This window comes from Candidatus Symbiopectobacterium sp. NZEC151 (assembly GCF_025962655.1).
Taxonomy (GTDB): domain Bacteria; phylum Pseudomonadota; class Gammaproteobacteria; order Enterobacterales; family Enterobacteriaceae; genus Symbiopectobacterium.
Map to the genome: position 1 here is coordinate 57,672 of NZ_JAGFPE010000009.1, position 57,671 is coordinate 115,342.

At 47.2% G+C, this 57,671-nt stretch carries 55 protein-coding genes and 1 pseudogene (2 of these 56 cut by a window edge); 20 read left to right on the forward strand and 36 right to left on the reverse strand.

Annotated features, from left to right (window positions below; all coding sequences use genetic code 11):
• The 9 genes from J5067_RS21220 to J5067_RS21260 form a co-directional block, all read right to left on the reverse strand.
• Window positions 1-430: the 5' end (the start) of a hypothetical protein gene (locus tag J5067_RS21220; protein WP_264628531.1), read on the reverse strand. 542 nt of this gene lie to the left of the window's left edge; only the first 430 of its 972 coding nucleotides appear in the window; the start codon lies at window positions 428-430; the stop codon falls past the left edge of the window.
• Window positions 418-864 carry a hypothetical protein gene (locus J5067_RS21225; protein WP_264645814.1) on the reverse strand — a complete coding sequence of 149 codons (447 nt, stop codon included), beginning with the start codon at window positions 862-864 and terminating at the stop codon, window positions 418-420. Before J5067_RS21225 ends, J5067_RS21220 begins: the two co-directional genes overlap by 13 nt.
• Entirely contained in the window at window positions 854-2,146 is a 1,293-nt protein-coding gene (gene sctN / locus J5067_RS21230) for a type III secretion system ATPase SctN (protein ID WP_264651948.1), read from the reverse strand. Before sctN ends, J5067_RS21225 begins: the two co-directional genes overlap by 11 nt.
• Window positions 2,146-2,547 carry an SPI-1 type III secretion system chaperone SpaK gene (gene spaK, locus J5067_RS21235; RefSeq protein WP_264628241.1) on the reverse strand — a complete coding sequence of 134 codons (402 nt, stop codon included), beginning with the start codon at window positions 2,545-2,547 and terminating at the stop codon, window positions 2,146-2,148. The genes sctN and spaK overlap by 1 nt, the downstream gene beginning before the upstream one ends.
• Window positions 2,548-2,563: 16 nt before the next feature.
• Window positions 2,564-4,612, reverse strand: coding sequence for an EscV/YscV/HrcV family type III secretion system export apparatus protein (locus J5067_RS21240; RefSeq protein WP_264651949.1), 2,049 nt, complete (start codon window positions 4,610-4,612; stop codon window positions 2,564-2,566).
• Between the two features lie 36 nt (window positions 4,613-4,648).
• Complete coding sequence (sctW, locus tag J5067_RS21245; protein WP_264651950.1) at window positions 4,649-5,779, reverse strand: type III secretion system gatekeeper subunit SctW; 1,131 nt, start codon at window positions 5,777-5,779, stop codon at window positions 4,649-4,651.
• On the reverse strand, window positions 5,770-7,323 hold the full coding sequence (gene sctC, locus J5067_RS21250; RefSeq protein WP_264651951.1) for a type III secretion system outer membrane ring subunit SctC: 1,554 nt from the start codon (window positions 7,321-7,323) through the stop codon (window positions 5,770-5,772). The genes sctW and sctC overlap by 10 nt, the downstream gene beginning before the upstream one ends.
• 135 nt (window positions 7,324-7,458) lie before the next feature.
• Window positions 7,459-8,214, reverse strand: coding sequence for a helix-turn-helix domain-containing protein (locus J5067_RS21255; protein WP_264651952.1), 756 nt, complete (start codon window positions 8,212-8,214; stop codon window positions 7,459-7,461).
• 293 nt (window positions 8,215-8,507) lie between these two features.
• Window positions 8,508-8,843 (reverse strand): gamma-glutamylcyclotransferase, encoded by a 336-nt coding sequence (locus J5067_RS21260; RefSeq protein WP_264628980.1) that lies wholly within the window; start codon window positions 8,841-8,843, stop codon window positions 8,508-8,510.
• A 273-nt stretch (window positions 8,844-9,116) separates the two neighbouring features.
• On the opposite strand from J5067_RS21260, the gene J5067_RS21265 reads away from it, so the two are divergent.
• From J5067_RS21265 to J5067_RS21275, 3 genes are all read left to right on the forward strand, one after another.
• Entirely contained in the window at window positions 9,117-10,469 is a 1,353-nt protein-coding gene (locus J5067_RS21265) for a diguanylate cyclase (RefSeq protein ID WP_264651953.1), read from the forward strand.
• A 106-nt stretch (window positions 10,470-10,575) separates the two neighbouring features.
• Window positions 10,576-10,905 (forward strand): DHCW motif cupin fold protein, encoded by a 330-nt coding sequence (locus J5067_RS21270; RefSeq protein WP_264651954.1) that lies wholly within the window; start codon window positions 10,576-10,578, stop codon window positions 10,903-10,905.
• A gap of 304 nt (window positions 10,906-11,209) precedes the next feature.
• Window positions 11,210-14,041: a hypothetical protein gene (locus tag J5067_RS21275; protein WP_264651955.1), complete on the forward strand. Its 2,832-nt coding sequence runs from the start codon at window positions 11,210-11,212 to the stop codon at window positions 14,039-14,041.
• Window positions 14,042-14,217: 176 nt separating this feature from the next.
• On the opposite strand, the gene J5067_RS21280 is transcribed toward J5067_RS21275, so the two are convergent.
• The 10 genes from J5067_RS21280 to J5067_RS21325 all read right to left on the reverse strand — a co-directional run bounded on the left by J5067_RS21280 (window position 14,218) and on the right by J5067_RS21325 (window position 24,175).
• Entirely contained in the window at window positions 14,218-15,822 is a 1,605-nt protein-coding gene (locus J5067_RS21280) for a sigma 54-interacting transcriptional regulator (RefSeq protein WP_319802404.1), read from the reverse strand.
• Window positions 15,823-16,078: 256 nt separating this feature from the next.
• Window positions 16,079-16,720, reverse strand: a complete 642-nt coding sequence (locus J5067_RS21285; protein ID WP_264651956.1) for a Fe-only nitrogenase accessory AnfO family protein — start codon at window positions 16,718-16,720, stop codon at window positions 16,079-16,081.
• A complete protein-coding gene (locus tag J5067_RS21290; RefSeq protein ID WP_252120324.1) occupies window positions 16,710-17,216 on the reverse strand; it encodes a pyridoxamine 5'-phosphate oxidase family protein in 507 nt (168 codons plus the stop codon). Before J5067_RS21290 ends, J5067_RS21285 begins: the two co-directional genes overlap by 11 nt.
• Window positions 17,213-17,656 (reverse strand): hypothetical protein, encoded by a 444-nt coding sequence (locus tag J5067_RS21295; RefSeq protein WP_264651957.1) that lies wholly within the window; start codon window positions 17,654-17,656, stop codon window positions 17,213-17,215. Before J5067_RS21295 ends, J5067_RS21290 begins: the two co-directional genes overlap by 4 nt.
• 66 nt (window positions 17,657-17,722) lie before the next feature.
• On the reverse strand, window positions 17,723-19,111 hold the full coding sequence (gene anfK, locus J5067_RS21300; RefSeq protein WP_264651958.1) for a Fe-only nitrogenase subunit beta: 1,389 nt from the start codon (window positions 19,109-19,111) through the stop codon (window positions 17,723-17,725).
• An 11-nt stretch (window positions 19,112-19,122) separates the two neighbouring features.
• A complete protein-coding gene (anfG, locus tag J5067_RS21305; RefSeq protein WP_264645799.1) occupies window positions 19,123-19,467 on the reverse strand; it encodes a Fe-only nitrogenase subunit delta in 345 nt (114 codons plus the stop codon).
• Window positions 19,464-21,035 (reverse strand): nitrogenase iron-iron protein, alpha chain, encoded by a 1,572-nt coding sequence (anfD, locus tag J5067_RS21310; protein WP_264627779.1) that lies wholly within the window; start codon window positions 21,033-21,035, stop codon window positions 19,464-19,466. The genes anfG and anfD overlap by 4 nt, the downstream gene beginning before the upstream one ends.
• A 67-nt stretch (window positions 21,036-21,102) precedes the next feature.
• Window positions 21,103-21,930: a nitrogenase iron protein gene (nifH, locus tag J5067_RS21315; protein WP_264627778.1), complete on the reverse strand. Its 828-nt coding sequence runs from the start codon at window positions 21,928-21,930 to the stop codon at window positions 21,103-21,105.
• Window positions 21,931-22,197: 267 nt separating this feature from the next.
• Window positions 22,198-22,896 (reverse strand): glutamine amidotransferase, encoded by a 699-nt coding sequence (locus J5067_RS21320; RefSeq protein WP_264651959.1) that lies wholly within the window; start codon window positions 22,894-22,896, stop codon window positions 22,198-22,200.
• 160 nt (window positions 22,897-23,056) lie between these two features.
• Window positions 23,057-24,175: a cupin domain-containing protein gene (locus J5067_RS21325; RefSeq protein ID WP_264651960.1), complete on the reverse strand. Its 1,119-nt coding sequence runs from the start codon at window positions 24,173-24,175 to the stop codon at window positions 23,057-23,059.
• A gap of 232 nt (window positions 24,176-24,407) precedes the next feature.
• On the opposite strand from J5067_RS21325, the gene J5067_RS21330 reads away from it, so the two are divergent.
• The 3 genes from J5067_RS21330 to J5067_RS21340 all read left to right on the forward strand — a co-directional run bounded on the left by J5067_RS21330 (window position 24,408) and on the right by J5067_RS21340 (window position 27,871).
• Window positions 24,408-25,445, forward strand: coding sequence for a Fe(3+) ABC transporter substrate-binding protein (locus J5067_RS21330; RefSeq protein WP_264652006.1), 1,038 nt, complete (start codon window positions 24,408-24,410; stop codon window positions 25,443-25,445).
• A 100-nt stretch (window positions 25,446-25,545) separates the two neighbouring features.
• Window positions 25,546-27,180, forward strand: a complete 1,635-nt coding sequence (locus J5067_RS21335) for an iron ABC transporter permease (protein WP_264652007.1) — start codon at window positions 25,546-25,548, stop codon at window positions 27,178-27,180.
• Window positions 27,173-27,871 (forward strand): ABC transporter ATP-binding protein, encoded by a 699-nt coding sequence (locus tag J5067_RS21340; protein WP_264651961.1) that lies wholly within the window; start codon window positions 27,173-27,175, stop codon window positions 27,869-27,871. Before J5067_RS21335 ends, J5067_RS21340 begins: the two co-directional genes overlap by 8 nt.
• 29 nt (window positions 27,872-27,900) lie before the next feature.
• On the opposite strand, the gene J5067_RS21345 is transcribed toward J5067_RS21340, so the two are convergent.
• The 3 genes from J5067_RS21345 to J5067_RS21355 all read right to left on the reverse strand — a co-directional run bounded on the left by J5067_RS21345 (window position 27,901) and on the right by J5067_RS21355 (window position 30,322).
• Window positions 27,901-28,542: a hypothetical protein gene (locus J5067_RS21345; RefSeq protein WP_264651962.1), complete on the reverse strand. Its 642-nt coding sequence runs from the start codon at window positions 28,540-28,542 to the stop codon at window positions 27,901-27,903.
• 15 nt (window positions 28,543-28,557) lie between these two features.
• The gene (locus J5067_RS21350; RefSeq protein WP_264651963.1) at window positions 28,558-29,298 is read right to left on the reverse strand and encodes a PD-(D/E)XK nuclease family protein; all 741 of its coding nucleotides are present in this window, start codon (window positions 29,296-29,298) and stop codon (window positions 28,558-28,560) included.
• 244 nt (window positions 29,299-29,542) lie between these two features.
• Window positions 29,543-30,322 (reverse strand): acetoin reductase, encoded by a 780-nt coding sequence (locus J5067_RS21355; RefSeq protein ID WP_264645792.1) that lies wholly within the window; start codon window positions 30,320-30,322, stop codon window positions 29,543-29,545.
• Between the two features lie 204 nt (window positions 30,323-30,526).
• Here J5067_RS21355 and J5067_RS21360 point away from each other — a divergent pair, with 204 nt between their 5' ends.
• Window positions 30,527-33,265, forward strand: coding sequence for a LuxR C-terminal-related transcriptional regulator (locus J5067_RS21360; protein WP_264651964.1), 2,739 nt, complete (start codon window positions 30,527-30,529; stop codon window positions 33,263-33,265).
• Window positions 33,266-33,292: 27 nt separating this feature from the next.
• Here the strand turns inward: J5067_RS21360 and J5067_RS21365 are convergent, their stop codons facing one another.
• Together J5067_RS21365 and J5067_RS21370 are read right to left on the reverse strand one after the other, a co-directional pair.
• On the reverse strand, window positions 33,293-33,781 hold the full coding sequence (locus J5067_RS21365) for an NUDIX hydrolase (protein WP_264651965.1): 489 nt from the start codon (window positions 33,779-33,781) through the stop codon (window positions 33,293-33,295).
• Window positions 33,782-33,867: 86 nt separating this feature from the next.
• The gene (locus tag J5067_RS21370; protein WP_264651966.1) at window positions 33,868-34,467 is read right to left on the reverse strand and encodes an NAD(P)H oxidoreductase; all 600 of its coding nucleotides are present in this window, start codon (window positions 34,465-34,467) and stop codon (window positions 33,868-33,870) included.
• 102 nt (window positions 34,468-34,569) lie between these two features.
• Here J5067_RS21370 and J5067_RS21375 point away from each other — a divergent pair, with 102 nt between their 5' ends.
• From J5067_RS21375 to J5067_RS21405, 7 genes and pseudogenes are all read left to right on the forward strand, one after another.
• On the forward strand, window positions 34,570-35,490 hold the full coding sequence (locus J5067_RS21375; protein ID WP_264651967.1) for a LysR family transcriptional regulator: 921 nt from the start codon (window positions 34,570-34,572) through the stop codon (window positions 35,488-35,490).
• Between the two features lie 290 nt (window positions 35,491-35,780).
• Complete coding sequence (locus J5067_RS21380) at window positions 35,781-36,038, forward strand: YjhX family toxin (RefSeq protein ID WP_222157948.1); 258 nt, start codon at window positions 35,781-35,783, stop codon at window positions 36,036-36,038.
• A gap of 85 nt (window positions 36,039-36,123) precedes the next feature.
• Window positions 36,124-36,759, forward strand: a pseudogene (locus tag J5067_RS21385) (cyclopropane-fatty-acyl-phospholipid synthase family protein); the annotation flags it as partial.
• A gap of 286 nt (window positions 36,760-37,045) precedes the next feature.
• Window positions 37,046-38,185, forward strand: coding sequence for a D-alanyl-lipoteichoic acid biosynthesis protein DltD (locus tag J5067_RS21390; RefSeq protein WP_264651968.1), 1,140 nt, complete (start codon window positions 37,046-37,048; stop codon window positions 38,183-38,185).
• Between the two features lie 126 nt (window positions 38,186-38,311).
• A complete protein-coding gene (locus tag J5067_RS21395; RefSeq protein WP_264645871.1) occupies window positions 38,312-39,430 on the forward strand; it encodes a membrane-bound O-acyltransferase in 1,119 nt (372 codons plus the stop codon).
• Window positions 39,427-40,866 (forward strand): AMP-binding protein, encoded by a 1,440-nt coding sequence (locus tag J5067_RS21400; RefSeq protein WP_264651969.1) that lies wholly within the window; start codon window positions 39,427-39,429, stop codon window positions 40,864-40,866. Before J5067_RS21395 ends, J5067_RS21400 begins: the two co-directional genes overlap by 4 nt.
• Before the next feature lie 18 nt (window positions 40,867-40,884).
• Window positions 40,885-41,103, forward strand: a complete 219-nt coding sequence (locus J5067_RS21405) for an acyl carrier protein (protein WP_008454337.1) — start codon at window positions 40,885-40,887, stop codon at window positions 41,101-41,103.
• A 214-nt stretch (window positions 41,104-41,317) separates the two neighbouring features.
• On the opposite strand, the gene J5067_RS21410 is transcribed toward J5067_RS21405, so the two are convergent.
• Window positions 41,318-41,677 (reverse strand): helix-turn-helix domain-containing protein, encoded by a 360-nt coding sequence (locus J5067_RS21410; protein ID WP_264645786.1) that lies wholly within the window; start codon window positions 41,675-41,677, stop codon window positions 41,318-41,320.
• 114 nt (window positions 41,678-41,791) lie between these two features.
• On the opposite strand from J5067_RS21410, the gene J5067_RS21415 reads away from it, so the two are divergent.
• Window positions 41,792-42,382, forward strand: coding sequence for an NAD(P)H-dependent oxidoreductase (locus J5067_RS21415; protein ID WP_264645785.1), 591 nt, complete (start codon window positions 41,792-41,794; stop codon window positions 42,380-42,382).
• 1,250 nt (window positions 42,383-43,632) lie between these two features.
• Here J5067_RS21415 and J5067_RS21420 read toward each other — a convergent pair.
• From J5067_RS21420 to yafN, 5 genes are all read right to left on the reverse strand, one after another.
• On the reverse strand, window positions 43,633-44,448 hold the full coding sequence (locus J5067_RS21420; RefSeq protein ID WP_264651970.1) for an oxaloacetate decarboxylase: 816 nt from the start codon (window positions 44,446-44,448) through the stop codon (window positions 43,633-43,635).
• Window positions 44,449-44,581: 133 nt separating this feature from the next.
• Window positions 44,582-45,034: an NUDIX pyrophosphatase gene (locus tag J5067_RS21425; protein WP_264627662.1), complete on the reverse strand. Its 453-nt coding sequence runs from the start codon at window positions 45,032-45,034 to the stop codon at window positions 44,582-44,584.
• Window positions 45,035-45,118: 84 nt separating this feature from the next.
• Window positions 45,119-45,718: a GNAT family N-acetyltransferase gene (locus J5067_RS21430; RefSeq protein ID WP_264651971.1), complete on the reverse strand. Its 600-nt coding sequence runs from the start codon at window positions 45,716-45,718 to the stop codon at window positions 45,119-45,121.
• Window positions 45,719-46,169: 451 nt separating this feature from the next.
• On the reverse strand, window positions 46,170-46,574 hold the full coding sequence (locus J5067_RS21435) for a type II toxin-antitoxin system YafO family toxin (RefSeq protein ID WP_319802405.1): 405 nt from the start codon (window positions 46,572-46,574) through the stop codon (window positions 46,170-46,172).
• On the reverse strand, window positions 46,571-46,864 hold the full coding sequence (gene yafN / locus J5067_RS21440; protein ID WP_261848800.1) for a type I toxin-antitoxin system antitoxin YafN: 294 nt from the start codon (window positions 46,862-46,864) through the stop codon (window positions 46,571-46,573). The genes J5067_RS21435 and yafN overlap by 4 nt, the downstream gene beginning before the upstream one ends.
• 491 nt (window positions 46,865-47,355) lie before the next feature.
• On the opposite strand from yafN, the gene J5067_RS21445 reads away from it, so the two are divergent.
• A complete protein-coding gene (locus J5067_RS21445) occupies window positions 47,356-48,519 on the forward strand; it encodes a DNA cytosine methyltransferase (protein WP_264651972.1) in 1,164 nt (387 codons plus the stop codon).
• Between the two features lie 4 nt (window positions 48,520-48,523).
• Entirely contained in the window at window positions 48,524-50,371 is a 1,848-nt protein-coding gene (locus J5067_RS21450) for an ATP-binding protein (RefSeq protein WP_264627818.1), read from the forward strand.
• Window positions 50,372-50,832: 461 nt separating this feature from the next.
• Here J5067_RS21450 and J5067_RS21455 read toward each other — a convergent pair whose 3' ends face one another.
• From J5067_RS21455 to J5067_RS21465, 3 genes are all read right to left on the reverse strand, one after another.
• Window positions 50,833-51,393 (reverse strand): type 4 pilus major pilin, encoded by a 561-nt coding sequence (locus J5067_RS21455; protein ID WP_264651973.1) that lies wholly within the window; start codon window positions 51,391-51,393, stop codon window positions 50,833-50,835.
• A gap of 155 nt (window positions 51,394-51,548) precedes the next feature.
• Window positions 51,549-53,075: a shufflon system plasmid conjugative transfer pilus tip adhesin PilV gene (locus J5067_RS21460; RefSeq protein WP_264651974.1), complete on the reverse strand. Its 1,527-nt coding sequence runs from the start codon at window positions 53,073-53,075 to the stop codon at window positions 51,549-51,551.
• A 120-nt stretch (window positions 53,076-53,195) separates the two neighbouring features.
• On the reverse strand, window positions 53,196-53,438 hold the full coding sequence (locus tag J5067_RS21465; RefSeq protein ID WP_264627754.1) for a hypothetical protein: 243 nt from the start codon (window positions 53,436-53,438) through the stop codon (window positions 53,196-53,198).
• A 484-nt stretch (window positions 53,439-53,922) separates the two neighbouring features.
• Between J5067_RS21465 and J5067_RS21470 the strand changes: the two genes are divergently transcribed.
• On the forward strand, window positions 53,923-54,324 hold the full coding sequence (locus J5067_RS21470) for an H-NS family nucleoid-associated regulatory protein (protein WP_264627753.1): 402 nt from the start codon (window positions 53,923-53,925) through the stop codon (window positions 54,322-54,324).
• 33 nt (window positions 54,325-54,357) lie between these two features.
• Window positions 54,358-54,717 (forward strand): hypothetical protein, encoded by a 360-nt coding sequence (locus J5067_RS21475; RefSeq protein WP_264627752.1) that lies wholly within the window; start codon window positions 54,358-54,360, stop codon window positions 54,715-54,717.
• A gap of 105 nt (window positions 54,718-54,822) precedes the next feature.
• Here the strand turns inward: J5067_RS21475 and J5067_RS21480 are convergent, their stop codons facing one another.
• The 3 genes from J5067_RS21480 to J5067_RS21490 all read right to left on the reverse strand — a co-directional run bounded on the left by J5067_RS21480 (window position 54,823) and on the right by J5067_RS21490 (window position 56,147).
• Window positions 54,823-55,107, reverse strand: a complete 285-nt coding sequence (locus tag J5067_RS21480) for a conjugal transfer protein TraD (protein WP_264627755.1) — start codon at window positions 55,105-55,107, stop codon at window positions 54,823-54,825.
• Window positions 55,104-55,361 (reverse strand): hypothetical protein, encoded by a 258-nt coding sequence (locus J5067_RS21485; RefSeq protein WP_264651975.1) that lies wholly within the window; start codon window positions 55,359-55,361, stop codon window positions 55,104-55,106. The genes J5067_RS21480 and J5067_RS21485 overlap by 4 nt, the downstream gene beginning before the upstream one ends.
• A gap of 264 nt (window positions 55,362-55,625) precedes the next feature.
• Entirely contained in the window at window positions 55,626-56,147 is a 522-nt protein-coding gene (locus J5067_RS21490; protein ID WP_264627751.1) for a GNAT family N-acetyltransferase, read from the reverse strand.
• Between the two features lie 919 nt (window positions 56,148-57,066).
• Here J5067_RS21490 and mobQ point away from each other — a divergent pair.
• Window positions 57,067-57,671, forward strand: partial view of a MobQ family relaxase gene (gene mobQ / locus J5067_RS21495; protein WP_264651976.1) — the 5' end (the start) only. 796 nt of this gene lie beyond the right edge of the window; only the first 605 of its 1,401 coding nucleotides appear in the window; the start codon lies at window positions 57,067-57,069; its stop codon lies off the right edge, out of view.

The window sequence follows — 57,671 nt, forward strand, 5'->3', positions numbered from 1 at the left end:
CAGACTGCCCCTGCAACCCACCGACTAGCGCCATTTTTTCTCCCGCACCGGCAGAAAAGGCGGATAAATCATGGTGTACTGCTGTTTTACTCGTTGGTATACCCTTAGCGAGCTGCGCCTCAGTAACGTTGCTATTGGTTGCCCTGCTCACCGCCGTGCGCGTTTCTGGCTGCATCGGCAGATTGACTTTTCTTCGTCCGGTTTCGCTCCATTTGCCCAGACTGGCATGCAGTTCCGGCAGTGTTGCGCATAGCGAGGCGTGAGAAAGTGCCACAGGGGGTAAGGCACTTTCCTCGTGACCTTTCTTCCCCTGTTTTGCTTTTTGCTTTATGGCATTTAAAACAATGTGTTCTAAACTTTGCGTCGCATTTTCTTCCATACCGGGATTGCTCCCGGAAAAAATGGCTTTTACTCCAGTTAACGTCGCCATGATATTCTTTCCTCTATCTCGTTATCTTCAATTTTGGCATCTCTGATGCGCTTATTTTTGCGAACCTGATGTTGTAGCGATTCATATTTCTTTATCTTTCTGTCCAGCTGTTTTCTTTTTTCGAATATCGCCAGACGCTCCTGTTCACATTGTTCCTGTTCAAGAATTTTTTGAGATTTTTGAACTTTGATGTCCGCCAATTTTCTCTTGAGTGCACCCTGTCGCCGTTGTATCGCGAAGATTTTTGCTTTATTGGTTTCGCCTCCGGGATACAAACTTCGGCTGAGCATCTCAATGGCAGAGATCTCTTTTTCGTAGCTATCTATCTGGGTGATTAATGTGTTGTGCTCACTTTTTTTTCTATTGAGCAAAACATCATTACGTTGAATTTTTAATGCAACGTGCCCAACCAGCGTTTTCATCTCACGAAGCATGACGTATCATCTCATCAGTTATCGTATTGAAATCAGCGTGTTCATCGACACGTTGTTTTAGCCAGGCAAACAAGCGATCGCGTTTATTCATCGCGCGATCGTTCTCTTCATTCTCACCCGGTTGGTATTCGCCCAGATCGACAAAGAGTTGCAGCTCATCAATTTTTGCTAAAACGCGACGCAGTTCGCCCGCATAGTGAAGATGTTCACTGTCACAAACCCGATTCGCGACGCGACTAACGCTATTCAGCACATCAATCGCCGGATAGTGATTTTTGGCCGCCAATTTGCGACTCAGGTAGATATGCCCATCGAGGATTGAGCGAATCTCTTCCGCAATGGGATCGGGCTCATCATCACTTTCCAAAAGAATGGTGTAATAGGCCGTGATACTTCCCGTTTGGGTGACTCCCGGGCGTTCCAATAGCTTGGGCAAGGCATCAAATACCGAAGCCGGATAACCGCGCCGCGCCGGTGATTCGCCCGTTGCCAGCGCCACATCGCGTAGTGCCCTGGCATAACGCGTAATCGAATCCAGGAACAGCACGACATTCATGCCTGCGTCGCGAAAATATTCAGCAACCGTGGTTGCAACCTGCGCGGCATTGCAACGATTCAACGATGAATAATCTGAAGTCGCGTACACCAAAACACACTGGCTCTGACGATCGGACTGGCGCAATGCTTCAATGAATTCAGTCACTTCACGCCCACGTTCACCCACCAGCGCTATCACAAAAACATCGGCTTGTGATTGCTCGATAAGCATGTGCATCAAAGTCGTTTTCCCGCACCCAGCCGATGCAAAAATGCCCATGCGCTGGCCCACACCACAGGTGATCAGCCCATCAATGGCCCGGATTCCGGTTAAAAACGGCTGCTGAATGCCTACTCGGTCCTGGTACAATGGGGGCGGCGCATCAATGGTGCGACGCTGCCAGGCAAAGCCTCGCTCCTCTCCCGCTAATCGCTCCACAACCTCACCGAAGGGGTTCAACACACAACCCAGCAGGTCGTGACTAAGTCCTACCGACAGCCCTGTCCCAGTAGGACAAATTACCGCCTCTCGCGACAAACCTTGCGCATTGCCTATCAAGCTCAGCAGTGTGGTATCACCATGAAACCCCAAAACCTGAGCACGAGCCAAAATCTCTGGCTGGCTCCAGCCTTGGCGAACCTCGCAGACTTCCCCGACAGTCACGCCGGGCAACCGCGCTTCAATAATGGAGCCAGACAGGCGCAAAGGATGTGCTTGTTGACGTAAGAGCTGCCGGTTCGCCATTAGCGAATCACCCCCAAAAAGGCGTCTTGCAGTTGGAAGAATTCGTCCATTGCATCAGCAAAGCGCACGCCGTCAGCCAGATAGTCAGGATGTACTAATCCTTTTAATTCAATGGTGTCATTGTTAATGGAAATCTGTAATTGCCCAGTCATCGCAAAATGGCACCCATCCATAATTTTTTCCTGAATTTGCGCTGATTTTTGCTGCAATAATCCGGGGGTGTTTTCGCTGAGCTGAGACCAGATCCATATTTGCCCATCAACATTACTGATTAACAAACTGGGATAATTTTCAAAATCGAGCGCAATGGTTGAATGACCATCAAAATCACTCAGAATGGATTCATCCACTCCACTGTGCAGTAGCGCATCGCGAACCAACGTTACAATATCAATATACATTTCAGTTATTCCTTTATTAAATGGTTTTCACAACATTGATTGACACCGTATCGGTTATTTCACCGAACGACATCACTTCAAGATCTTTAAAGCGTGACTCCAGGAAACGCTTTAGAAAACGGCGTATATCGACCGAAGAGAGCACAACTAAATCTTTACAAGACATCGCGACACTCTCCATGGCCAGTGCAAACCGATCAATCAATTCATCTGCCACAGCAGGCTCCAGATGCAGGAACACTCCCGTTGAGGTATTTCTAATACTCTGACGAATCTGGTCTTCAAACTCCGCAGATAACATAATCACGCGCAGCGAATTTCCCACAGAGAATTTATGGCAAATATAACGTGAGAGTGCACCACGTACATGCTCTACTAGGGAAATAACCTCTTTTTCACGCGGTGCCCATTGGGCAAGTGCTTCCATAATTAACCGCATATTACGCACCGAAATACGTTCACTCAAAAGGCGCTGTAATACTTCAGAAATTCGCTGAATAGTGGCATGACGCATCACTTCTTTCATCAGGTCAGGGTATTTCTCTTCCATTTTATCGAGAATATGCTTTGTTTCCTGAACACCGAAATACTCATTAACGTGACGAATCAACACTGCGGCCAAGGTGTAATACATTTCATCAATACCGCTACGCAGCTGATACCCTAATGCCGCAACAGAGTCCCGCTGTTCTTCGGCAATCCATTGCATGTTTTCAATGGTAGATACCGGTATCCCAAGTTGCAGCAGCTCTTCAGAGCCGTTAACCACGCGGTATTGATTGAATTTTATTTGAAAACGCTCTGCGCTGATTTCATTGATTAACACAGATACAGTTTCAGACTCTATGTGTTCGGACGCTCTCACCGTTATTTCTGGCAGGTTTATCCCATAGTCAATGAAGAATTGACTGCGAAAGCGTTCAGTAATGTTCGCCTTTACCAGTATCTGTTCATCGCTTTTGTTAACGACCAGAATCAGGGGGACCGTTTCTGCTGAAACATTATTCAGATTGTTAATGATGCCGAGTGAACTTTCCCCTTCGGCTAACACATCCCCTTCATAACGTTGATGTGACGCTGCTGCCTCCAGATCGACCTGTGCCTTGTTGTTTTTCCAACGTTGATAACCGTAAAGTCCGGCGAGCAGCAATGCCAAAATCATAAAGACAGAAAAAGGGAATCCCGGCAGGCTGCCGATGCCCAAGGCAATAATCGCGGCTATCACCAGTACCGAAGGGTTGGTGAACAGCTGATCAACAATGGTGCGCCCCATGTTGTCGCCATCGCCATTAACACGGGTGACAATGAAACCGGCGCCGATGGCGATCAACAGCGCTGGGATTTGAGCAACCAGGCCATCACCGATGGTCAACATCGTGTAGGTAGAGAGCGCGGTTGACATATCCATGCCATTAATGGATACCCCGACGCTGATGCCACCAATGAAGTTGATGAAGATGACAATGATTCCGGCAATCGCATCGCCCTTGATAAACTTCATTGCGCCATCAAAAGAGCCGTAGAGCTGGCTTTCACGCTCGACCACACTGCGCCGGGACATGGCATCTTCCGCGTCGATGGAGCCCGCACGCAAATCCGCATCAATGCTCATTTGCTTGCCTGGCATGCCATCCAGAGAGAAACGAGCCGCCACTTCGGCGACACGCTCGGCACCTTTGGTAATCACCATAAACTGCACGATGGTGACGATTGCAAAAATCACAAATCCAACGACCAGGCTTTCCCCGATAACGAATTCACCAAAGGTGGAAATAATGTCACCCGCATCCGCATCGTTTAATATCAGGCGGCTGGTACTCACGGATAACGCTAATCGAAACAGCGTCGTAATCAACAATACGGCGGGGAATGTTGAAAAGCTCAGTATTTTATCAATATAAAACGACGCTAAAAAAACCAGAATGGACAAAACAATGTTTAACCCAATCAGGAAATCGACCAAGTAGGTTGGCAGAGGAATCACCAACATAGAAATGATCACAACAATCAATATAAGAATAAAGAGTTCCGGATGGTTCCTTACCCGATTTAAAAAACCAATCATCCTATCAACCTATTTTAATCAACTTATTCATAGAAATCACGGTGCGGCTTTCCGCTGTTCAATTCGTTCGTGATATAACGCGGTATTGAGTCTTTCTTCGAAACACATCAGTAATTTTATTCTTTCTTCCTCTGAAAAAAAAACTTCATGAGGTAATTTTTTGCAATAGTAGTAGATCATTTGTAAAACTATCGCTCGATTCTTATGCTCAGCAAAACGTAAATGACGACCAACGGTTTGCGAAAGCAGCATATCCACATCATCGGGGTGTTCGATCATGCCAAAGAGCAATAGCAGCCAGGTCTCCTCTTTCTCATCCACATCGCGAATAACGGTATTGGTGAGTAGCCCCTGCACAAACAAAATATCACTCGATCGGATACGCTTGATTTGCTTTATTCTTTCCTGAAGAAAGAAAAACTCCGAATGACTACAACTGGGATCGGCTGCGTCAATATCCGCCAACAGCGCATCTTCCATAAACGTGGTCAGGATCCCGCGTTTTTCAACGCCGTAGGTCGATATCCACGTTTGGTACTGCATCAGATCCGTATCATCATTGGCTAAAAAGCGTCGATAGCTCTCGCGCAGTAATGCGGGAGTCATCTTGAGCGTCGTGCCTAATAACCGCGCCTTTAACGCAACATTAATTCCGGCTTTTAGACGCTTGGGATCCGCTTCTTTTTCAACCTGGGACAGCAACGCTTTGAGACGTTTCCGGCGTATTTCATCCAGGTTTCGTCGGTATAGAAGCTCGCGTAATACCATCACCAGATCGCTCTCATCAGGAAACAATGCGCGCGCCTGTTGTAAAAAACGCATAACAGCGGCCCCTTCTTTCCCATTCAGGGCTTGAATCAGCTTGCCCACCTTCGGCTGAGCATCATCATCTAATACGCGATCGAAGCTACTTTCCTCCATCGCGCTGGATTTCTTTTCATATTCTCTGCGCTGGCGGAAACGCCCCGCAACAGCCGACATTTCATCCGCTGCGTTATGCAACTTTTGCGCTCTGGCAGCGGGAGAAAGATCTTCCATATCCTGCATTTCATCGCCGGATGAAACATTGTTCTGTTCAGCAGAACTGTTTTTTTCTGCCTGCTGCTTCTCTCGCCGAGCCATCTGAAGCTGGAGAGTAGAGCCACCGTGCCCAACGCTTATCGCCATTTTTGGCTGTCCAAATAATTGGTCATCCAGTTTTGCAACTGATCGTTACCAAGATCGTTGCGTATATCGTTAATCATCGTGTGTGCATCCGGTGATAACGGTGCATCAATCTCTCGTGGCTGAATCAGGAATACCCGAACCATGCTTGATTCTCGGTCGCGAGAGTATTGGAACATTTTGCCAAGCAGAGGAATGTCACCTAACAACGGTATTTTCCCTTCCACGGTGCTTCTTTCCTCATGGGTATATCCGCCAATCAGCAAGCTTTTCCCTTTCGGCACGCGAGCGATGGTGCTGATATTGGTTCTGCCCACTTCAGGTAACGTGGAATCGTTGGTTTTGGTCGTATCAAACTGGCTACCATCTTCAACGTTCAGCATCATTTCTATTTCCCCGTTCGCGGTAAAGCGAGGAAGCACACTGACCAAAGTACCGTAGGTAACGTTTTCTAACTGGGCTGTGCGTTCACCCACCAGGCTGGCATAGAAGGTTCGGCTGTTGTCAAAAATGGCCGGAATATTTTCCTGGGTCAGCAGCATAGGGCGGGAAACAATGTTGGCTTTTTTCTTCTCACTCAACGCCAATGCCGTAACCATAAAACTGGCGCCGTCAATGGTACTGGTGCCGCCGTTCAGCGAAATACCCAGATTGCCTCCGACATTCAGATTACCGCTCCACTGAACGCCAAGGTTGTCGAATGCTTCTTTTTGTAAATCCACAATCCAAACGGAAAGTTCAATATGCCTCTTGGCGATATCCAGGGTTTTCGCCAGGTTACGGATATATTCAACCTGCTCAGGGCTTCCCCGCACTAAAAGGCTATTGGTTCCCGGCTCGGCAATAACATTCACTTCACTGGCATTATGTGAAATATTCGACGTGGCCATCGCATCTTCATGAGCATAGCTGTCGAGCAAATCCTGCGGCAGATCGGAGGTATCCAACTCGGCTTTCACCGGTTTACGCGGCACCACCTGCATGCTTCTCCCTGCTGTCGGACCGGTGCTGATAATTTTATTAATTACCGTCGAAATACCTGGAATGACGATTTTTTCATCCCGGTATTTAAATGAACGGTCCTCTACAAAGGTGTTGTGTAACTGAATGACGGCAATACTCTCCCGCCCGTCAAACGTATCACTTTTTTGATCGAGATATTTCGCCGTACTGGTGATCAGGTCGACATAGATTGGCGGACCAGACACATAAAAAGTGGCATTGCGATTATCCGAGCGCAGAGGGAAACGGGGATCGTGCAAACCTGAATTCTTCAAAAAGCTTTCAACCACGCTGAATGAAGTATTACGTAAAACGATAACCGCATTACGCATTTCCGTTGCGTCATAGACATAAATAGCCTGGCCATCACTGTACCAAATCAGCCCCAGCTGCTCGGATACCGATACCAGCACATCCTGCGGACGACTCAGATCAAACTCACCGGTGACTTTCTTACGTGCCGCCAGCTTACTTAAAATGACGGGTTTTCTCATCGCCGCAGAGATGGCATCAAAAATGCCATTCACACTCTCCTGCCGGGCCATATATCCGCTTCCCTGGCGAGAGGCGTCATTATTCTCATTTACTGTTTCTGCGAATGCCTGTATTGGCATTAACACAACCAGTAATATGGCTATTGAGGCCCGTATTTTTGTCGAAAAAGCTGTACTCATATTACGTTAACTCGCTTGCAATAGTTTCTTCAAATTCCTTGGCGAAACACCCATCACTTCTTTCACCTCATTGGAGAAATGAGAAAGTGATGCATATCCATGATTCATGGCGATAGTCGTTAAATTATTATCGCCGTTAACCAATTCAAACAGTGCCTGCCCCAGACGCCAATCACGTAGTGCAGATTTTGCCGTATTGCCCAATGCGCGCCGCGATAAACGTCGAAAATGAGAAACGGAGAGCCCGTAACGTGCACAGAGCGTCTGCAAACGCTGGGTGGAATTACTTCGATAAGAATCAAAAAGAAACTCAACCAGGGCATACCATTCAGATTGTCTCAATACATTGGAAAAACACGTCAGGCCCTCATTCCCCAACAACGTCTGATGAAGTAGCCAATATTCGATCTCCTTCTGCTCAGGCTCGTTGCCAAGTGTCGTTGGCATGCTTGCCATCAGCGTTCGTGGACAGTGAATACTTTCTTTATTCATTGATTTATCGATAAACACTTGCAGTTTTGCCAGCAACGTAAAATCAAGAAATAAACACTGTAATTCACCGCGCTCCACGGTCACCAAGGCCGGTGCGATGGCAAGCAAACGTCGCTGGTCACCCGGGATCGCGCATACCGCCGTATTGGCTTTGTCGCGAAAGCGAAGGTGACATTCTTGCCCATTGTTCTGTATCAGTAATAAAGTGTACTGAGAGAACTGATATTCCTCGCCAGCATTGAGCTGACGGTATTGCCCCATATCTTCCATTGATAAACTCTTTTGCATCCAAACGTTCGATGCAGTATAAAGTCTCGCCAATGGCATTCCTGATGAGATAATAATGACTGGCCTTATCGCTTCCTGCACCGCCATCAAATTATAGGGGGAAATAGCTTTTTTTATATTTTATTTCATAAAGATAATTAAAGATAAATGGACATAGTTCGAATCAATATTGACAGAATTAAAGATAATGACAGTGGGCTGGAGGTACGTAAAAAACGCTTTTTTTATAGCAAGCCCACCGCCATAGGTGGAAAGACAGTCATAATGCCGCCGCACTAGCGTGCTTCGGGTACCACCGTGTAGATGAAAGCGGTGACAATCTCTCCGTCTTTTGTCGTGACGTCTACCGGCACTCTGGCATACTCCTCACCTTCAAATTCATCGAGTGCATCCCAATGCTCCGCCAGGCGCGCCGAGTAAAACAAATATCCTTCAACGCGGTTTCCAGTGTCATCCAGAACAATCCCAGGATACCCCATACCGGCCCCCCATCCTGCATCAAGCAGCGAACCGCACACGGAACCCTGCACCCAGGAACCACCTATCGACTCGAGTAAATGTGCATTTTCACACCCGGGCATCAGCGTGCCGTATACAAAAAGACTGTCCATACTTCTCCTGTCCTGTTAACAATTTTCTGCTCTGTCCCCGACGGCAGGAGCATCGCAGTAGGTTTACCGTAACGCAGTAATATTGTCATTATCAATATTGTCGAGGAGCTAGCCGACCTTGCCTCAATGCAGTCCACTGGGTCTCAGTGCCGGTTGGCTCGGTAATATTTCTAAATCCATTTCATCAATACCAGATACTTTCTGCTCTCCGTAACGTGTATTCTTATTCTATTGCGCCAATTGCCTGCATACATTTTGGACGTACCGATAATAATGAAAAATGATGAAGAAAAACCATTGGGCTTCAATGAGGTCGATGTAAACCATCTCTTTGAATTGCTCAATCACAACTCTGATTGGGTATGGGAAGTTGACGCACAGGGCCGTTATACCTGGGTCTCTGAAGTGGTCACCGAACTACTGGGATTTACACCGCAACAGGTTATAGGCAAAACACCGTTTGATTTTATGCCGCCGGGTGAAGCCGAACGCGTTGGGCAAACGTTCGGTGAAATTGTTGCGGCCAAAAGACCGTTCTCGGGGTTGGTCAATCGCAATCGTCGGGCTGATGGCCGTATTGTGGTGTTGGAAACCAGCGGCATTCCGCTGTTTGGTCCCGACGGTGAGCTACGCGGTTATCGCGGCGTTGACCGCAATATCTCAACGCTTGGAGAACGGGTTTTGCAGTTGGAAACCATCTATGACACCACGCCGGTTGCCCTCTGCATGATCAATCGCGCGGGTCGTCTTGTGATGTCCAACAAGGCCATGATGCGTTTGCTGAATCACGCCGACGAACCTGCATCGGAACTCCAGGTATCCACAGTGATGCCCGATTGTTGGTCCCAATTTGAAACCGATTTCACGCTGGCCGATAAAGGGTGGGACATCCCTAGCCGTGAGGTCACCTGGCTCGATCGCTGCTATTACACCCAGCCGGTACCGGTGCGGGATGCCAGCGAGAACGTGGTGGGACTTTCCGTCACCTGGGTTGATATCACCCGCCGCAGTCAGGCAGAGCAAAAGCTCGCCGATGCCAATAAAGTGCTGCAACAATATGCGCAACACGACCACCTTACCGGACTGTTCAACCGCCGCAAGATGGATGAATACCTGATTGAAGAAATTACCCACACCCTCCAGAAACGTATTCCGCTCTCGGTGTGTCTCGCCGATATCGACTTTTTTAAACACTATAATGATACGTTTGGCCATCAGGCAGGAGATGACTGCCTGCGCACGGTAGCAAAAACGCTGCTCTCTTCCCGATTGCGCAGCGACGATAACGTTAGCCGCTACGGTGGCGAAGAGTTTCTGGTGATTTTACCGCATACCGACAAAGCGGGAGCGTTAACCGTTGCCGAGCGCCTACGAGAAAACATTCATGCGTTGCGGTTACCGCACAGCGCCAGCGCCACGGGCTATCTCACGATCAGCATCGGCGTGGCGACGCTGAACAACGATCAGACCAGTCCGGAAGACAGGCCGCTGCATATGATTGCCAGCGGACTGATACACCATGCTGATACCGCCCTTTACGCCGCCAAAAACCAAGGGCGAAACCGGGTGGTGGCCGCCCTGGATGACGATCAACGGAACGCCCCCGGTCACCCACTTACACAGTGATACGCATGCGATAAGAAAAGGTAATGGAGACTTCACTTGAAGCAGGGTAATGACATCTGCTAACAATGAGGGTCTTGCACGCAAATCGTAACGAGGTAACCTCCAGATGCACATGGCAAATATTCCGTTTGGTATCACCGATTGGTCACAGATTGAACCAACAACCCACAGCGGCGACGTCGGCCATGCATTATGGCGGACACAGCATTTCGGCAATATTCGAGTAAGAATGGTGGAGTACTCTGCGGGATATATTGCGGATCACTGGTGTAAAAAAGGACACGTTCTTCTTTGCCTCGAAGGCGAGCTGATTACCGAACTGGATGACGGCAGAACCTTTACCCTAACGCCGGGTGTCAGCTATCAAGTGGCGGACCAGGCAGAAGCGCATCGCTCCACATCCCCCAAAGGGGCAAAACTGTTTATTGTTGACTGAAAACGCAGACGGTATGTTGTGTGGCGCTCAATGCAGATACGACCAAGAAGGTAACTTCGGTGCAGGAAATACACGCGCAAAGTAAAGATTAATCTACGCTAACCAAGAAGAAGCCTGCGCGAACGCGCTGGCTTTTTTATCGGTGAAAATAATAGAATTGTTCATATCTACACTGTGTTTGAATAATAAACACTCCCTCAAAGGAAGAGCGAAAATTGCGATAATCCTTAATTGAGATTATTTTTTAATAACGATGGCGTAAATACGATGCCTATAGTCCATTCTTTTTGAATGGAGTCAAAGAATGTCTATTTCAGTCATACAGCATCATTTATCCACAGCATGCTATCACGATCAAACGTGCCAGAATAAGCATGAGAAATCTTTAGAATCAATTAATTCAAATCCCTCTGTAAATGTTCATGGTTTCATTTCCGAAATTAGCCATATTGAAAATTCGCCGAGAATACTGAACCCGTCCTCAACGTCGTTTTTCGGACGAAGAGGCGAAATGGCAACAACCCTTCAACTCATGCTGTTATTTAATTTTTTACACCGTTCTGATTCTGCCTCTGTTGTTTATAAAGAGAATCCATTTTCCATGATAGATAATGACACGTCGCTTGACAAACCTAATTATTTTATTGAAAACAGCCACATTCTCTCTGATGATCAAAAGAAGAATGCGCTGATTGCGGCCATTAAGCACTATCTGGTGTCTGATGGACAATTAACCACCGAAGAAGGTCAGGATTTTGAGCTGTCATTGAAACAGTGGGCAAAAACCGGTCCTCTCTTTATTACTCCACTGGTTGATAGCACAGCGCGAATGAAGCGAGCATTGATGCCTGAGTTCGATCCTCGAACCGCAGAACATATAAAAGAACACTGCGCCTTTGAGGAAGAAATACTTAACGCTAAAGGCGAGAACGAAGGAAAACTGCTTTTATTTCAAGCCCAGAGAGCAGAGAACCCCTTTCGAATGATTTATGATGATACAGAAGGTGGCCCGTCGCCCGATGCGCGGGGCACAGCCGATGGATTAAATATTGTGGCGGATCTGCTGACTCTGGGGATAAAACCGTTAATTGGTAAGCTCATTGCGAATGCAAAACGCCGTGAGTACTATAAAAATCAAGGTGATGAGATTTGTGCTGAACGCTTTCTTCGACTAAATATTGCTGAGATTGCAACATCTCTCGATGTTGATAGTATCGCGTTCAAATCCCGTGGTGTTGCCCGTAAAATGAGACCGACTGAATTGCGGCATACTACGCCGGGCCAGAACAGGGCGGCTTATTATGTCCGAAATCCGAAAAATGGGATTAAGAAAGAAATTTTACTTGAGCTTCAACCCGGTAATACCGCTATCCATACCGAAGGCCAAACGATTTTTCTGAAACCGACGGATAAACCCAATGAATTTATGACATACCATCCTTATGCCGCAAAACCTGAGTTATTGCAGAGAAAGGTGATTGTCGATGAGGACACGCTCGCGTGGCGATATGCGGACACCTTCGATGCCACCCATCTTAATGTTGAAGTGAGGGAAGGGAAAAAGCAGATACCGCTGTACGGAGAATACTACGACCTGAAAAAAAATGGAGAGGGAAAGTTTGAGATCGTACTGCGAAAAGCCTCAGGCTCTCACGAGTATGTTCCGGTATACCTTGAACCATTATCCAAAACCTGGCACATGAGTACGCATAATCAGCACCCGGTGTTTACCCGCGAACAGGAAAATATCATTAACACGCTCCGCATTGAGCCAGACAGGGACTTCAACTACATTCCCTACACCAATAATAACGCACAGTATTATGGTTCGGGAAAGATTTATCGCGCAGAGAAAATTGACGACACCTCACATTATACTTGGGGACGGTATATTGAAATGAATGGAGAAATTGTGCCAGTGAGAGAAGTTGTTTCTCCCGGACAAGGCGTTCATTATGAGGTTCATAATATTAATCACCCTGATAAAGAACACTATTTAGTGTCATGGGACGGCGGTCGCTGGGTATTTGAGCGTCCAACGTCTGTTCATGTGTCAAGTTCGCTGGAAAAGCAGATTACTTCAGATATGTTTATTCATAATATCGATGTGACGAATCTTTCTTCTCCGGATAAGAATGGGTTGCGATGGGACGAAAATAATAATAGTTATTTGAATATCAACAACCATTTCATTCATGTAAAAAAGGTAGATAGTAACCGTTTTCTTCTGCTTAATGCAGTGGATATCCCGACGATGACACTTCGATTTAAGAAAAATAAGTTTTACAAAGAAAATATTAACGAGAGGTTGGATAATATATTAAAAGTTGGATTGAGCGGTAAAGAAAGAAAAACAGCACTCAATGTACTCAAGGACGTTGATGGTTACACCGAATCGTCTGCACAAAAATTGCTTTCTGAGTATAACTTTACTAAAAGTGGGCTCTTCAGTGATTATTCATTTGCATTGGAGATTAAGAACACTGGGAAACCGCCTTTGTGGTCAAGAATGTTCAAGAAAAACACACCATTGGATAATGCTTCTTCATCGTCCCGGCTTGCGGGGGAGAAAAAGTTAGATTTACCCAACAATAAAACTGGTTTTAACTTAGGAGATAAAATAGGCGAGGGTGTGTTTGGAGAGGTTTTTGTTGATGCGGATGACAGTAGATATCTTATCAAATTATATAAATCACCGAGTCATCTCGTGGCAGAAAAAATATCCAAACATGAGACCGAGATGTTTCAGCGATATTATGGTGAAGAGGCTGCCATGCACTTTGTCAATGATAAAGGGAACTCCTGTGTCAGAATGTATAGAATTCCCGGCCAAACACTGCATTCTGTACCGCGAGGAACATTACCGCATGATGCCGATGTGAAATTTGTCGATATGATCGAGAGGTTGAACAGCCTCGGCATCATACATCAAGACCTTCATTCTCTAAATATTCTGTGGGACTCGGCATCAGAGTCATTTTTTCCTATAGATATTAGTAACGTAAAAGAAAAATACTTCAATGCTGATGTCAGTGGAAAGCAGAAAATGAATGCGAAAGGCATATCAGATTTTGATAGAGTTTTGAATGACATAGCTTGGAAGAAAAAAAAGCCCTCTATAGAAAATAGAGAGTAAAAAACAATTAGTTGATGGCAAGTAAAAACCGCGCGCAAGCACTGGTTTTAGGTACGGAATGTGTTACCCCAATGCGCCTTAATACTGGGTGCAATCACTATCGTGCCGCAGTGGAACAGCAGAGCCTAGCAGGACGCAACCAGGGATTGTTCTGCCACTACTGCGGCACGCGGCACTCACGCCCTGTTACGATAATGCTTATAGTTGAGGCGATATTTATCCAGCCGCAGCCCTAATGCACGACGTGTGATATTAAGGTGTTCCGCCGCTCGGGAGATGTTTCCCTGAAACATTGAGAGCGCTTCAACAATTAAATCGTACTCAATCTGGGAGACCCGTGCCTCCAACCCCTCTTCCGCCACAAGGTGTTCCAGAATCGGCTGCAATGACAACGGAAGATGGTAGCTATGAATAACCCCTTCATCGGATAACAATACCGCCCGCTCCATCACATTCTCCAACTCCCGGACGTTTCCCGGCCAGTCGTAGTTAAGCAGCATATTCAGTGCAGGCGTGGCGATGGTAGGCACTTCCACGCCCTGATCTCGGGCAAAACGGGCATTGAAGTAATCCGCCAGAATCAGAATGTCATTACCGCGTTCACGCAACGGCGGAATAGTGATGGGAAACACGTTAAGACGGTAGTAAAGGTCCTCACGAAACAACCCTTTATTCACCATTTCACTCAAATCACGGTGTGTGGCAGCCAGAATACGCACATTGACATGAAGCGTGTCATTGCTGCCCACGCGCTCAAAACTACGCTCCTGAATCACACGTAACAGTTTGGCCTGCGCCGATAACGACAACTCCCCGACTTCATCTAGAAAAATGGTTCCACCATTGGCTTCTTCAAAACGCCCAGCACGGCGCGATATCGCACCGGTGAATGCGCCTTTTTCATGCCCAAACAGTTCACTTTCCAGCACACTTTCCGGCAATGATGCACAATTGAAGGTGATAAAAGGGCCGGTTGCACACAGGCTACTATGGTGAATCGCAGCCGATACCCGCTCTTTGCCAACGCCGCTCTCACCCAGAATCAGTACCGTAGTACGCGCCGGGCTGACCTTGCGAATCAATCGGTACACCGACTGCATGGCCCGCGAATTGCCAATAATATTGGCAGGCCGCAGTGTATCTGTGGTGTGGTGGTGCAAAGATGCCGCTAACAGCACTTTCTGATGCGCTTGTTCAAGCAGATGCAATTCAACGGCCTGCGCGATAATTGCCGCAATCACTTTCAGCACTTCCAAATCCAGGTAGCGCAGTTGATGATTGTGATAGACCCGTTCGATGCCGATGGTTCCCATCACTTTGGAACTGCGAATGATCGGCACACAAATAAAGGAAAACGCCCCGTCGCGGGTTTTGTCGAGACTGCCGGTTTTATTGAGAAATAGAGGATCGTCGGCCACATGCGGCACAATCACCGGTTGGCGCGTTTCGATCACCTGTCCGGTGATCCCTTCCCCCGGCAGGTAGACCCCCTTCTCCACTTCTTGCGGAGAGAGTCCGTAACTTTCATGGATATAAATGCGATCGCTGCTGGTGTCGTACAGCGTGATCATCGCGCGGATCACCTGCATGTGTTTTTGCATCAATTGCAGGACCAGTTTGAGGGTTTTGGAAAGATCGCCCTCGGTGCTCACCACTTTGCTGACTTCAGACAGCAGCGGCATCAGTTCTGAACGACATTCACCCAATTTACAACTGAAAGACAGCGGTGTCTCCAAGGGGGACAGCATATCCGTCACACCACGTTTTCTTTCCAGGCGCATTATATCTCTCCCGACAAATCCCCATTCTTACGTAGCAGAGTGAATCACATCAGGTCAGAAGCATTGTTATCCTAGTCGCAGGCTCTTATGCACAGTCCCGGTAAAAACCTGCAAAATCAGCGCCAATGCAGGCAAAACCAACTTTTTTGTAATCAATTGATAATTAATGAGATAAAAACCACCTCACCCTCCAACGCCCCGGCAATATGTTCTGTTAAGAACATTCCTGTTCTATTTGGGACGTTAACGAACGTTTTCAGACATGCCGTGGCATCACCACGACACAAAATGTTCCATCTGCGCGCGGCTCACTCACAATGCTGAATTCACGCGCATCAAGCGTGGCAAACCACTTCGGTAAATGATCGCAAATCACATCCAGACGTCGAAATTGCTTTTGTTGCAGGAAGGGTTGTAATAACCGCCGTGAGGTGTGCCCCTCATGGCTGTTTGCCAGTGCCTCTATCAGATTGAAGTGAAAATCCCCGCTCTGTTTGCCCGGCTGAAAATAGGTCTCAGGGTGGAGTGGCGTCACGGGCGAGGAGGCGTGGATACGCTCCGCGATACCATCGAGAAGCGGAGCCGGTTTGCCGCTGCCTCGCCACATGGTGATCCCTCTGCCATCAAGCCAGGCCAGCAACACGCCCTGAATCTCCCGCGCGACAATGTGACGACACTCAGGTAACGCCTCCAGCATCGTCACGGTTTGCTGACGCAAAGCCGCCAATGACATTGATGCGGTTGATGGGCAAGGGACTTCACGACAGCATTGCCAGCCAGAACGTAACGGGACAAACAGTGTCGCCACGCCGGGCTGCCCGAGCGCCGTTATCATTCCCTGATGGTCGAGATACGCGGCGATGTAAAGCGGGGGGAGCCGGCCCTTATCAAAAGCCATGCTGTTTCCCCCTCATGGCGTCGATGTTGATGCGTATCACCAGCGTGGCTTGCAGATTGGCGTCAGGGAACGCGTAGTGGCGATCGGTAAACCCCGCCATCAATCGCTGCAAAATGGGGATTTTCTCCTGATTATCGTTGATGAACTGTGCTTTCCCCAACCCAATCACCGTTCGATGCCGCGCCTCAAAGTTACAGGCCAGCGCATCCTCTACCACGCCTCCATAATGAGAAATGGCAAAACACAGGGTATTGTTACGTTTAAGCCATTCAATCTTGCTGCCACTGCGCGCGGAATGAAAATAGAGCGCGGTGCCATCCCAGACATAGAAAACCGGCACCAGAAAGGGCACATCATTATTAGCCAGCGCAATGTACATCACGCGCTCTTCGCGCAAAATGGCATCCAGTACGGTGGGATCGGTGATCTCACGTTCATCCCGCCGCATGTCGTGATGGGGGAAATCGGCCAGCGCCGGGTTAACAGGCGTATTCATCCTCTGTTCTCCCGCAAGTGGTCAAGCGCCGGTGAGCGTTTTTGTTCCGCCACAATCAGTGCATCCAATGCCTCACACACGGAAAGAATGCGCGCTTTATCCTGCTCGTCCGGCGTGCCATGGTAGTAATCATCAATGGAGCAAATGCCGAAAAGTGCATCCAGCGCGGCAATATCCTCGCTTAACGCCGAGGTAAACGTCACTTTCTCCGAGGCACTGGTCAGCAGGCTACGGTAGTTGTGATTCATCGGCATGATGTTATGCAGCGCACACAGGGCAATCAGGTAGCACTCCACTGCCAGCGATGCCACGTTAAACACCAGACTGACAGACGATGATTGTGGTGCCAACAACAGGGCGCGGCGGTGATAGCCACGCGCATGCTCATAACACCGCGTGAACCGTTGTTCATCGCTTTCAAACAGCAATCCTGACATCATTTCCTCCCGAACAGGGCACCGATTCCCGGTGCCTGATGACATGTCGCAAGAACGGAAACCGCCGACTTACCAGACGTTAAGCAACCACTCCTTGTTCTTTTTGTATTCCATGTCGGTAAACAGGCTGTTTGCCATTTGCTCCGCCAACCAGATAGCCCCGGCGTACCCGACAACCGGATGGCGGTAATGTCCCGCCCGGTCATAGGTAGGGAAACCGACTCTGACCATGGGTATCTGGTTATCAATCGCGGTGAAACGGCCTTTAGAGTGCCCGAGGATCAGATCCAATTGCAGATCGTTTTGGGTAATACGCTGCTCCATCTCCCAGAGATCCGCATTGGTAATGATCTCCATATCATGGGACACCCCATCGCGCAGCGCGTGAATGCGGGGATCGTTGACATACCCGGCATTGTCATCGCCCAGCAGCAACAGCACTGGCTTCATTTCCAGATCGAGACAGAATTCCGCCAACCCGATCACCAAATCGGGGTTGCCGTAAATCGCTACCCGTTTGTCGGCAAGAAACATATGCACCAGGTCTGTCAGGGCATCCAGGGCGATCCCACGCTCCCGCACCAGTGAAGGCGGAATGGGTTTTCCCGTCAGGGTTTTCAGGTTATGCAACAACGTGTCCGTGTTACGAATACCAATCGGCGTCGGGCCAATAAGGGTCGGGATCTGGAACTTATCTGCCAGATAATTCGCCGCCTTGCCCCCTTCATAGCGATTGAGTGCCAGCGTCGCGCTGGCATTGGCCGTGTCCGTCAAATCGGCGATGGTCGTATTGCCGTGTGACACGGTATTACCGGATGGCATCAACGGTGAGTCGAAATCTTCAATCTCGAACAGTACAGTGGCATCAATCGCCATCTCCGAGAGCAGATGCTTCAACGCCGTCACATCACCGGGGTTCGCCCAACCGGTAATCAGATTGAGCTTGCCGTTAGGCTCCCCTTTTCGGGCAAAATACTTAACGATATCGCGTACCGCCAGGTCGTACCCGCTGATCATGCTGCCGACAAAACTTGGCGTATGGATAGGAATCAGATGCACTTCGCGACCGGCGAATTTCTCTTTGAGCAACCCATCGTTGAGCTTGCGTACCACGCCATCTACATCATCACCAATCACCTCAGTGGAACAGGTGGTGATAATCGGGATGACCTTGACATGGGGATAACGCATCAGTAAAACGTCGACCGCTTGCTCTACGCGATCCAGTGCACCAAACACCGCTCCGTCTTCATGTACCGATGATGACGCTATTTCGAAGCTCTCTTTCAGATGCTGAGAAATCAGTAAACGGACAAACATCACGCATCCCTGGCCGCCATGCACAATACCGATACAATCCTTGATGCCGATACTCACATACTGTGCCCCTGCCGGTTGGCAGGTAAAAATGGGGTTGATGACCCCGGTGCGATCTTTCGCTTTCAGTTCACAGGACATGGCTAACCTCATTAATAGCGCTGGTCGGTCAGTTCGGCATTCAACGAACCGGTGATGGTTAAATAATCAAGCCGCTGATGTAACGCGTGCATCAGCGTGGCAGTAGCGTCAGCGGGCATTTCCGCCAGCCAATCAAAGCGCTTGCGCCAGGTATCGGCCAGTACCACCGCATCCACCCAGTAGCAGCGATCGGCGGGCGTTGACAGATCCACCGCTTCACCGCACAGCAATTGCCGGGTTTTACCTAACACACCGGCGTTCTGCTTTTCCCGATCCCAGTTGCGGGAATGAAACTGCCACAGACAGTGCTTCATGATGTAATCCACCAGCGCTTCAACCTGTTGTTCCTGGGTCATACCGCCTCCTGTCGCTGCGGCCTGTCTTGGGAAAAATCGGGATATTCGCGCTGACGTAATTTAGTCACGCTGTCAAAGCCGCCGGTATACTCCCGCAAGTTGGGATCCTGGCGGATGTCTTCACTCAACGCGCTATCCGAGATAATGCGTGCCGTAGCAAAGCCGCGATCGGCAGGGATCGTATGTTCGCTGATATCCAGCATCGAGAGCTGATGAATTGGCGAATAAATGGCGTTGTAGATATCCCGCGCAAAGCGCACCCAGCCTTCAAACCCTTTGTAAGGACCGTTGTGATAAGCATGAGCATTGAGGTAGGGCACCCGGATTTTCTTCGCCACTTCACCGGGCCGTTTTCCGGTAAAGATCACATCCGGCTTCAGGGTATACATGGCTTCCAGTGACTCCAGTTCATTGGGATCATCAATCGCCAACGCCCCGGCTTCACAGCGGGCAATCCCTTTTTCCATATCGCCCTGATGACCAAATTTGGTATACACCGACACCACTTCCACGCCCATCTCTTCATGGATAACGTGCGCCCAGTGCCACAGCTTGGAACCTCCAGGCCACAGGCAGACTTTCTTCCCTTGCAAGCGCGCCTTATACCACTCCAGTTCGGGTTTCCAGCGGGCCACCTCTTCGTCGATAATGGCTTGTGCTCGGTCTTCAATGCCAAAAAACAAACCAATCTTGCGCAGCGAATCAGAGAGTGGGCCAAAACCAAAACCATCAATATCCAAACGAGGTATGCCGTAACGCACCCGTAACTCATTACAGATGTATTCCGCTGAACGGGCGCACTCCAGCACATTCAGGTGCGCTTTGTGCATCGCCCGCAGGTCATCATAGGAACCATTACCGGTAAAGGTAGAGAGCACCTGAATCCTCATGCGTTTGAAATAATCCGCCATCACTTCCTGATCGCCCTGAATGTTATATTCACCCACATAGTTGATGACATAATCACTGGTAATGGTGGGTTCAACCGTGCCCACTTTTTGGTTGATCCAGGCGATATTAATCTTGTGATGACCGCCAGACTGACTTGGCCCGGCAAACCCAGGGGAGTTGCAGACAAAAATATCGACATCGGGGCGCTCATCCATCACCTCCTGCGCGATTGCCGAAATATCATCGCCGATCAGCGCCGAGGCGCAGGTTTGATAGATAGTCATGCGTTTGATCGTGGGATGCGCATCAAAGGCTTCAATGATGTTCTTTTTCAGCACCTTCTCCGCGCCAAACACGATGTGTTTTTCTTTCATGTCGGTCGCGAAGGTATACTTCAGTTGGAAGTTATCGTTATCACTGATATAGCGCTTGGTCTGCCAGGTATCATAGGTGCACCCTACCGGGCCGTGACTGATGTGAATAACATCCTTCATCGGTGTGCCAATCACATGCTTGGCGCCACAGTAGGCACAACCGCGTTCTGAAATGGTGCCCGGAATGGTATTGAGATATCCCTGTGGCAATGCAGAAGTGATATCTTCACCCTCGCCTTTCAACACGGCATGTTGTTTACGTTCAGGAATGCATTTACTGCATTCAAACTCATGGTACGGCATAATTTCTCTCCCATAAGGGCAAGGCAGAATAACGGCGGCGAACAAGGAAATAGGGCAGAGCGCGGAATTAATCCATCATCCCGTATTTCACCACCATTTTTTCCAATTGATCCATGGACAACGGTGTCGGTATGACAAAGTCATCATTCTCGATAATTTTGCGCCCCAACTCTCGGTATTCCTGTGCCTGATTCGCTGCTGAATCAAATTCCGTAACCGTTTTCTTATTAAACTCAGCCTTCTGAACAATATTGTCACGCGGAACAAAATGAATCATTTTGGTACCAATGGCCGCGGTGAACTCCTCGATAAACTCCTTTTCACCATCCACATTCCGGCTATTACAAATAATGCCACCCAGCCGAACACCGCTCTGTTTGGCGTACTTCACCAACCCTTTGCAAATATTATTGGCGGCATAAATGGCCATCATTTCACCGGAAGCGACGATATACACTTCTTGTGCCTTGCCATCGCGAATCGGCATGGCAAACCCACCGCACACCACATCCCCCAGAACATCAAAGAAGATAAAATCCAGATCGTCGCTATACGCCTTGTTATCTTCCATCAGATCGATAGCGGTGATAACACCGCGTCCTGCACAGCCAACGCCAGGCTCTGGACCACCTGATTCCACGCAACGAATATCAAACACGCCGGTTTTCACCACCATCTCATTGGTAATTTTCTCGGCACCTTGATCGCGCAGCATATCCATTAATGTTTCTTGCGGTTTGCCCCCTAATATAAGGCGGGTCGAATCCGCTTTAGGATCGCAACCGTGAATAAAGACCTTTTTCCCATGGAAATAGGCCAAAGCGGCAGCCGTATTTTGTGTGGTGGTCGATTTACCGATCCCCCCTTTTCCATAAATAGCCAATTTACGCGTCATTATTTCTCTCCCATAAATAAAAGCATTGAGTAAGTGTCACTGGGTATGCCAGGAAGAAATTGCAAAACCGGGGCCACTCAGAGAAATAAAGGAGAAAAAGCACTAAAAGTGGCGACCGTTCTAAGTCTATCGGCTGAATTTATTACAGTTATTTTTTTATTGGCAGAAGGGATAATGCGATAAAAATGAGAGGCTGAAAAAGATGATATTCCCGCTGGCTGTTCATTAATGAACTTTTCACCAGCGAGATGTTCGGCAATGGAAATTTTAGGTGTACAGCTGATCCAGCCAGCGCGTCATCACCTGTTGTGCCGCCAGCGCCAACGACGCGGAAGCGTGCGCCGCCTGCTGGCGCAGTTCGCCCAATGAGAGCCCGGCTAATTCCAACTCACAAGCATGCCCAACCAACCATCCTTCCAGTCCGGTTTGGCTCACCTCTGGATGGAACTGAAGGCCAAGTGCATGTTTACCCACACTGAAGGCTTGATTATCGCATACCGCGCTGCCCGCCAGTCGTATCGCTGAATCAGGAATCTCAAAGCGATCGCCGTGCCAGTGCAAAACAGGAACACCCGATAGCGGAGCCAACACAGAGGCTTGCGCTACTGACGCCAATTGAATCGGCCCATAACCAATCTCTTTCACCCCCATCGGTGCCACACGCGCGCCGAGTGCGCGCGCCATCAACTGTGCCCCCAGGCAGATCCCCAGCACGGGGCGCTGCTGCGCCAGCCGTTGTCGAATAATCGCCAACTCCTGGCACAAAAAGGGGTAACTCGTTTCATCATTGGCGCTGATCGGGCCACCCAGCACAATCAGCACATCGGCGTGCAGAGGATCGAACGTCGCCAAAGAAGTTACAGGGGTATCAATATAGTGAAATTGAAAACCACATTCATGAAGGGTATCGCCCAGTGTGCCCAAATCTTCAAAAGGCACATGTCGAAAAACAACCACAGTTTTCATCGAAAGCTCCTTTGTCGCGAATGAAAAACAGCCGTTATCTGTCATGCAAAATACTGGCCTGTTCTTCCTGTCCAGGGCACGCCGAGTCCGCTTTTTGCAGCGGTTATTGATTGATAGAACCCTTGCCTGACAGCGCAGTGCAAGGGTTAAAACGTGGTGACTACTCTTCGAAGTACCAGTATCCCTGATTAATCAGCGCCGTCAGTTCAGCGACTACCGCTGGATTCTGCAGCCCATCGCCCAAGGTTTCACGGGTGATTTCAGTGTAATGACACAACGCGTCCGCCTGCGTATCGGGCATTTCCAGTTTTTCGCTGTTGATAAACACGCTATCGCCCACGCGCAATACCCGCAAACCGCTGAGACGCGTTAACACTTCACCGTCGAGCAGAGCGTTGACCACTTCGCTTTGTTCGAAAGGCGGTTCCACCGGTGCAACATCCAACTCATGGCGCGGCGTGGAGATAAAACGGCCAAACCAGTTATTAAAATCTTCCGGTTGGTTGATCATCTCGATCATCATGGTGCGTAAACGTTCAAGCTCGTGCACTTCAACGCGCTCAGGATGTTCACGCAGCGTTAAATCCGGATCGCTGTAGTGCTCACTGCCAAGATCGTTTTCCAGCGCATAGTCGGCAAAACTGCTGATCAAATCCCGGCCATTCGGTCCACGGAAACCAACGGAATAATTGAGTGTGGTCTCAAAGGTAAAACCGTCATGAGGGAAGCCCGGCGGAATATACAGGATGTCGCCAATCTCCATTTCGACATCAATGATCGGCGTAAATGGCTCACAGTGCAGCAGCGCCGGATGCGGGCAATGCTGTTTCAACGGGAGTTTATCGCCCACGCGCCAACGGCGACGGCCCATTCCCTGAATGATAAAGACGTCGTACTGATCGATATGCGGCCCAACGCCGCCACCCGGCACGGAGAAAGAGATCATCAGATCGTCCAGACGCCAGTCCGGCAGAACGCGAAACGGGCGAACAAGCTCCGCTGACGGCGCATGCCAATGGTTGACCGCCTGAGCCAGCAACGACCAATCGGTTTCCCCCAGGTCATCAAAATGCTCAAACGGCCCATTGCTGGCTTGCCACTGGCCATTTTTATGGCTCACCAGTCGGCTATCCACCTCAGGTTCCATCGCCAGGCCAGCCAGCTCGTCGGGGGTGATCGGGTCGACGAAATCAGGGAACGCGCGTTTTAATACAACCGGCTTTTTTTGCCAGTAATTGGCTAAAAATTCGGGCCAGTTCAGATTGAGTTGGAAAGACATAATTCGCACCAGTGAGAAGAGAAACGGGCGAGATTATAAAAAGAGTGATACCGGTTGCGCCTTGTCATGCATCAAGACTCTACGCATCCTGCCGCGCATTGCGCATTAATAAGTTGAAAACGAGACTGATTATCATCTATATTTTGATTCCCATTAGAAAATGTTTCACCACGTGATAATTCCCTATCAATACTAAGGTTTTTACTCTGGAGAAGATAACGATATGGCTATCCTGCTTTCCTCTGCCCGTCGCGGTATACGTCGTCTGGTGCTGGCTTCAGCGCTGCTGGCCGCTTACGCCGCCCCCGCCCTGGCTGAAGAGTCATTAACGTTGTATACCACGCGCGAGCCGGGCCTTATCCAGCCGTTGCTGGACACCTTTACCAAGGACAGTGGCGTGAAGGTGAATACGGTTTTCATCAAAGATGGCATGCTCGAGAGAGTAAAAGCCGAGGGGCAAAACTCCCCGGCGGACCTGCTGATGACCGTCGATATTGGTAATCTGGTGGATCTGGTCGAAGCCGGCGTGACGCAGCCGGTGAAATCGGCAGCGCTGGAAGCCGCCATTCCTGCCAATCTGCGCGGTGCCGACGATCAATGGTTCAGCTTATCCATGCGCGGTCGCGTGCTGTATGCGGAAAAATCGCTACCGCTCAACAGCTTCACCTATGAATCGCTGGCCGATCCGCAATGGAAAGGCAAAGTGTGTATCCGTGCCGGACAGCACCCGTACAACACGGCGTTAATTGCGGCCATGATCGCGCACCACGGTGAAGCCAAAACGGAACAATGGCTGCGCGGCGTTAAAGCCAATCTGGCACGCAAAGCCACCGGCGGTGACCGTGATGTGGCTCGCGATATTCTTGGCGGCATCTGTGATATCGGTCTGGCCAACACCTATTATGTCGGCCACATGAAGAACGCCAAAGAGGGTACGGATGCGCGCCAATGGGGCGATGCCATCAAAGTGGTGAAACCGACCTTCGAGCAGGGCGGTACTCATGTCAATATCAGCGGCGCAGCGGTCAGCCGTTATGCGCCGAATAAGGCGCAGGCAGTGAAATTGCTGGAATATTTGGTGTCGGCACCGGCCCAGCAACTGTATGCCAAGGCCAACTATGAGTACCCGGTTCGCAAGGGCGTTGAGCTGGACCCGATTATTCGTGACACCATTGGTGAACTGAACGTCGATCCCCTGCCGTTAACCGATATCGTGAAATACCGTAAACAAGCCAGCCAGTTGGTCGATAAAGTTGGCTTTGATCAATAAGCATCGAGATACACGGGTGACGCGCAGCGTGTTCGATACGCTGCGCGCACCGTTCTCTCCACTCGGCATCACCACCTGTGCCATTGCACTCGGCGTGCTGATGCCAATCATTTCTCTGCTCTGGCTGGCGGCCGATGCTGATTTCAGTCACTGGGCGCACCTGTTTCACTACGTGCTGCCTGTCGCGACGCGCAACACGGCGATCCTGCTGGTGGGTGTTGCGTTGCTGGTGACCGTCATCGGCGCAGGCTGTGCCTGGCTGGTGACCCTGTATGAGTTCCCGGGGCGGCGCATCCTCAGTTGGGCACTGCTTTTGCCACTGGCCATGCCAACCTATATCGTGGCCTTCGCCTGGCTGGATCTGCTGCACCCTATCGGCCCGGTTCAGACGGCGCTGCGTGCCCTGCTCGGCTACGACAGCCCGCGCCAGTTTCGCTTGCCGGATATTCGTTCCATGACCGGTGCCATTATTCTGTTGGGCATCGTGCTCTACCCCTATGTTTACCTCACCATGCGCGCCATGTTTATCAGCCAGCCCGCCCATTTGCTGGAAGCGGCACGCACATTGGGCAGGAGTGCGACCGGCGCCTTCTTGCACGTCGCGCTGCCGATGGCGCGACCGGCACTCGCCGTGGGTGTCAGTTTGGCCCTGTTGGAAACGCTCAATGATATCGGTGCATCCGAATTTCTTGGCGTCAACACGCTAACGGTCGCCATTTATACCACCTGGGTAACGCGCTCTGATTTACCGGCTGCGGCACAAATTGCCGTGTTAATGTTGATGGGCGTGATGCTACTGCTGACGCTGGAATATTATGGTCGACGTCGCCAGCGCTACGGCAGCAGCCGCTCACAGCGCACGGTAACGCCAATCCGCTTATCGGGCGTAAAGGGGATGCTGGTCTTAACCTTAACGGCCTTACCCGTGGTACTCGGCTTTATCGCCCCGGCACTGTTTCTCGCCTGGGAGAGTGCCAAGCGCCTGCATCAGGAGACGCCCCTTTCCCACGGGCTGTGGCTGTCCCTGCAAAACTCACTGCTGCTGGCGCTCGGCGTCACGCTCACGGTGTTGATCACTGGCATAATTGTCGCCTGGTTTGCTCGCCATTCCGCCATCCGCTCACAACACGGTGGCTTTCGCCGCGCATTGCTGCGTGTTGCCTCTCTCGGGTACGCGGTGCCGGGCACCGTACTGGCAATAGGGTTACTGACACCCGGGCTGGCGGTAGATAAATGGCTGGCAAGCCTGCTGGATTATCAGGGGTTACCGTTGCTCTCGAGTGGCATTCTGTTGGTTATCTGCTGCGCGATTCGTTTCCAGACTATCGCCATCGGTGCCACAGATGCGGGCCTGACGCGCCTGTCTCCCGCGCTTGAACAAGCGTCACGCCTGTTAGGTGAGAACACCACCGGAACATTTTTTCGAGTGCATCTGCCGTTATTACGTCCGGCGTTGGTCACCAGCGCGTTGCTGGTGTTTGCGGATGCGATGAAAGAGTTACCCGCAACGTTACTGCTGCGACCGGTCAATTTCGAAACGTTGGCAACCGTACTGTACGCCGAAGCGGCACGCGGCACTTACGAAGAAGGGGCGATTGCCGCGTTGCTGATTGTGCTGGCAGGCACGCTGCCGGTGATTCTGCTGGCGCACAGCCAGTTCAGCACTGCGCGCAAGCCCAACCAACCGCAACAAAACAACGCCTCTTATCAAGGAGAATCGTCGCGCCATGTCTGACGCCACACTGGTTTTGGAAGCCATCCATGTTGCCTACGGACATGGACACCAGCAACATCATGTCCTTAACGGCTTTTCGCTAACGGTTCAGGCGGGTGAACTCACGTGTTTGTTGGGCGCGTCCGGCAGCGGAAAAACCACCGTATTGCGAGCGATTGCCGGATTTGAACCGCTGAGCGCAGGCCGTATTCAGGTTTCTGGCACCTGCGTTGCCGGGCCGGGTATTCACCTGCCGCCGGAAAAACGCCACGTCGGCATGGTGTTTCAGGAATATGCCCTGTTTCCTCATCTGACGGCGGCGAAGAATATCGCTTTTGGGTTGCGCAAGCTGCCAAGCGCCGTCATACAGTCCCGTGTGCGTGAACTGCTGGATCTCATCGGGTTAAGCGCGTTGTCAGAACGTTATCCTCATGAGTTGTCCGGCGGCCAACAGCAGCGTATCGCACTGGCACGCGCGCTGGCGCCAGAGCCCAGCATTCTGCTGCTGGATGAGCCGTTTTCCAGCCTGGATGCCGAGACACGCCAACGACTGGGGCAAGATGTGCGCGACATTCTCAAATCATCAGGACAAACGGCCCTGATGGTCACGCACAGCGAGCAAGAAGCGGTGATGATGAGCGATCGTATCGGTTATATGCGCGCGGGAGCGTATAGGGAAGCGCCAGCGAGTACCTCACGAGTGGAAAGATAAAACAGGGAGCCATTATCCGAAAACAGGCATTACTCATCGGGTTCAGTGAAAGCGGAAAACATCTCATCAAAAATAAAAATGGCTTCTCTCAATGTGTCCAAAGCGGCACTGAGCTTATTAAACACCTCATGATCCTCGGGAAACTCACCGTATTCTTGCCAACATTCGGCCACCAGATTGATATCCACGGTGAAGGGCAAGAAGTAATTTCCTTTGGTCAAATCTTCAAAATCCATAGCGACCAGTTGCTCGCGGCATTGAGGATCACGGGCATTTAAATAGGCACCCAGCTTTTTGGCTCCACCAAAACGGCGCGGTCTTATTTCGAAACAAAAACCGAGCTCGGCCCGTTCTGTCCCCACCCCCGCGAGAGTCGCCAAACTATAATCAACGCTATCGTCGCCTCGGGTATGTGTTTCGAACCAGTATTTCCAATCGCCGCCTTCTAATTTCCACGCTTTAGGTGCAAGCCAGCAATATCCCTTTGGCACAAAACCGACTTCCCCTTCCCAGCCATTATCCTTGATGAAACGCTGAATACATCGGTCAAATCCCTTCCAAAAGGCAGGTTCTATTTGCTTTTCGAAAACCACAACGGCCTCATTAAACATCTTGAACTGCGATAAAATAAGGGTTCCAGCCAACCGTTCTTCCTTGGTAGATGATGTCATTGTTCTTACCTTTGATTAAAAATTACGCATACGTTCAAGAAAACAAAAAGCAGAATGCGCCGCCATTTGCCTCATGGATGCGCTATCGTGCACAGCACCTGTTTTGCGGAAATCCGCCCGCATGGGTTCTTCAAAACGTGTCGCAAGGTCGCTCCACGACAGGCAAGAAACACAGTGTGGGTTATCCGCACGCATGCTCTTGGGTTGTCTGCCCTGCGGCGTTAAAAACACCACGCCCCAACGACGTTTTTTCGTCGCACGCTTTTCAGCCTCCAGACAGTAACGCTCGATTTGTTCTTTCTGCTCGAAAGCATCGATCTTCACTTCAATCAAAACGAAGAAATTATCGGCATCGATCTCAATATCGACCCGATTCTTACTGTCGCCGTTCGGGTTGGATTCAACCCGCACGCGGCAAAAGCGTGTAAACGCAGCAGGAAAAGTCTGATTCTCTGCTGTGCGTATTGAGGCCAGCAAGGCATATAAAGGAACAGTACCAAAACCGTGTGATCCTTGCGGATCCAGCAGCCAGGCCAGCACCGCTGAATTGCGCACTTCTTTGCGCTTTAACCCCGCAACATCCCAGGGATCAAAAGACAATACGCGAGGCTGCACCGCCTGAAGCGGCGTTGATAAGCGACTAAAGAAGGTCATGAGTTGACCCACATCGATGTCTATTTTTTCAGTCGTTGTTGGCTCATTGAACGTTAATGCGTTTTCTGACCATTGTTGAAAAAAAACCGGCAACCATTCCACCAGAGACTGATGCGTTGTCTCCATATACCTTCCCTTTCACTGACGACCCTACGCCAAAGACAACGCGTATCGCTGGCCGTTTGCCTAAACCGCAAAGGCATCATCATAAGTGCCAATCAGTAAAAAGCGAATGTTTATGGAGTCGAGGTTTGTGGATTTAGAAAATGCCAACAAAGAAGGGAATTTCCCGAGCCGCATTGAACACACGGCGACTCGGGTGACATAACGTAGCGGTAAACCTGGCCTAACGGTAAACAATGCCACCATCAATCAGAATGGCCTGACCGGTGACATAGTCTGAATCTGGCCCTGCCAGATAGGAGACCAGACTGGCGACATCATCCGGTGTCTCAGCGCGACCCAGCGCAATACCATCAACATATTTTTTATAGGTTTCACCAATAGGGGCACCGGTGATTTCTGAGAAACGCTTATCGATTTCTGTCCACATTCCCGTGCCGACAATCCCCGGGCAATACGCGTTTACCGTAATGCCGCGGCTGGCATATTCCTTTGCAGCGGCCTGAGTCAGCGCACGCACGGCAAATTTTGTCGCTGAATAGATACCTAACATCGCAAAACCATCGTGCCCCGCAATGGAACATGCATTGATGATTTTACCTTTCTGCTGGCGCTCAATGAATTTTTTCGCCGCAGCCTGAATCCCCCACAGCGTGCCCTGAACGTTGATGCGCATAATGCGATCGACCTCTTCCGGCGTCACATCGGACAATGGCTGCACCTGAGCAATGCCTGCATTGTTGACGATAATATCGAAGCCACCCAGTTGGCGTTCAGCCTGATCGATAGCCGCATACACCTGAGCGCGATCGGAAATATCAGCGACAAAGGTCGCCGCCTTACGCCCTAATGCCGCTATCTCGGCGGCTACGGCCTCAATCCCCGTAGCACTGACATCCACCAGCATTACGGATGCGCCATCTTTAGCCAGACGCAGGGCAATACCTCGTCCGATACCCTGTCCAGCACCGGTTACTAACGCGACTTTATTTTCGATAGCCATACTCTGTATTCACCTCGTCGTGATTAACAATGCACTAGATGATTTACTTTATAGGCACGCATAAGCATGGCCTACCCCCCCTGTTGGGGGGGCAATGAGGGAGAAAAAGAGAAGAGAGCCCCGATTATCAATCAGTAAACGTGGTTCTACGGGTTGTCCTTCGGTACACTCAGGTCACTGACGATATAATGAGGTAGCGGCAGTATGGCGTTTTTGCCCCCGATGCAGACATCCTCTGCAACATTGGTTAACCAAGAACCTTTTCGCTTCACACGCAAGCTGCCGCTTATTCTCACCAAGTTCACACCACCGCGATCGCCGGGAACGTTATTACAGCGCGATCGTTTGCTGCAACGCCTTGATAGTGCAGCCTCCAGCAGCCTGACGTTAGTCTGTGCCGCTGCGGGGTTTGGCAAAACAACGCTGTTAACCCAGTGGTATCAGCATCGACAGCGCCAGAGTGATGCGCTGGCGTGGCTCAGCCTTGAAGACGATGACAATACCCCGCTGATGTTTTCCCGCTATCTGCTGGAGGCGCTGCGGCCGCGGTATCACGGCTGGAGTACGGCGTTTCAACGCTATTTCCAGGGCGATTTCCCCGTCGATTTTTCACTGTTGGTGGCGGAGTTAGTCAATCAATTACACGGTTGCCCACATCCGCTCTACCTCATCCTTGACGATTACCAGAGCATCAGTCACCCGGATATTCACGCCGGGCTGAATTATCTTGTTAACCATGCACCGGCGTCCCTTCACGTAATTATTGGCAGCCGCAGCCAACTGCCCGTGGCGCTTGGCCGACTTCAGGTGCAAGACCAACTGGTTGAGATTTACCACGATGAACTGCGTTTCAGCCTCGACGAAGCCAGCAGCTACTTTGCGCAGTCAACCACTACACCGTTGAAACCGCAGGAGATACAGCAGGCGATCGCCCTGACCGAAGGCTGGATTGCTGGCATAAAGATGGCTGCCTTGTCTCTGGGTGACACTACGCCCGCTCACCACGGGTTGAGATATCTGAATGCCAATTCACGGTCGATGAGCCGCTATATGGAGGAAGTGATTTTTGCCCCGCTCCCGCCTGATGTGTTGGATTTTCTACTGCAAACCTCGATGCTTAACCGTCTCCATCCCGATTTGTGCGATGCCGTCACCGGATACCGCAATGGCGAGGCGATGCTCACCTGGATAGCGCAACATAACCTGTTTCTTTCCACTCTGGATGAAGCCGGATTCTGGTTCCGTTACCATCCGCTGATGCGCGATGCGCTACAAAGCCGCCTGCAACATCGCATGGGTAATGCTATCCACCGGTTACATGAACGGGCCGGTAACTGGTTTGCAGCGCAACAGCTCTGGGCGGAAGCGATACGCCACGCGCTGGCGGCGGGGAAACCGGGAACGCCCCATGCCGAAGCCGGTGCGCAATCGCTGGCAGAGGAGGGGGACATTGATACGCTGGTGCGCTGGATTCGCTACTTACCGGCCAATGTCGAACCTTCACGTATCGCGCTGCAAATCAATCTGGCATGGGCGTTATCGCACCATTTTCAGTTTAACGATGCCCGCCATCTGCTTGATGCCATCGAAACGTTTGTGGCTAACCATCCAGACGCGTTGGACCACACCACCTGGGTAAGATTACGCGTGGTGCGGGCCATCTGCGAAGCCTTCGCAGAAAACATTGCCTACAGCATGACGCTGGTTGAACCGCTACTGCGCGAGGTTCCCTGCGGGGATATCTGGGTGGATGGCCTGGTGTGCAATATTCTGAGCTATTGCCATTTGGCAAATGCCCGCCCGCAGCAGGCGCTGGAGGTACAAGCGCTAATACCCAACACCAAAACGGCGAGCCGCAATCTTTTCGTTGAGGTGTATCGCGCGTATGTCATCGCGCAAGGGCTGCTGCGGCAGGGCAATCTGCGGGAAGCGGAGCGCCACGCGTCACAAGCATTGCAACTCGCAGAACCGTTAACCGGTCCCCACTCCAGCAGCAGTGCCACACTGGCCCCACTGCTTGCAGAGATCGCCTGGGAACAAGGGGATATAGCACGTATCAATGCGCTGCTGACGCCGCGCCTGCAAATGATTGACGACGTTTGCCCCCCCGATGGCTTCAGCCGCTGCTACCTCGTGCTGGCACAACAGGCCCAATTAACCGGTCGGGAGGAAGAGGCTAACGCACTGTTGTTGCACGCTGAAAACCTGACGCTCCAGCGAGGATGGCGGCACGCACGGGTTTCCCTGTTAGCACAGCGCATCACTTTCCAGCTCCAGTCTGGAGATAACGGAGAAGCGGTACAGTTGCTTGATCAGTTACAGCGTCTGACCGATGAAATGGCCGGAGAACAAAATGATGCCCTGCGTTGGTTTCGTGAACAGAGTCGGGCTCGCTTACTGATTGCCACGGGCGATCTGATGATGGCAGCAGAGGTGCTTCACGCTGTCATGCTCGAGCAAGAGCACTGTGGTGAATGGCTTGCCGCCACGCGTTCAAGGCTGTGGTTGTCGGTCGTGCTGTGGCGTACCGGAGAAACAGAACAAGCAATAGCGGTGTGTAAACCGGCGATTCTGCGCGCGGTAAAACAACATCTGCATCGCAGCCTGTTGGATGCAGGGCCGGAACTGCTATCGCTATTGCGCCATGCGCAGCAACAGCAGACGTCCGATGAGCCGTTCACCCACGCAATAGCCGCATTATGGACCACGCTGGCCCCCTCTCAGCCGGGAAACACCTCGCCGGTGGCCCCACGATTAACCGAACGGGAGCACCAGACGTTACAACTGATCGCAGATGGCTTTTCAAACAAGGAGATCGCCCGCGCACTTGGCATTTCGGCGGAAACGGTAAAATGGCACCTGAAACAGCTCTATGAAAAACTTCAGGTAAATGGCCGCATTCAGGCAGTGAATCAGGCGCGAAAATGGCAATGGTTGGCGTGAAGGGGCGGATAAAGCGCCCACCCGACTTCAAGGGATAACCTTGGGTGACGACGGAATGCCGTTCAACAGAATGTGGTTTAGCTCCTGAGCTATACAAACCGGCCGAAACGCTGCTTCAGAAGCCAGCATCTCGTCTATGCTCCACCAGCGTTTTTGCAGCAGATTGCTTTTTTCATTATCACTCAGGTTCGGCTCTCCGATATCGCAACTACTGACATAAACCAGATAATAGCGTTCATGACTGATAAATTGACTGCCGCTGCGCTCGAAAACCACTTCCCTTGACCACACCCACTCCGGTTTCTCTTTTATGATCAAGCCCGTTTCTTCCATCAACTCTCTGCCAAGCGCCTGCTCAAACGTTTCATTCCCTTCCAATCCGCCACCGGGTGTGATCCAAAACTCGTTGATACTGGCATCAATATTGTCTTTGATATTTTTGAATCTGAACTTAAAAAGTAAGACATTATTATCGCTATCAATAAGTAACGCGCGTGCAGAATGACGAATATTCATACTATTCCCTTAATAGAATCTTCGTCATTTTAGGTGATTGCCAGTGCATTTGTCAGCACGTCAGGCACTTTCGTGCCTGAACACGATTACTCCAGCACAGAACCAACAATGCCACGCGCCTGAGTGAACAGTTGCTGATAATGGCCTTCGCGATCGTCAATCCCCTCTTCCAGGCCAATGGTGTTATAGAGAAAATCGATGTTTGCGTCCTCAACGCCCAAATATCCCATACCGCCCTTGATGTAGTCGGTCATGTTCTTTTCCCAGCCAAATTTGATAAACCCGGCTTGAGAACCGCCAACCAGCGCCAGCCAACGAATTTTTTTGTGCTTCAGCGCACTGTCTTCTCCGTAGGCCAAGCCGTAATTCCATACGCGTTCCAGATAACCTTTAAGCATGGCGGGAAAACCGTACCACCACACCGGAAACACCAATACCAACGTGTCTTTATCTTCCAGTTCACCAAACAGGCGATGTACTTCTGGCGAATAGGCTTTCTGCGGATTGCTCCAATCCGGCTCATCTTCCTCCCTGAGCACCGGATCAAACCCGCTGCGGTAGAGATCGAGCGTGGAAACGTTAAATCCCTGACTCACCGCTTCACCCTGTATCTCTTGTACCACCTGCGCGGTTAAAGAATCACGGCGCGGATGGGACCAGATAATATACATATTGTTTTTTTTCATGCTATTAACCCTATCTCATGAAGGAGTGGCCACTACTTTACGCAGAGGGGATAATTCTGTAAAACATAGTATTTGAGATGGGTTAATGAAGGATTTTCACTAATGCAGCTTAACTTTTCCGACTTCACGGCATTCATTAGTGTCGCGCGTCACAAAAGTTTTCGGGGAGCGGGCAACGAGTTAGGGCTTTCCCCTTCAGCCATTAGTCATGCCGTTAAGCAACTGGAGCAGCGGTTAAAAGTTCGGCTGTTTAACCGCACCACGCGCAGCGTGGCGTTAACCGAGGCGGGGGTTAATCTCTTTGAGCGTCTGCGTCCGGTCTTTGACGAGTTCGATACCCTGCTCGATGAGATCAATTGCTTTCGCGACACGCCGATGGGCACGCTGAGAATCAACACCTCGCGACTGGCCTCACGTCTGGTGCTGATCCCGATGATCGCCGGGTTTAGCCGACAATATCCCGATATCATGGTGGAGATTACCACTGACGACAAACTCGTCGATATCGTTCAGCAATCGTTTGATGCCGGTATCCGTCTGAATACTACCGTTGAAAAGGACATGATCACCGTCCCTATCGGCCCAAAAATCAAACGGGTTGTGGTCGCCACGCCCGGCTACTTTGAGCGCCACCCTACCCCGGCACATCCACACGATCTGGTAAATCACCACAGCATTATTTTTCGTTTACAAAGCGGTCGTATCTATAACTGGGAATTTGAAGGCCCGGAGGGCAAGCTGGAGATTGCGCCTGTCGGTAGCATCATACTGGATGACATGGACTCAACGCTCGAAGCCGTATTGTGCGGCGCAGGATTGGGTTATCTCTATTACGATCAGGTGAAAGCACATCTGGCAAACGGCACGTTGGTGCCAGTGCTGGAGGAATGGCTACCCGAATTCCCCAGCCTGCAACTTTACTACCCGAATCGACAATATATGCCGAGCCCGCTACGGGCTTTTCTGGACTACGTAAAAGCGCATCGGGATGCAGAAATGCCCGGTAAGCAGTCAAAAATATGATGGCGATGCGCCGGGCCTCTTTTCGCTGACAACCGGGAAAAGTAGCGATAATGCTTTTTCAAATCACACTTTTCAGGGTTGCTTATTCCCTCACAAAATGTGCGTGCTATCCTTTACCCTGTAATATCCTATCAACTCTCACCGAGGCTTTGATGCTGGAGAATGTAATCATCCGATAATCAGTTTGCCGACCCTATCTAGGCCGGGCTGATTATCACTGCGCTGAAATCGAATGCGGGCACCACAAGGTGTTTGCACGTTTTGCCTATGATGATTAACAGGTTTCCAGCATGAATTTATCCCGTCAGGAACAACGGACGCTGCACGTTCTCGCCAAAGGAGGACGCATTGCGCACGTCCGCGACACGTCCGGTCGCATCACCGCCGTCGAATGTTACAGCCGCGAAGGCTTGCTGCTGAGTGACTGCACGCTCGCCGTCTTCAAAAAACTCAAAACCAAAAAGCTGATCAAGTCTGTGCAGGGTCAGCCGTATCGCATTAATACCAGCGGGCTGAGAAACGTCCGCGCCCAATCAGACAACCGCTAAGGAGAAGATCATGAACCCGCTGTTTTCGCCTGAGTTTATCAATGCCAACTTGATGGGACCCAGCGCGCTACTGCTGGCAGATGAGGTCAGCGCTGCTCTGGCCTTAAAACCCGGAATGCGAGTGCTCGATTTAGCCTGCGGCACCGGCCTGACATCCCTCTATCTGGCAAGCCAATACGGTGTTGAGGTGGTCGCAATGGATTTATGGATTACTGCCGAAGATAACGCACGCCGTTTCAGTGAACACGGATTGTCCAACCTGATAACCCCATTACATATGGATGTTGCCGACCTTCCCACTTTAAAGCCATTTCCCGAAAACCACTTCGACGCGCTACTTAATATTGATGCCTACCACTACTTTGGTGCCAGCTCGGCCTTTTTCGACAGCCATCTTGCACCGTGGATCAAACCGGGTGGCCGCGTCGCTATCGTTATTCCAGGTTTAAAAAGGCCTTTCGATCGCGGAGTTCCTCCTGAACTGGCCCCCTTTTGGCAGTCCGGCATGAACTTCTTTACCGTCGACTGGTGGCGGCAACTCTGGCAGCAAAGCGCCTATTTGCAGATAGCGGAGTGCACCGAGAGCGCCCGTTGCGAGCAGGCCTGGCAAGCATGGCTGGCTTGCTCACACCCCTACGCCATTCGCGATCGCGACATGATGGCCGCCGAAGCGGGGCACTGGTTTAACTTCACTAAAATGACGGGGGTTATCCGTAAATAAAACAATCCTCCCTCTTCGGAGGGGGGAATACCTGAGAAGGATTTTCAAACATCACAACGGCGCACGGCATGTTGTCCAACAAACAACAGTGATGAAGGCCCATTATTCGTGCCATTTAATCCAATTATGTGAGCAGGACAAACACTGTACATACCGTTACACAGCAACGCTCATCATCGCCGATAAGCCTGGTATATAATGCAAAAAACGCAGGAACTGATGCCCTGTAAAGCTATAAATCAACAAACTTTAAACAAATGAATATCATGTAATTATAAATTCTATAATGAAAATCAAAAATACTCTCTGCCTACATATCCTGATGGCGATCCTGGCTGTCCTGTTCCTTAGCGTTCCCCCGCTGGTGAGGACCTTTGATCCGGAACTGACATTCCAACCGCTGATTAAATCAATGGAAGGAACGCCAAAGGAACGCAAGCAAAACATGGCGACTATTTCCCATGCTTTACAGGGAAATGCGATTTTCTTTCTCGGCGCCTCTGAAGTTTCTACTTCCGAAGATGAACATTACGCCGTTTATAATTACTTCAACAACCAGTTGCATCGTCCTTTAGTGGCTTATGGTGATAGTTACGTTGATAGCATCACGCATTTTTTACTGCTCTCGCGTTTTAAAAATGACATTAACGTAAACAGCAAGATTGTTCTGATGTTAGCACCCGATACTTTTTATTCTGAAGGTATTCCTCCGGCCATTTTTGCCAACAACTTCCCCTCAGCGGTGTTTAATCCCCTGATGAAAGATATGTTGGCGCGCCCTTTGCTGGTCAAATACTTACGCAATATTGATAAAGAAGATATCAGCCACTTAACCTTCAGCCAGATGGAAATCTACGGCTGGTATCCGGAAATTATCTGGCAGGAAGTGAGTTATCTCTTTGCTAATTTCTGCGAGATGGTAAAAAACGAGTGGCTGGCAATGCTGAACATTACTCCACAACCTGCAAAACCCTGGCCGGAACAACCCGTCAACCTCGTCAATCCAGATTGGGACATGGCGCTGGCCCACGCGCGCGAGCTTAACAAATCACGCCAGCAAAGCGCAGACACGATGTGGATGGATAAGTCGATTTTTGCCGACGATAACACGCCGGATGAGTGGGACAACGCGCCAGCAATCCCCTCGCAGCTGGAAGCTTTGCGGGCAACCGTCAAACTGCTGAAAGCGCGCAACGCCCAGTTTGTGGTGGTGGTTGACCCCATCAATCCGTGGGCGATTAAAAACTCCGAGAAATTCCAGGTCGTCGATCAACAGATCCGAACCATGCTGGAGCAACATCGGGTTCCCTATTTTGATATGTATGCCCAGCCCTATCAGAACGGCTGGAACTGGGATCGTCTGCATCCCACTGAACTGGCGTGGGTTGCCATAGACCGCTTTATTGCTGAGAGTTTTAAACGATGAAAACTGCCATTCGCCTTTTTTTCCTTTATTTCTTTCTGGCGGTCACCGTTGTTGCGTGGACCTCTGTTGATGACAGCATGGATTTGAAAGTGCATTTCGAATACCAAAAATTCTGAAGGGTAAATGATGTACAGCTCCGGAACGTTCTTTTTCCTTCTGTTTTCATCAGCTCTACTGTTTGCGCTGGTTAACCGCGTATTGCATTATCGGCTGACCTATTTGTCCGCTTTTTCCGTGCTGGCGGCATTTGGCTGGGCGTATATTTTCCAGGGGGATTACCTCGTTCCCGTGGCGGTTTTTCTTGGGTTTTATCTCCTTGTCACATTAAAAGAAAAAGGCTGGTTAAAAACCTGGCAGGCCGTCAGTCTGACACTACTTCCCATGTTTTTGGTGAAATTAGATCTCAACAACCACTGGAACATGATTGGTTTGTCATTCATGACTTTCCGCGCCGTTGACGTGCTGCTTTATCGCAGCAAAAAAGATGGTCAACGTTTTCTGCATTATTTCTGCTACCTGTTTATGCCGTTTATTATCCTGGCGGGCCCGATGTACCGCTGGCGCACATGGATTAATGACATTAATAAACCGGTGTTCTCATTGACCCGTGAACAGCTTTTACTGGCCATGGAGCAAATTTTTACCGGCATTATCCAGAAATACCTATTAGCCACGCTAATTGATAATCTGGTGGTTCAGCCGTGGAGCCATCAACCGTTTACGCTAAGCGTGGGCGTGGTCATGTCTCTGTCCTACAGTGCCTATCTCTACTTTGACTTTGCCGGCTACAGCAATATGGCTATCGGGGCCGGACGCTTATTTGGCCTGAATATCCCGGCAAACTTCAATATGCCTTTTCTGGCAAAGAATCCGCAGGATTTTTGGCGACGTTTCCACATCAGCCTGTCTGAATGGCTGAGGGATGTGGTCTTTATGCCGATTTATATGAATCTGATGAAGCTCGACTTTTTCCGTCAGAACAAAACGCTGGCGCAGAATATCGGTATTTTCTGCACCCTGTTTTGTATGGGGGCGTGGAACGGGCTGGAACGACACTATGTCATCAGCGGCGCATTGTTTGGCGCCATTTCTGTTGCTCACAATATGCTGCAATGGTCGGCGAAACGCAGCCCGGTGCTGAGCAATTGGTTAGACCATCCGGTTAGTGAGTTTACGGGTCGAATTTTGACGCTAGCAAGCGCCGCGGCCTCCCTCTATATCTTTAGCGGAATGTCACCCCTATGAACCAACACAGCGAGCTTCTAGAACTGCAAGATTTTCTGCGTGCGGCATTACTCGACCCCGCGAACCCACAGCAACCGGCGATCAGCGGCAGTGATGAAGCCCTGACCTGGCAACAACTCTCTGTTGCTGTCACCGACTGGGCAAAACGTTATCACCACTGCCAGCAGTCTGCTGGCCCGCCGATTGTACTCTACGGACATCAACAGGCTGAGTTCGCCGCTGCTATCTACAGTTGCCTGCTGCACAACATTCCGTATATCCCGGTGGACTGCATCTACCCGCAGGAACGGCTCAAAGAGATTTGCCAACTGGCAAGCGCCCCTTACTATTATGACGTAGCAACCCGGCAATTTATTGCCACGGGCGTCACCGAACAGGCACTGGTTGAGCAGGATCTCGCCTATATCATGTTCACCTCCGGCAGTACCGGCAAGCCAAAAGGTGTGCAAATTGGGCGTGAAAGCCTGTGGCATTTTATGAAGTGGGTGCGTCAGGATTTTGCGCTGCCGCAAGTGCCAGTGCTGATGAACCATGCGGTGTTCAGCTTCGACCTCTCGCTGATTCCACTGCTGGCAAACCTGGCCACCGGCGGGCATATCGTTCTCAATGCGAAAGAGGATATTGCCGCAGAAAACTGGCTGGATCGGCTGAAAAGCAACGGCGTTTCCGTGTGGGTTTCCACGCCTTCTTTCGCCTATCAACGGCTGCTGTCGCCCCAGTTTAGCAGTGACTATTTGCCCGAATTGAGCGTCTTTGTGTTCATCGGCGAAGTGTTAAACAAAGCGCTGGTAAAACAACTGCGCCGCCGCTTCCCGCACGCCAAAATCCTCAACTCTTACGGTCCAACGGAAGCCACCATCGCGACCACGGTTATCGACATCACCGATGACATCCTGCACAGCGAAAACGATCTGCTGCCGATTGGCGTGATGATGCCGGATTCCAGAATGGAAATTACCTCTGACGGTGAGCTGATTATTTGGGGCAAAAACGTGATGCGTGGCTACCTCGGGCTGGCGAAAGAGAATGCAGAGAAATTGTTGCACCGGGAAAGTGAAATGTTCCGTGGTTACAGAACCGGCGACCTGGGCTACGAAAACGTGGATGGGGTGCTTTACTGCCAGGGCCGCAATGACAGCCAGATCAAACTCAATGGCTATCGCATCGAAATCAACGAAATCGAAAATCGACTGCTGGCGATGTCCGATATCAGCGAAGCAGTGGTTCTGCCGCTGATGAAATCAGGCGGTGGCGTTTTGCGTATTGCCGCATTCTGCGTAACGCACTTGGCCCCGGAGGCGATTAAAACCTCGCTGTCGAAGGTGATCCCACATTACATGGTGCCTTCACAAATTATCATTAAAGACGCACTGCCGCTGAATCCTAACGGCAAAATTGATCGTAAATTGCTGGATTCTCACGCCCGCACCAACTAATTACACCAGGAAAAAATGATGGAACAAGAAATTCTCGCGCTGTTTGAAAAGGTCTTATCCCGCAAAGTGGGCTTTAATGATGAGCTGATTGAGTCCGATATTCTCGACTCGATTCTGGCAGTAGATCTGGTGCTGGAAGTGCAGGACGTTTACGGCTGCATGATTCCCCCCACCGAAGTCGCGACCGTGCTGAAAACCCCGGCGGATTTGGCGCGTTACATTGAAGAGAATCGCTAAGCGAGTCGCTTTGCAACAACGGGTGACGAGATTGAGAGCAATTTAGCACCGATCTCATCCATGCTATTGTACGGAACACTACCTGTTCGTGAGGCGTGAGATGAGAGCGTGCGAGAAAGTGCCACCGTTACCCCCTGATTCCGCTACATTTAGCCGGAAATTGGGTCTCTATTCCAAAATGCAGAGCATACAGCGCAAATTTTGGCGCGATAGCTCAATCAACCACTGTGATTTCATTGTCCGACCACTGAGAAATAGCCTCAAGCACAGGTTTAAATGACTGCCCAAATTCAGAGAGTTCATAAACAACTTTGAGTGGTGGTTTCTCACCAAAAACCTGTCTTACCACAAGCCCATCTTTTTCAAGCTTTTTTAACTGTAAGCTTAATGTCATTTCAGTGATATGAGGGATATTCTTGCGGAGTTCGCTGAATCTTTTACTTCTGTCCTTCAAATAATAAAGAATAACACCTTTCCATTTTCCCCCTATCAAATCCATCACCATACTGACCGGGCAAGGATATTCCTTACCGTTCAATAAGACCTGACAAGCTGCATTTTTCGTGATTCTCATTGCCGAGCCCCCCTACTATCGTTCCTGATAGTTATTGTCAATATGCGAGTACTCAGTAAACTTACCACGCAAGCTATCATTTTGATAGTTACTCATAACCATTAAGGGAATCTCATGGCATTAGTCATATTGGCTCATCCTGACATAGAGCATTCGATAGCGAACAAAACCATCACGAGAGAATTACAGCATAAGCTTCCAGATTTGGAAGTACGGGACATTTTCCAATTAAACCCGGATCACAAGATTAATATACAAGAAGAACAAGCCGCTTTGCTGCGTCATGACTTGATCATTTTACAGTACCCTATGTATTGGTATAACACACCGGCCATTTTAAAGAGTTGGTTCGATCAGGTTTTTACTTATCAATTCGCCTATGGCTCAAAAGGAGATAAACTCAAAGGGAAGAGTCTATTACCAAGCCTTACCGTAGGTCAACCTGAGCAAAACTTCAAACACGATGAAAACACTGCATTAATTGAAAATTTGTTGACGCCTATAAAAAAATCCGTCGAATATACGCAAATGCATTACCTTGCTCCCGTCATTTTATACGGTATATCAACAGTACTGGGGTATACCGAACCAGAAATTATCAATAAAGCAAAAAATCATAGCAAACAACTGGAAGACATCATTAAAGCCTGGCCCAAAAAAATAATACCGAAGGGAATGGATAACAAACCACAGCATAGAAAATAGGCATGGTGCGTCAAGTATCCCCTGAAGTAACCTGAGTTCCTACGCTCGGCTGTCAGTTTTGCAACAACGCGGAAACGATAGATTTATAGCACCTTGACTGGCGTGATAGCAGATTAATGGTGTAGGACGCTAGCGGATGGTGATCAGCTTATGACTCCTCTGACCGGGCTGAGCATAAATAAAAAAGCCCTAGCGACATTCGCCAGGGCTTTTAGGTTACACTTAACTTAAGGTTTAACATTAATACACTTAGATGCTTAGTACTGCTATTTGTACAACCTTGATGTACACGTTACGACGATAATATTGGGTACTGAAAAGATAGCAAATTCCTCCCATATAGTTACCGGTTGAACGTTCTGCCTGCTCCATCAACCTACGAAGCCATGGCAGGCTAAATAAGTACATCTCCCATCGCGATATAAAGTATTTGATGCGTGGCCTTACTGCGGTTGCGATATCCAACACCTAACCAACCAGACACACTCGCAACTAAAAATAACAAAAACATGGCCTTACATCATCGCGCTTTCGTTCACACCCTGCGATTGTAGAGACTGACTACGTGGCCTTGATGCATTACCAAACGAGAATATTACCCATTCTCGATGTGGTAAACCCATAAAAAATACACTTCATGGCCTTTATCGCATAATTATTAAAGAACGTAAAAACACTTCTCAAATAAACAGCAACTTAATTTTCTCTGCTGTTAAAATACAATTTACATGCTTTTTAAGCAGTGTCAACACTGTTATTAACAACATGTCTCTGACATCTTGTTTTTAATTAAAACCGCTATAAAACCATAGGGTTATAATTATCACCGCCGCAGCTGGCGGGTTAAAACATGAGCAATTCATTACTATTGCTTGCTGTTTATAGCGAAAGGGAAACAATATCTACATTTTATGTACGATATGTTCTAAACATGGCGTGCGGCAGTGATCGACCCTTTCTTCCAGGGTAAGATACGTGGTATCAAACATAGCCCACACCTCGCGGCGCTAAGGCACAGTAATCTGCGCAGTGCATGGATAGAAGCAGGACAGTGAAGAGCGGAGGTGATGATATCGGGGTAGTAGCCGTGGGGGTCGTATCCTCGAGTGCGCGAAGGCCGAGATGTAAAAAAGACGTATGGTGCGTCTGACATCGCCTTGAAATAACTCGGATGCCTACGCCCGGCTGCCAATGTTGCGATAACGCGCAGACTATATCGTCATAGTGCCTTGGCAGGCACTTCGCCTGGATTATTTCCTTTCGAAATACGATGCCAGCTCCGAAAATCCCATAGCATCTTGTGAATAAGTAAACGTGCCCTTTAACATGATTTCTTGAGCCGCGTGTACAAACATGCCATAGGCAAACCGCGCCATGGATGCACCAACACTAATTCGCTTTACACCTGCATCGGCCAATTCAGCAATGCTAAATACTTCTCCGGGCAGCCCCATCACAATATTGACCGGCTTTGTCAGCGCCTGACATACCGTTTTAATCATAGTGATATCTCTGAGACCCGGAGCATAAAGAACATCAGCCCCGGCTTTTTCAAATGCCTGCAACCTCAGGATCGTTTCATCCAGATCGGTAATTCCCCACATGAAATTTTCGGCACGGGCCGTGATGACAAAATCAGTCGCCAGCGCATCTCGTGCTTTAGCCGCTGCTTCAATTCTTTCCACTGCCAGACTAAAATCATAAATAGGCTTGCTGGCTAAGCCGGTATGATCTTCCAGAGAACACCCCGCCAAACCGATTCCCGCGGCAATTTCGACAGTCTGTGCGGCACTTTCCGGGTCATCCCCCATCCCCTTTTCAAGATCTGCGGATACCGGCAACGCGGTGGCATTAACCAGAGACTGACAATGCAAAAGAGTCTGCTCCCACGGAACCGTCCCTTCCTGAACCCCTAACGAAAAAGCAAGCCCCGCGCTGGTTGTCGCAAGCGCTTTAAATCCCATGGTTTCGAGTATCCGGGCAGTGCCGATATCCCAGGGGTTAGGAATAACGAAAACATCATCAAGCTCATGTAGTTGACGAAAAATTTTTCCTTTATTTTCCATGTGTAACCCCATGCATCATTGTCGAAGAGAAATAGCACTACGCTCAGTTGAACCTACCACAAAATCCAACTTGATTCAGAACCAAAACATGGCATCAGGATATTTCTACCGCGTATGAAAAACGCACCATCATTCAAAGAGTGCCCTTCAAAAACCGTTCATTTAGCTCCCATGCTGCCGTTCTATTACTATCCCATGTGTGATATTTACTCAACTGCGAATACTTTATTATACTCGCCTCGCTATGTTCATCACTCAAATTCAATTGAGAATTCATAGATAACCGAACAGCAAAGGAATATTCTGTAACGGTATAGAAATCATCCCCCCATTCCTTATCACTATTGAAATAACATCTTGGGATAGAACACAGAGATTCAAGCGGTATAAGATCTGATGTTTTAAGTATGATCCCCAACTCTTCAGATGATTCTCGTATCGCTGCACTTAATAGGGTTTCATTTTCCTCTACCCCTCCTGCTACCCATTGCCAATAATCCATATCTTTTCTTTTCAGAAGATACAAATACAATTCACCCTCATAAATTGCATAAGGAACGACTAACACTTGTTTAGGTTGGCGCATCAATACTCCACATTTACAACATTAGATATTAGTTATCGCACTATTTCACACATTAACCATTTATTAAAAATAATACAATCTACCCTACTTAATAGCGCTAACTGAAGGCGCTACCCACTCATCACGTAACATACTCATGATGGCGGTATCCCAGCGTTCATCGCCCACTTTCATAGAGGATCGGCGAACACCCTCACCAATAAATCCAATGCGGGAATAGGTTTTGATGGCTATGTCATTCCAGGCATAAACATTGAGCTCTACGCGCTCTATTTCAGCATATGAGAATGCTTTTTCTAAAACCATGCTAACCATTGGAAGTGAAAAACCACGCCCCCGATGTTGAGGCGAAATGACAACTCTACAAATTTTTGCTATTCCATTCCGCCAGTCACACACCAGTTGGCAATGACCGCATAATTCGCCGGCATCATCTTCAACCATCCAACAAAAATAGTCTGGCGGAGTGGCATTGGTTTTAATCAACATCAAATTAACTTGTGCATCATCGAGAGGGTAAGATAAATCCGGCCCTCCCCATTGAACAATGTCTTTTTCACTAAAAAACCACCCCATCAATATTGAAAAATGTTGTTCGGTGAAAGGGATGAGATGGAGTTTGTTGCTGGATGAATGCCTATTCTGGAGAGAGGCTGACATTTTCATAAAAAATATATCGACCAATGTATCAACATGATATGAAGAAATATATTACCAAAAGAAGCTTCAATACAGCGTTTTATTTTATTGTTTGTCCTTATTGATCTATCCAACGTTTTGGCACTCTTGATACCCACTCAGGCATCGCGGCCAAACACCCACTAGACCAGTGGCAATCGCTCACGCTTTACCGGTGTGATTTGTTTCTGTTGAAGCGTGAATCTGACGCGGTCTCATGTTGAGACGGCTTTGTGCGGGAACGACAAGATAGACAAGATGAATACCACTGCCACAGTGATACAGATTATTTCATTAAAATCAATAAGATATAGAAATGGTGCCGATAATAGGAACAACACCTGACCAATATCATATTGATAATATTAACTAATATTCTTTTTCAACTACCCACATGCCCCCAATGATGCCCCCATATGTTTTTCTGCCCTGAATGGCTGGGTGTTTTTTGACCAGATCAATACTTCATCCTGAACGCTTCGGCTATCATTCCGATCTTATGCATATGGTTATTGTTGCGTGCCATTTTATGCGCTTCGGGTTTCAGGATGATAATCAGCAGGTAGGCATCAGGATCCATCGCACCTTGGCAGTATACCAAATGCGCCTGATCGCTGGTTCGTTTGAACTGACGCAAGAACTTAGGGAAAGGGGCATCCGCATCGGCAAGATGAATGTGTGCCACCTGCTCCTCTTTTACCAAGGGATAGGTGCGGTCATCATCATAGGGTGCATCACGACCAAAGGTATCTGGCAACACGCCATCTTTTTTATAGGACAGAAAATCCGCAACCAAATCATCAAGCTCTTGCTGGCTTAATTGCTGGCGAATCAGTGCTGACTTGAAAATCCTGATGCTCATTCCGTGAACTCGGTCAGATCCTTGTCAGAGGCGTTTTGCAGCAGTTTCTGTCCACTATCCGCAATATCATTTAAACGTTCAGCCGTTGGCCTGAAACGCGCAGCGGTATGCACCCGGCCCTGCTTCTCTTCCAACAGATCGATCAGTTCTTCAAACACCTTGGCACTGACCATGTAGCCAGCGGGACGATTGTTGGAAAGAACGGCAACCGGTTCATCAATGAAATATTTAGCCGGGTTCTTTCTTAACTCGGTGATGTTGATAGATTTTTCTGCAAGGATGCGTTCCATAGCCCACCTGAAAGCGTGTTTAATTAGATACAGCATAATGCACATCAAAGCGTACATCTAGTTTTCTGATTAGAATCATTAGTAACGCTAACAAACTAATTGAACAATATAGTAATTTGCTACCAGACTTTGATTTTATGCTGGCTTTCTAGAGACGTATAAAAAAATACCCTGTTAATACATAATGTTACGGCAATGATTGATGAACTCGTCCTGTAATAGCTCGCGCTCTGCAAGTCATGCGGTATACATTCTCGGCCTCTAAGGTCTAATCTAATTTCCAGCGTGCTTTGCAAAGGGCTGGCTTGCGAGTTAGCCGAAAAAATGTCCTTGTTGTTTGATTTTCTTGCAATATTTAGTTAGATAAAGTGTATGTATTTATCATATTCTAATTTGTAAAATTTTTTGCTACCATACACAAAAAAATCAATAGCATTATCAGATGATTACGAGCTCTACTCTCACTTTGTTTGAGTGTGTGAAGGAAATATATGAATAAAGCACCAATTGTGATAGACCTTTTTTGCGGATGCGGAGGGTTTGGGCTTGGAGCCAAGTTGGCTGGCTTTGATGTAATTGCTGCTGTTGATATTGATTCAACTCTGCAATCCGCTTATGCTCGAAACTTTCCCAATACAAAGATTATTAATGGTGATTTATCGTTGATGGGCGAAACTGAGTGGAACCCGATTATATTATCACAAAAAATCGATGGGATAATTGGTGGGCCACCATGCCAAGGGTATAGTCGTATGGGACATTCCGATGTGAATGACCCTCGCCGCTCTCTTTTAAGACATTACTTCAGAACTGTTAATATAATAAAACCTAAATTTTTTGTAATGGAAAATGTCGAAGGATTAATGGATGAAAAAAACGTTTACGAGCTTAAATCTGCGTTAAAAATATTGGATCCTGAATACAAAATTCTAGAACCAACAGTAATTGATGCTTCTGATTTTGGTGCTGCTACAAGAAGGAGACGAGTAGTAGTTATAGGTTATCTACCTGAAGAGTTTGCATATGAAATTAAAATTGATGACTTTACAAAGAAGCATTATAAAAAAAACAATGTTAAAGATGCAATAAATGACCTCCCAGCACCACTCGAAAAATCTAAAAATAATGATCCAAAAGATTTTGGCTGGAATACTTATAAAGATATGGATGCGGATGACATATCTAACTATGCAAAAATAATGAGAAAATTCCCTCCCAAAGGAATGGGATATAAAGAATCTATAGAGTATTTACGTGCGGGCAAGGTGAGTGGTTTTTTCAACACTCTTCACTCACCAACAGTAAAAGCAAGATACACTTCTATATCACCGGGGTCAGTAGATCCAGTAAGTAAATCGAAATGTCTTGATTGGAATGGGTTATGTCCAACATTGAGAGCAGGCACTGGAAGTGATAAAGGAAGCCATCAAGCTGTGCGACCTCTTCATCCTGAAGAGGGACGAGTAATCACTGTTCGAGAAGCCGCTCGACTACAAGGATTTCCTGATTGGTTCGTATTCCATCACACAAAATGGCACAGTTTTAGGATGATTGGAAATAGTGTTTCTCCAGTGTTGGCTAAAGAACTTTTATCTGTGATAAAACAAAATTTAATATTAAATTTCACTCCACTTAAAAAGGTAGAGGGAGAATAGATAAATGAATCCGACCTTATATGAAAACGTGAAGCTGAGAACTGGCATTGACCCTTCATTTCTAGCAGACACTCTCACGACTGACATTGAATTGACAGATGCTTTATTTGATCTTATTGACAACTCAATCGATTCTGCTCGTAATAACATAATTAAATCCACATATATAAAGGATGAATACGGATTGCCTGATAGTTATGAAGGATATAGGATAAGAGTAAGATTTGGAAGTAAGTGTATTATTGTTGAAGATAATTGTATAGGCATCACGTCTAACGTTCTAGAAAATAGTGCATTTTATACCGGGAAAAGGTCAAATCACGAATATGGGATAGGTCATTACGGACTCGGGTTGAAAAGAGCACTATTAAAAGCAGGGCGCTCCTACGCAATGATAACCAATAACGGCGAGTCTCTTTATAAATCAAACTTTGACATTAATAGCTTCTCATCTGAACATGATAATCAGTTAACAGCTCGTAAATATACTTCTTCAGGAAAAAAACGGACCTTATTTATTGTTTCAGATTTATACCCTAATGTAATCGCACAGATTGGTGATTCAGATTGGATGGCCAATACAATAAATGAACTATCGACACGATACTCTATATTTATCAGAAAAGGTCTGAAGTTGACCTTAACAAATAGTCAAAAAAAATCATCTGATACATTTATTATTCGCCCATCCGTTCCTAACATTAGAACAGATGGGCTGATTAAAGTTATAAAAGATGGCCTCCATTCTCATAATACAATGTGCGATTTTCGTGTTGGCATCCATGACAATTACAAATTTCCCGGTGAGTTAAATCATGAAGCAAAAAGTAATAAAAAGTTAACAAAAAGCTACGGTATATATTATATATTCAATGATCGAGTAATCATTTCGGCTAGTAAAGAGGACAAACATGGTTTTATAACACACTGGCATTCTGAATATGGGGGTTTCATTTGTTTGGTTCATGTCGTAGGGAAAGACCCAAAGAATCTTCCATGGAATACTGCAAAAACAGAAGTTAAAATAAACAGCCCTCTGTTTTTGCAAATGAGAAAAATGGTAGAACCTCTCGCTCAAGAATATCGCAGACAAGCAAAGATACTCATAAATATCTGGATGGAAACAAAGGATCTTCCAGATGATGAGAGAAAAAGGATTTTTTTAAATAAAACCATAGGAAAAAAATTAAGCGATGCTGATATTGCAGCCATTAGTACAAAGAAAGGTAATACCCCTCTCTCACTTCCATTGCCAGTAAAACTGGAAAATTTAACAAAGCAAAAAGAAACTGGCAAATTAATTATAACGGCAAAAGATAGCAAATTATCAGCAAAAAACAATAAAAACGCTCACAGCAAAGACTGGAATACATTGATTCCAGATGTATTTCCAGTCACGGAAAATGATCACGTTTTGAACAATCTTATTATAGAAGCAACGAGTTTGAATATAAACAATGCGCCTCATGCAAGTTGCATGTTATATCGGTCAATGTTCGAAGCTGCTTTTAAACACTTTGTGAAATCCAATAATTTATTTATATCTGTAAAAGAACATTACTACTCAAAAGGTGAGGGTTTAAGAAAAAACCATAGTGATGATTATAAAAAGCAACAAGGAATTGATCTCTCAATGTGCGTGGCTTGGTTAACAGATAATAATAATGTTTTCCCTATAGAAAGTAAAAAAAAGCTAGCTCTTTGCTCCAAAAAACTTAAAAGTCATATATCTACTTTAAACGGTGTTGTTCACGGAAATCAATTTATAGGAAGTGATGGTAGTATGCAAAAAATAAGAAATGAGACTATAAGTTTGTTAGAGTTTCTGACATTAGCTAAAATTGACAGTTGATGCCAACGTTTTATGGATGCAAAAGGTTATCATTAACCTTTTGCCTTCTAATTAGAAATTCTTATTTTTAATAAAAAATCATGCAATTTATTTACATAATAAAATAGATTCATAACAACCTACACTTTGCAAGTATTGACTACACACTACCGGCAAATAGACTTTTTTGATCATATACAAGATACCTTTCATATTTACTGATAGCTCCACTATCTACCAAATAATGAAATATATAGCCCAACGATACTACATGGGCCATTACTATATTTATGATACCAATTTGTCCAACGTTAGCCAACATGCTACAAATAAAAAAAGTTAATTGACCTTACTCGACGATGAGTGGAAAATAGACATATCAATAAAAAACCTATCGTAAAAAAATGTATCTCATCGATCTTCACATCTGAAAAATCGCTATGTATATATTCTATTAAAGCACTTTGCTGCTTAATGGATATTTATAATGATGTCAAAACAAGCGTATTGCTGTTTCCACCGATGCTACAAGCTTCAGTAGTGGCCTCAATATCAAGATAACTTTCCACATCCTTAACTATTATTGTCCCAACTTGTGCAAGATAGAAATTATCCGCTATCGCTGAGATAATTTTTGTGCACTCTGCCGCAGGAACACCCGTATAAGTGATAGTAAATGCACTTCCCGAAATTCCCGATGGGCCAGAGGCAGCAGGAGCAAGCGTAACATATCCCTTCCACGTATTGACTATATTAGTCCCTGCCCCGGCAATTTTGATCATATTGGCTGGGAATGCCCCGGCTTTGTTTGCGGCACTATTGGTTAACCCCGTATAGGTAGCAGAAGCGGCATAGAGTGATTTTATCCCTGCTTGAACAGTCGCAATGTTTTTTGATTCAGCTTCTGCGCGTTGTGCCGCCTGAGCCTTCGGATACACGATAAATGCGCCAACAATTAAAGCAGCAATGGTGCCAAGCACAAGAAGCAGTTCTAACAAAGAGAACCCTTGCTGGAATTTCTGGTTTACGTTATTTATTTTCATTGATTATCTCCATATTTGTTATTGATAAATACAGAGATAAGGCATCGAGAAATTTAATCAACACGCAAAGGATATTGTTGGTTATTTTCGTGATGAATGGATTACCTTAATAAGCCATTTAGATATAACGATGTTCAAACATTAAAAATGTCAATTTACACACCCACACAAGAATAACTCACCTTAACAAGGTTATCGCTTGTAGCCACAACTGAAAAGGTATAATCACTGCCCGATTGCGTCTCTAAGGTGTGGAACAGCGTCACACTTGAACCTGATGCCCTGCCATGATCATATTCAAAGGCAGCGGTTTTATCAGATTCAACAAGTAGACCATTGGCATAAAGGGATGCATTCATCCAATATACCCCCCAACCTACAAGCCAATTAGCATATGCATGGACCAATATTTTACCGGAAGCACCGCTTCTACAAGTAAACGCTGTATTATTACCAATAGAGCCTGATGACACTATCGTGTTCCCTTCATTCCCCTTCCATACCCCATCAATACACCACACAGGTGAGCCATTAGCAGTTTTGCTGATAAGTCCGTTAGGTGCGCATGTTTCACCAGTAATCGCTGTTGATGTGGGTTGTATATACCTTCCTGCTATGTTTCCTGACGCGGAGATACCTCCTGACGCTTTGCCATTACCTGATGCAGTAATTTTTAGGTCTCCACGGATCTTTTGGCTGCCAACAACATCAAGCTTTACGGAATCATTGATAAAAGGGTTAACATCCATCAAGAGCATATACCCGTCAGCATTACCGCCTTCTAACCTGACTGACAGCGCGTTGGCGTCAGTTGAGGAGCTACCGCCGCCAATGGACATTCGGGTGTTCTTGGTATTGGCGACAAACTCTTTAGATCTGATGGTATCGCTGTTAATCACGTTAACGGAATTGATAACACCATCAAATACAGCGCTGTTTTTGACATGGAGATCGGTAGAACTCACTTTCTGCGCATAAACCATATTCGTATTGTTGATGTTCTTACCTCCCATATTCAGATCTCCTGTCATTGGCAGTGTCCCATCACGACGGAGGTAAACCGAATACATGGAGGAATCATATCCTACACGGTAGGCCAACAACCCCGCAGCATTAATCCCGGTGTAATTGCTTGCGTTCTCGGTCCATTGACCACTCATACCCGATGCCACCGTTGCGGATTGCGTCATACCACTATCTATACCTGCCGCTTGCATAGCACGGCCTAACAAGTCATAACGAACACGATTTCCCTCTGACCAAGGCACCGTTGTTACTATCAGTCCATTGATAACGAAGTTAGGTGTGGTTCCAGCGCGTTTTAACAGGATTTTATAAGCGGATTTTTGCGCATTTATTCCGGTATAGCTGGCAGGCAATAGGCCCTCGTTTACCAACGTCTGATAGGTAATTTCACAGCCATTAGCCGAACAGGTTCTTGGTCCCGGATCGCTGGTCTGGCTGCTACTGGAAGACAGGGTTGAAAGCTTATCAAAACGAATACTGATGTAACGATTAACCGCTTCTCCCGTTTGTTTCATTTGAGCACCGACGGTATTCGCCATGATGTTTTCCTGATCGCTTTTCATGTCCTGAAACTTCATAAAAGCCATCGCTGTTCCAATACCTAAAACCAATGTTATTTCCAATAAGGAAAAACCTTTATTGCTTTTTGTTTTCATTTTATCGTCCTTTTTTATTTTCACGTACTATTTAATTAACAAAAATAAAACAAGGGTCAAGGTATTTATGACAGATTAATTGATAAAAGGGTTTGTTATTACTAAATATCAAAAAACTTGTTATTGAAGATCACTTGGTAAAGTAGGTATTTTGAATAACTTATGTATCCCTACATCAAACTCAACCAAATGCTCTGTTGATGTCATTATAAAATCTTTGTTGGTGCTAGATCTGATAACTTCAACTGACATACATGGTTTTTGATTTTGTAAATCCAAAATAAAACGAGCCATCTCCTTCACCTCTTCTTCTGAAAAACATGAAGAACCATTTACAATCTCTTCCAATCTCAATACGTTCATAAAATGACATCCTTTTAAATAAAGTTATATGATAATTACCTGATAGGATACTGCAGTAGTATTTTATAATTTATGGGTTATCAATTTCAAATTTATTATTCAGATTATGATTTTAAAATTTACTACCGCGCCCTCTGGGGCTTGCTCAACAGCTCACCGACCTAAAAGCGAGTTTTAGGCCGGTTCACCGTTTGGACGTGAAAAGATGATGCCTTGTTTCATCTTATTCCCCATACCAGAGATCCAAAGCAGCCAAGAAAACCTAATGTAAGTAAGACGCCATGTAATATCCCATCGTCCGTTGTTTCTGCTAAGGAAAAGCACTGAATTGCCAAAAGTTGTAAAATTATAACAATATAGCCTCGGATTTTGTTTTTTTATTTCCCATTATTTCCCTCCATATTTTATTGATATATAATAAAGAGTTGCTGATTGTCAAATTTTTGACTCACTAACCCACTTCTCTTTATCAGGATGGCAGGCTATGAGTGAAGCTCTCAAAGTATTGAACAATATTCGCACCCTCCGTGCTCAGGCGCGTGAATTGGATCTGGAAACATTGGAAGAAATGCTGGAAAAATTGACCGCTATTGTTGAAGACCGCCGACAGGAAGAAGTCAGCGCACAACAGCAAAATGCAGAGCGTCAGGCCAAACTTGAAGCCTTCCGTGCTCAGTTAGTGGCTGATGGCATTGATCCGGCTGAACTGCTTGGTTCAATATCTACCAGCAAATCAGCGAAAGCCAAACGTGCTCCCCGCCCGGCTAAATACAAATACACCGATGAAAATGGTAATGAGCAAACGTGGACAGGTCAGGGTCGTACTCCTAAAGCTATCAAAGAAGCACTTGATCACGGTAAGAGCTTGGAAGATTTTGAAATCTGATAAACAATTAACTATTTAACTTAAGGATAAGAAATGACAGGCAGAGCCTTACTTCTGGGAGCACTTTTTCTGGTGGGATGCACCAATTTTTCCGCAAAACAACCTTACCGAACCCAAGATGGCGAGCAACTTTTAATTAGTGCAAATATGCCAAACGGTGTTTTAAAACTATGGATAAATGAAACGCTGATTATAAATGAATCGTTCTTGAACCAAGATAAAAGTTTAGCTGGGGTCTTTAGTAATAGTTACACCAATGTCTATACAGGTACATACAAGGGCAAAAAAGTCATAGCACGATGCAAAAGAGAAACCCGTACATTATCTGCACCAGATCATGAATGTGATGTTTTTATCAATGGTGAATATGCAGCGAATCTCTTCCTGAGATAGTGTTGAGAATAAATTAACTACCGCGCCCTCTGGGGCTTGCTCAACAGCTCACCGACCTAAAACTTGCTTTTAGGTCGGTTCACCGTTCGGACGTGAAAAACATAATTAACATTTGGATTTATTTATAACATTTTCGATATAGACTTGACCCTGTGCTTTATACCTTTCAATATCACTCTCACGAAGATTGGGTATATTAAGTAAAAGCCCAAAGACTAATTCTTTATCTACATAACCAATATCACATCCTAAGACTTTGGCAACCTCTGCACCGAAAATAATTTTCTGTCGGGTGTTTTCTTTCTTCGTTTGCTGTTTCTTTTTAGCTTCCAAGAAATATAAGCGTTCCTGTGCTGAAGCAATTTGTTGTTTGATATCTTTTCTGGTCATTTATATTCCCCCCAATGTTTTTTCTTGTTGGCATAAGGGACATCTGCATAATCATAACCATTACCAATTTGTTTCTTGATTGACTTAATCTTCAATTTAAATTGTTGCTTTATCTGGCGCTGTTTTGCTTGTTCCCTAATATTGATTACTATCTTTTCTGCTTCTAAATAGGCTTGTTCTGTATCGGTATAGATACCATCATCAAGAAGCCTTTTAGCTTCCCAATCGATGGCTTCATCATTATTTTTATACATTACACCTCCTTGTATTTGTTATATATTATCCTTTACCATACTTTTAATAATTATCAATACAATGAGATGATTTTATTTAATGAAATAAAAAATCATAAATCCGATATTATCCTCATATCACCAAATTAATATAAATACGGTTTCATATCATTCGCCTTTTTCACATTTTACTTTATTTAACTTAACCGCTCACATGTGATAGGCTACGTGGGGTAAGCGCTTAGATATAAGCGCTTACCGTATTAAAAAATAAATAAATATATCTCATGCGTCTGGTAAATTCGTATCGCCATTACCCAATGTTTTTTGCATGATAACAGTATCAACCCAACGTCCGTGTTTAAAACCAACAGACTTTAAGGTTCCCGTCATTTCAAAACCAAGAGAACGATGTAAAGAAATAGAACCACGGTTTTCACTATTACCAACAACAGCAACTAACTGACGAAATCCAGACGCTTCTGCTTGGTTGATAGCTACAGTAAGCAATGTTTTCCCGATACCCTTCCCCTGTTGTTCAGGATCGATGTAGATAGAATCTTCGAGTGTGAAACGATAGGCTGGGCGTGGTCGGTATGGCGCAAGATAACAATATCCAGCAACAATACCATCGACTAACGCAACAAGCCACGGCGTTCCAGCATCTTGGACTTTAGTAATCCGCTCTTTCATCTCTTCAATGGTAGGAGGGATCGTTTCAAACGTAGCGATACCATTCACAACGTGCCACGCATAGATTTTTTGAATATCAGGAATATGTTCAGGACTGACTGGGATAATCTGCATAACAGAACCTCTGATTTAATAAAACCAGAAAAGGATATCATAGGTATCTATGATTAATACTTATCAAGAAAAGAATTTTTATTATGTCTATTGCAATAATGAACACTTGGAAAATAAAAAAAGTAAAATACTATTTTCTTATGCGTGGGAACCTCTGTGGTAGCTCAATTCGTATGGTGGGAAAATTTCACTATTTCGATATATTCGTTTTTGTCAAAAGCAGCGCTTTGTGATTGTGTACGATAATCACTACGCTGAACAGGGCTTGCCCTGTTAATTTTAGATATATCCAATTATGGTTTTTAGTTAGATATTCAGCTAGCGCTCACTCACCTGAAACAGATTAGACCAGATATCTATAAATAAATACAGGTTGGAAATGAAATTCACAAACAAAGAATAAAAAATCACTCTATCTATAAAACCCCGACCTCTCCGCGTTACTTATTTTTGTTTACTAGTGCTTTTTATTTCACCTGTTAAAATTTAACCCTGATTTCCATAGTTGACCTGTGAATTGTGCAACAGGGAAAACTACCGATAAACTTACCTATTTTCTTGTTTTAGAGATTTCCCGCCTTACGGCGGGATAAATTAACACTCTTTTTGTCCTTCGGACGCCATTTAAAACCCATTGCGGTAGTATCGCGGGATACTTCGCCCTTTTATCCAGATTGCGCCGCTTAATTCGGCGTTTTGTTTTACAGGGATTCATATATTTCGTATTAATTAAGTAGGGAGGCTTTTACATTGTTTCTTTTTTTAAAAAAACAATGCCCACTTATACACTCACTTCGTGAGCGTGTGGGGTCTACCGACGGTTGCCTGCCGCAGGCTAAAAGAAAGGTCAACGTCAACACAAAAGTTTTTCTTGCGAAAAACTAACAGCAGCATAGTTATATTTGAGGTTATTTATTATATGGCGATTTTTCATCTGGAGTTTAAAATTGTGAAACGTTCTGAAGGTATGTCTTCCTGTAGGAAAGCTGCCTACCATGCGCGTTGCAGAATAACAGATGATCGTACAGGTAATACATATGATTTCAGCCACAGAACAGATTTATTCCATCATCAGATATTAGCCCCTGTTTCAGCACCTGCTCATATTGTTGAAAGCTCAACAGCACTATGGAATGAAGTTGAGAGAGTTGAGCGTCAGAAAGATGGTCAAACAGCCCGTTATTTTGATGTAGCTATTCCCTGTGAACTGAGCAATCAAGACAAGATAAAACTGGTTGTTGAATACTGCCAAAAAATTTTCGTTGATAAGGGGATGATTGCTGATATCGCTTTTCACGATCTTGACAGTAATAATCCTCATGCTCATGTGATGTTGACATTAAAACCGATCACCGCTGATGGCTTCGGTAAAAAAGAAAGAAGCTGGAATGATAAGAAAAACGTTAACCTTTGGCGCGAATCATGGTCAGTGATTGCCAATCGCTATCTGGCTGCTGCTGGTAGCAATGAGCGTATTGATCATCGTTCTATTGATGCTCAACACAGTGAAGCACTCGAAAATGC

Coding starts and splice junctions, on each gene's coding strand:
- J5067_RS21225 (WP_264645814.1), bottom strand. CDS start 864: ATGCTTCGTGAGATGAAAACGCTGGTTGGGCACGTTGCATTAAAAATT.
- J5067_RS21260 (WP_264628980.1), bottom strand. CDS start 8,843: ATGGACAGTCTTTTTGTATACGGCACGCTGATGCCCGGGTGTGAAAAT.
- J5067_RS21280 (WP_319802404.1), bottom strand. CDS start 15,822: ATGCGCCTGGAAAGAAAACGTGGTGTGACGGATATGCTGTCCCCCTTG.
- J5067_RS21465 (WP_264627754.1), bottom strand. CDS start 53,438: ATGAACGTATTGAGATTGGAAGAGATTGTAAATGGTTCTTCATGTTTT.
- J5067_RS21470 (WP_264627753.1), top strand. CDS start 53,923: ATGAGTGAAGCTCTCAAAGTATTGAACAATATTCGCACCCTCCGTGCT.
- sctW (WP_264651950.1), bottom strand. CDS start 5,779: ATGGCGATAAGCGTTGGGCACGGTGGCTCTACTCTCCAGCTTCAGATG.
- J5067_RS21290 (WP_252120324.1), bottom strand. CDS start 17,216: ATGAATACGCCTGTTAACCCGGCGCTGGCCGATTTCCCCCATCACGAC.
- J5067_RS21360 (WP_264651964.1), top strand. CDS start 30,527: ATGGCGTTTTTGCCCCCGATGCAGACATCCTCTGCAACATTGGTTAAC.
- J5067_RS21410 (WP_264645786.1), bottom strand. CDS start 41,677: ATGAGAATCACGAAAAATGCAGCTTGTCAGGTCTTATTGAACGGTAAG.
- J5067_RS21400 (WP_264651969.1), top strand. CDS start 39,427: ATGAACCAACACAGCGAGCTTCTAGAACTGCAAGATTTTCTGCGTGCG.
- anfG (WP_264645799.1), bottom strand. CDS start 19,467: ATGACCCAGGAACAACAGGTTGAAGCGCTGGTGGATTACATCATGAAG.
- J5067_RS21435 (WP_319802405.1), bottom strand. CDS start 46,574: ATGAGCATCAGGATTTTCAAGTCAGCACTGATTCGCCAGCAATTAAGC.
- yafN (WP_261848800.1), bottom strand. CDS start 46,864: ATGGAACGCATCCTTGCAGAAAAATCTATCAACATCACCGAGTTAAGA.
- J5067_RS21445 (WP_264651972.1), top strand. CDS start 47,356: ATGAATAAAGCACCAATTGTGATAGACCTTTTTTGCGGATGCGGAGGG.
- J5067_RS21270 (WP_264651954.1), top strand. CDS start 10,576: ATGCACATGGCAAATATTCCGTTTGGTATCACCGATTGGTCACAGATT.
- J5067_RS21355 (WP_264645792.1), bottom strand. CDS start 30,322: ATGGCTATCGAAAATAAAGTCGCGTTAGTAACCGGTGCTGGACAGGGT.
- J5067_RS21240 (WP_264651949.1), bottom strand. CDS start 4,612: ATGATTGGTTTTTTAAATCGGGTAAGGAACCATCCGGAACTCTTTATT.
- J5067_RS21480 (WP_264627755.1), bottom strand. CDS start 55,107: ATGACCAGAAAAGATATCAAACAACAAATTGCTTCAGCACAGGAACGC.
- J5067_RS21255 (WP_264651952.1), bottom strand. CDS start 8,214: ATGGAAGATATGGGGCAATACCGTCAGCTCAATGCTGGCGAGGAATAT.
- J5067_RS21405 (WP_008454337.1), top strand. CDS start 40,885: ATGGAACAAGAAATTCTCGCGCTGTTTGAAAAGGTCTTATCCCGCAAA.
- anfD (WP_264627779.1), bottom strand. CDS start 21,035: ATGCCGTACCATGAGTTTGAATGCAGTAAATGCATTCCTGAACGTAAA.
- J5067_RS21275 (WP_264651955.1), top strand. CDS start 11,210: ATGTCTATTTCAGTCATACAGCATCATTTATCCACAGCATGCTATCAC.
- J5067_RS21390 (WP_264651968.1), top strand. CDS start 37,046: ATGAAAATCAAAAATACTCTCTGCCTACATATCCTGATGGCGATCCTG.
- J5067_RS21320 (WP_264651959.1), bottom strand. CDS start 22,896: ATGAAAACTGTGGTTGTTTTTCGACATGTGCCTTTTGAAGATTTGGGC.
- J5067_RS21265 (WP_264651953.1), top strand. CDS start 9,117: ATGAAAAATGATGAAGAAAAACCATTGGGCTTCAATGAGGTCGATGTA.
- J5067_RS21295 (WP_264651957.1), bottom strand. CDS start 17,656: ATGATGTCAGGATTGCTGTTTGAAAGCGATGAACAACGGTTCACGCGG.
- J5067_RS21415 (WP_264645785.1), top strand. CDS start 41,792: ATGGCATTAGTCATATTGGCTCATCCTGACATAGAGCATTCGATAGCG.
- J5067_RS21485 (WP_264651975.1), bottom strand. CDS start 55,361: ATGTATAAAAATAATGATGAAGCCATCGATTGGGAAGCTAAAAGGCTT.
- J5067_RS21370 (WP_264651966.1), bottom strand. CDS start 34,467: ATGAAAAAAAACAATATGTATATTATCTGGTCCCATCCGCGCCGTGAT.
- J5067_RS21490 (WP_264627751.1), bottom strand. CDS start 56,147: ATGCAGATTATCCCAGTCAGTCCTGAACATATTCCTGATATTCAAAAA.
- J5067_RS21395 (WP_264645871.1), top strand. CDS start 38,312: ATGTACAGCTCCGGAACGTTCTTTTTCCTTCTGTTTTCATCAGCTCTA.
- nifH (WP_264627778.1), bottom strand. CDS start 21,930: ATGACGCGTAAATTGGCTATTTATGGAAAAGGGGGGATCGGTAAATCG.
- J5067_RS21285 (WP_264651956.1), bottom strand. CDS start 16,720: ATGGCTTTTGATAAGGGCCGGCTCCCCCCGCTTTACATCGCCGCGTAT.
- J5067_RS21345 (WP_264651962.1), bottom strand. CDS start 28,542: ATGACATCATCTACCAAGGAAGAACGGTTGGCTGGAACCCTTATTTTA.
- J5067_RS21450 (WP_264627818.1), top strand. CDS start 48,524: ATGAATCCGACCTTATATGAAAACGTGAAGCTGAGAACTGGCATTGAC.
- J5067_RS21455 (WP_264651973.1), bottom strand. CDS start 51,393: ATGAAAATAAATAACGTAAACCAGAAATTCCAGCAAGGGTTCTCTTTG.
- J5067_RS21425 (WP_264627662.1), bottom strand. CDS start 45,034: ATGCGCCAACCTAAACAAGTGTTAGTCGTTCCTTATGCAATTTATGAG.
- J5067_RS21420 (WP_264651970.1), bottom strand. CDS start 44,448: ATGGAAAATAAAGGAAAAATTTTTCGTCAACTACATGAGCTTGATGAT.
- spaK (WP_264628241.1), bottom strand. CDS start 2,547: ATGTATATTGATATTGTAACGTTGGTTCGCGATGCGCTACTGCACAGT.
- J5067_RS21365 (WP_264651965.1), bottom strand. CDS start 33,781: ATGAATATTCGTCATTCTGCACGCGCGTTACTTATTGATAGCGATAAT.
- sctN (WP_264651948.1), bottom strand. CDS start 2,146: ATGGCGAACCGGCAGCTCTTACGTCAACAAGCACATCCTTTGCGCCTG.
- sctC (WP_264651951.1), bottom strand. CDS start 7,323: ATGGCCCGGCAGGAGAGTGTGAATGGCATTTTTGATGCCATCTCTGCG.
- J5067_RS21375 (WP_264651967.1), top strand. CDS start 34,570: ATGCAGCTTAACTTTTCCGACTTCACGGCATTCATTAGTGTCGCGCGT.
- J5067_RS21475 (WP_264627752.1), top strand. CDS start 54,358: ATGACAGGCAGAGCCTTACTTCTGGGAGCACTTTTTCTGGTGGGATGC.
- J5067_RS21325 (WP_264651960.1), bottom strand. CDS start 24,175: ATGTCTTTCCAACTCAATCTGAACTGGCCCGAATTTTTAGCCAATTAC.
- J5067_RS21380 (WP_222157948.1), top strand. CDS start 35,781: ATGAATTTATCCCGTCAGGAACAACGGACGCTGCACGTTCTCGCCAAA.
- anfK (WP_264651958.1), bottom strand. CDS start 19,111: ATGTCCTGTGAACTGAAAGCGAAAGATCGCACCGGGGTCATCAACCCC.
- J5067_RS21335 (WP_264652007.1), top strand. CDS start 25,546: ATGCCAATCATTTCTCTGCTCTGGCTGGCGGCCGATGCTGATTTCAGT.
- J5067_RS21340 (WP_264651961.1), top strand. CDS start 27,173: ATGTCTGACGCCACACTGGTTTTGGAAGCCATCCATGTTGCCTACGGA.
- J5067_RS21460 (WP_264651974.1), bottom strand. CDS start 53,075: ATGAAAACAAAAAGCAATAAAGGTTTTTCCTTATTGGAAATAACATTG.